Here is a 57671-nt window from a genome sequence, read left to right as displayed (position 1 = left end):
CGGCATTCCCCGTGGTCAAGGGTTCGGAACCTCCCTAAATCTCAGGTTGAAAGGTCAAAGAACCGCTTTGCGTGCAGAAACGACTGACGCATTCGCTCCGCGTGTGCGGTGGCCTCGTCGTCGCTGCCCCACTGCTCTTCCTGCCAGTGCTCGTCGATGCGTGACAGATGCCAGACCTCGTCGACATCGCGCCAATCCAGGGCGGCGGCAAATCCCAGCAGCAGGGAACCGGACAGGCTCACAAGGTCGTGAAAGGCGGCCAATCGAAACGGATCCAATGCATGCACCCGCTGGGCCAACACCGCTAGCGCCTGTTTCGGTTGCGGGGTGTGAACGACGCCCTGTACCGCGCTCAGACGGGCACCAAGCGTTAAGGCAGCCCAATCCAGCACCGGGTCCCAGGCCTGCGCCTGCCGGTCAACAAGCGCCTGGGGATGCGCCGCGCGGTAACAGACTAGGTCGGAATCACCATAGGCCGCCAGCATATCCGCGACCTCGGCATGCTGAATGCGCACCTTGTCGATCGCCGCATTGGCCGAGCGTGTCATCGGCATCGACAGCGGGTCGATGCGGCCCTCTTGCACATCCCATTCCTGCGCGACCGCTTCGGCCATGGCGTGGGTGGGCAGATTCAACTCGGCCTTGGCCGGGGTCTTTATGCCGCGCCCGTCCAACTCGACGCGAAAATTGCCCTGCGCCCCGACAACGGCGCTTTCGCTCCAGAAACGCTTGGCTGCCCACTCACTCATGATCCACTGTCCAAAAGCTGCCCAATACGCTCGCCAGTTGAGCAAAATCTTCGACCACATAGCGCGCCGAATCCAGCGCGCTGCGGTCGTGATAGCCCCAGGTGACACCGATACCCGCCACGCCTGCTGCCGACGCCATCTGCATGTCAAAGCTGGTATCGCCGATCATCAGCGTATCCCCTGCTGGCACGCCCGTTTCGGCCCGTGCGGTGTCGATCATCGAGGGGTGCGGCTTTGACGGGTGATGATCGGCGACCTGCCGGGTCACAAACATCCGCTCCAGCCCATGCGCCTCGATCAGTGCGTCCAATCCGCGCTTGGATTTTCCGGTGGCGACTCCCAGCAGGAGGTCGGGCATCTCGAACAACGCGTCAAGAAGGCTGCGCGCACCCGGATAAAGCGGCGAATGCGCGGTCCCTTGTGATTGCCGTATGTCGTGATAGGCCTCTTTATAGCCCGCGACCAGCCGGTCCAGTGTCCGTTCATCCTGTTCGGGCACCAGCGCTTTCATCAGCACCGGCAGAGACAATCCTACACCGGACATCAGCTTTGATCGCGCGGGTGTCTCCAGCCCCGCCGCGCCGAACGCCGCGCGCATCGCCGCGACGATCGTGGCCTGGCTGTCGACCAGCGTGCCATCCACATCAAATAGGATCAGGCGCAACGGTGTGCTCATTGCAGCGACTCGAACGGGTCGTCGGCGGCAAGATCCTCGGCCCAGCCCAGCGTGTCCCAGCTGTCTTTCATATGCTCAGGCAGGGGAGCAGTGATCGAGATCGGTTTGCCCGTCACCGGATGCTGAAATGCCAGCCGTCGCGCGTGCAGATGCAGTTTCTTGCTGATGACGCCACCCAGCTGCGCGCCCCAGCCATCGCCCAGATTTTCCTGGCTCGAACCGCCGTATTTGCCGTCACCGATAATCGGATGCCCCATCCCGGCCATATGCGCGCGCAATTGATGGGTCCGCCCGGTAAGCGGCTCCATCGCAACCCACGCCGCCCGGCTGGCAACCCGGTAGAGCGTGGCATAAAGCGTATGCGCCCGCTTGGCGCCCGGTGTGTCGGAGATTTCGCTGGGGTGGACGACGATCATTTTTTCGCCTTCGCCCTTCGGGCCGTGCCCGCCCGCCTTTACCAGACCAGCCTTGATCTCACCCAAATAGGGGGTCGGAACGCCCGCCACCAAACCCCAGTAGATCTTGCGCGTGTTGCGGTGGCGGAAGGCGGCGGTCAGCGATTTTGCCGCCTCGCGGGTCCGCGCCAGCAGCAGCACGCCTGAGGTGTCCTTGTCCAGCCGGTGCACAAGGCGCGGGTTCTCGTCATAGCCGAATCGCAGTGCCTCGCCCAAGCCGTCCACATGCCGTGTCTGGCCGCTGCCACCCTGCACCGGCAAGCCCGGCGGCTTGTTAAGCGCCATGATGTGATTGTCACGATAGATCACGCTGGACTGGATTATCTTCGCATCCGCATCAGAGATGCGCGCCTTGACCTCGGCCGGTTTGTGATCGGATTCAGGCAGCGGTGGCACCCGCACGGTCTGACCAACCTCGAGCCGGGTCGACGCCTTGACCCGGCCGCCGTCCACCCGAAGCTCGCCTTTTCGGCACATCTTTTCGATGCGGCCCTGACTGACATGCGGGAATAACCGGCGCAGCCAGCGGTCCAGCCGCTGGTCGCCCTCATCCTCGCCCACGGTGATCATCTGAACGCCACTCATGTCCACATCCCTCGTGCCAAGTAGAGGCCAAGCATCAGCGCCCCGATCGATAATCCAACAGACAGCGCCACATAGAGCGCCGCATGACCAAACGCGCCCCGCTCATAAAGCGTGACTGCCTCAAGCGAAAACGCCGAGAAGGTGGTGAAACCACCCATGATCCCGGTCATGACAAACGGGTTCAGATGTGCCAACCCGCGATGCGCCGCCGTCACCACGAAAAAACCCATCACGAACGAGCCGATGACATTGACCAGCAGGATCGCCACAGGGAATTCCTGCGGGCCGAAGGCGCGGAACAGGCCCACCCCCGTCAGGAACCGCAGCGATGCGCCGATTGCGCCGCCAAGGGCCACATGAATAAGCGAAGATAACATGCGCGGTCTGTCGCGCGCGCGCGCCGGGATGTCAAGTTTCCAGGCGTTTGGCCCGCAGGTTCGCGAAATAATCCAGCCGCTTTTTCAACTCGCGCTCGAACCCGCGTTCGACCGGCTGATAGAGTTCCGACCGCTCAACCCCATCGGGAAAGTAATCCTGCCCGGAAAACCCATCTTCGGCATCGTGGTCATAGGCATATCCGGCACCGTATCCCTGATCCTTCATCAGCGCCGTCGGCGCGTTGAGGATGTGCTTGGGTGGCGGTTCGCTGCCGGTCTTCTTGGCCAGCCGCATCGCCGCCTTGTAGCCAACATAAGCCCCGTTCGATTTTGGCGCGAGCGCCAGATAGACCACCGCCTGCGCCAGCGCCAGCTCGCCTTCGGGGCTGCCCAACCGCTCATAGACCTCCCAGGCGTGCAGGCAGATCGACTGTGCCTGTGGATCGGCCAGACCGATATCCTCGACCGCCATGCGGGTGATTCGGCGCGCCAGATAGCGCGGGTCCTCGCCTCCGGTCAGCATCCGCGCCAACCAATAGAGCGCCGCATCCGGGTCGGAGCCGCGCACCGATTTGTGCAGGGCCGAGATCAGGTTGTAGTGCTCGTCGCCGGACTTGTCGTATTTTGCCGCCCGCCGCATCAGCCGGGCCGACAGCCCGTCCGGGTCCAGCGGCGCGTCGACACTCCATGCGGCGATCTGTTCGACGAGGTTTAGCAGCGCACGGCCATCGCCATCGGCCATTTCCAACAGGGATCGCCGCGCCTGATCCGTCAGCGGCAGCGCTGTGCCCAGATCCTGCTCGGCCCGTTCGATCAGGCGTTCAAGTTGTTCCGCATCAAGCCGTTCCAGCACGAGCACCTGCGCCCGGCTCAGCAGCGCCGCGTTCAGTTCGAACGAGGGGTTCTCGGTGGTCGCGCCCACCAGCAGGATCGTGCCGTCCTCCATATGCGGCAGGAACCCGTCCTGTTGCGCCTTGTTGAAACGGTGGATCTCGTCGACGAAAAGCAGCGTGCCTTTGCCGTTCTGCCGCCGCAGCTTGGCGGCCTCGAAGACCTTCTTGAGGTCCGGCACGCCGGTAAAGATCGCGCTGATCTGCACGAAGTGCAGGTCGGTTTCCTGCGCCAACAACCGTGCGACGGTGGTCTTGCCAACACCTGGCGGTCCCCAGAAGATCAGGCTGGACAGCGCACCCGAGGCCAGCATCACACCCAGCGGAGCATCGGGGCCAAGAACCTGCTCCTGCCCCACCACCTCGGCCAGGGATTGCGGCCTGAGCCGGTCGGCCAGTGGGCGGGGCATCGCGCGATCGGGTTCTGCCGCGCCGGTATCGAAGAGATCAGCCATGGCTCACAACCGGAACCGCAGCGAGACGCTCTGACCACGCCGGTTCAGCACCATCCGCACCCAGCGGCCCGGATCGGTCAGCGTCCTTTGAACATCCGGCGGTGCGTCGATCTCGTGGCCGTTGATGCTAACGACGATATCGCCGCGCCTGATCCCCGCGCGGTTACCCAGCGGTCCGGGGTCGACAACGGCAACACCCTCGGTGGAAACCGACAGCGCCAGACGCACAATCACCGCCGGGTTGGCGCGCGCCACGGTCAGGCCGGGCAGCACCGTATAGTCATCCAGCGTGGTTTCCTGCGCGGAGGGCTCGTCGGGGGCCGGGTGCATTGCCACATCCACCTGATCGGACGCACCGCCGCGATAGCGGGTGACCAGCGCGGTGCCGCCGATTCCGGCGACCGCCATGCGGAACTTCATCTCTGGCGGCGAGTTGACCTCCTGCCCGTCCATATGGGTGATGACATCGCCGGCGCGGAACCCGGCCTTGGCAAACGGGCTGAGCGGATGCAGGTCCGACAGGACAAAGCCGGTTGGCAGATGTAGCCCCAGCGACTCGGCGATGTCGACGGTCATCTGCTGCCCCGACATGCCGGCCCAGGGCTGCTGAAATGCGATCGAACCGTCCTGTGCCTGACGCAGAAATTCAGCCACCAGTTTGGCCGGTATGGCAAACCCGATGCCGTTCGAGCCGCCCGAGCGGGTCAGGATCGAGGTGTTGATACCGATCAGATCGCCATTCACGTCAACCAGCGCCCCTCCGGAATTGCCCGGATTGATCGGCGCATCGGTTTGCAGGAAATACCCCCGCGCATTGCCGGTCGCAGTGCCCGAGCGCGCCAGCCCGGACACGATGCCGCTGCTGACGGTCTGGCCCACCCCAAACGGGTTGCCAATGGCCAGCGCTAACTCGCCCACTTCGACCTGATCGGAATCGCGCAGGTCGAGGCTGGGCAAGCCCTGCGCCCCGAACAATTTCAGGATCGCGATGTCGTTTTCACGGTCGCCCAGAACCACCTCGGCCTCGAACTCGCGCCGGTCGGTAGTGACGACCCGGATTTCCGTCGCCATGCCGACCACGTGATAGTTCGAGACCACATAACCGTCCTCGGTCAGGATCACACCTGAGCCCAGCGAGTTTTCAACCCGTTTGCGGGGCGCGGCGCGGCCCTGAAAGAAATCGCGGAAGAACGGGTCGGAGAAAAGTGGACTGGCGCGGCCCTGCCGGATGATCTTGGCATAGATATTGACCACAGCCGGGGCAGCCTGTTTGACCACCGGTGCAAAGCCCAGCGAAATCTCGGCTTGCGACTTTGGCACGGCGGTTTCAGCCGAAGCCATACTTGCCGCGGCTAGTGAAAGGGCAATGAGCGTTCCGCGAAACATCATCGTATCCCATATTACCAGTTGCCCAAGCGATATGCGGCCATGACTACCGGAATGCAAGCGTGGCCGTCAGGACCGGCGGCGCAGGAACTTGAGGCCTGACCAGTCGGCATCGACGGCGCAGACCTTCACGTCCACCCAGCCCAATGGCAGGACCGCCATCCGCAGATCATCTTCGGTCACGCCCGCATGCAGTTTCGATGCTTTCTTGGCCCAGGAGAGCCACAACATGCCTCCCGTGGGCAAATCCGCGATCTGCGCAGCGGCGGCCTGATCCACTGCGTCAGGCCATGCAAAAATAAGTGCACAGCATCCGGCCGGGGCGCGTCCGGGTCGAAGATCACATCGACCGCGTCCATCACGAGATTGGAATACTGCGATGGCGCGTCAACGACGCGTAAGGTCCAGCCCGGCTTGAACCCAAGCTTCTGATAAAGCGGTTTGCCGGAATACCCGGCTGTCTTTGTTCCGGTCATGGTATACAGGCTAGAGTCCGGCGCGGGATGGGACAAAGAAAAACCCCGCACCAAAGGCACGGGGTTTGAAATCACACCAGTAAGGTGTCTTATTCGTCAGCGGCCTCGTCGGCGGCAACGCGGGCCTTGTCGGCGGCGCCTTTGGCGTCCAGATCGCGGTCAACGAATTCGATGATCGCCATCGGGGCCATGTCGCCATAACGGAAGCCGGCCCTCAGGATGCGGACGTAACCGCCCTGCCGGTCCTTGTACCGCGGGCCCAGAATGTCGAACAGCTTGGCGACATCCTTGTCTTCTTTCAGCTTCGACGCGGCCTGACGGCGCGCGTGCAGGTCGCCGCGCTTGGCCAGCGTGATCATCTTTTCGATGACCGGGCGCAGTTCTTTGGCCTTGGGCAGCGTTGTCTTGATCTGTTCATGCTCGATGAGCGAGCCAGCCATGTTGGAAAAGAGCGCTTTACGGTGCTCATGTGTCCGGTTCAGGCGGCGGTAACCACGTGCGTGACGCATTTTCTAATTCCTTCTTTCGACTTTTGCTTTGTCTGACCCCCGATGCGTGTCAGGGGCTCTCCTTGGGGCTTGATTGCCCGTACATTCCCCGGAAACCCGGGCATTGGGGAAGACGCGTTTAAAACGCGTCTTCGAATTTCTTCGCCAGATCTTCGATGTTATCGGGCGGCCAGTCCTCGACATCCATGCCGAGGTGCAGACCCATGCCGGACAGCACTTCCTTGATCTCGTTCAGCGACTTGCGGCCGAAGTTCGGGGTGCGCAGCATCTCGGCTTCGGTTTTCTGGATCAAGTCGCCAATATAGACGATGTTGTCGTTCTTCAGGCAGTTTGCAGAACGCACCGACAGTTCCAGCTCGTCCACCTTCTTGAGCAGCAGCGGGTTGAACTCCAGACCATCGTCTTCGTCCTGGCGTCCCGCCGATTCCGGCTCGTCAAAGTTGACGAAGATTGACAGCTGATCCTGTAGGATACGCGCAGCAAAAGCCACGGCGTCGTCCGGCGTGATCGAACCGTCGGTGTCGATCTTCATGGTCAGCTTGTCATAGTCCAGAACCTGACCCTCGCGGGTCGGTTGCACGTCATAGGACACCTTCTTGACCGGCGAATAGATCGCATCGATCGGGATCAGGCCAATGGGCGCATCCTCGGGCTTGTTCTTCTCGGACGAGACATAGCCCTTGCCGGTGTTGACGGTCAGTTCCATGAACAGGTCCGCACCATCGTCGAGGTGGCAGATCACGTGCTCGCGGTTCAGAATCTCGATACCGGCGCTTTCGCTGATGTCGCCGGCGGTGACTACCGCCGGACCCTTGGCATTGATCGACAGGCGCTTGGGGCCTTCGACTTCCATGCGCAGCGACACGCCCTTGAGGTTCAGGATGATGTCGGTGACGTCTTCGCGGACGCCGGCAACGCTGGAAAACTCATGCAAAACGTTGTCGATCTGAACGCTAGTGACGGCGGCGCCCTGCAGCGAGCTCATCAGGATACGACGCAGCGCGTTGCCCAGGGTCAGACCAAATCCACGCTCCAGCGGTTCGGCCACAACGGTGGCCTGACGCGCGGGGTCGTTGCCCGGCTTGACGTCAAGCTGGGTCGGCTTGATCAATTCTGCCCAATTCTTGTGGATCATGTAATCCCTCCATTCCTGTCTGCGCCCCATGACCAACAAGGTGCAGACGCCCGAGGTTCAAAATGACGTACTGGGGCCGTGTGAAAACACCGGCCCCAGCGGGTAGTTCTGTCGTTTAGACGCGGCGGCGCTTCGGCGGGCGGCAGCCATTGTGAGCGATCGGCGTCACGTCACGGATCGACGTGATGTTGAAGCCAACAGCAGCCAGTGCGCGCAGTGCCGATTCACGACCCGAACCGGGGCCCTGAACTTCGACTTCCAGCGTCTTTACGCCGTGATCCTGCGCTTTTTTGCCTGCGTCTTCAGCAGCAAGCTGAGCGGCGTAGGGTGTTGATTTCCGCGATCCCTTGAAACCCATGGTGCCAGCGGACGACCATGCAATGGCGTTGCCCTGAACATCCGAGATCAGGATCTTGGTGTTGTTGAACGTCGAGTTCACATGGGCCACGCCCGTTGCAATATTCTTGCGCTCTTTTTTCTTGGTACGAGTCTTTTCGCGTGCCATCGGTCAGACCCTCCTTATTTCTTCTTGCCAGCAATGGCCTTTGCGGGGCCTTTGCGGGTGCGAGCGTTGGTGTGGGTGCGCTGACCGCGGACCGGCAGGTTGCGACGGTGGCGCAGGCCACGGTAGCAGCCCAGATCCATCAGGCGCTTGATGTTCATCTGCACTTCGCGGCGCAGGTCGCCTTCGACGCTGTAATTGGCGTCAATATGCTCGCGGATGGCCAGAACTTCGGCATCCGACAACTCATTGACGCGACGGGTCGCGTCGATGCCCACGGCGTCGCAGATCGCGTTGGCCGAGGTGTTGCCGATTCCGGTGATATAGGTGAGGGCGATAGGGACCCGCTTTGCAGTCGGGATGTTTACGCCGGCAATACGTGCCACGTGTCACTTTCCTTTTTCGTTGCGGTTCCGTAGCTCCGGAACCTTTTTTCACAACGCTTTACCTTGGCAGTGAGGCCAGAGGGTCCAGCATTTTTTCGAGGTGGTCTTTGGGCAGACGAATCTGCCCGAAGGAATCATGTCCCCTTAGGGATGGGCGTGCGTAGAGGCTTTTAAGAGGATCGTCAAGCCCTTAGCGTGGCAGGCCGCAAGAAGCTCGGCGCGATGCCTCTGACACAATATATCTGCTGCTCGAGGTATCGCTACAGAAATCAATTTCCACAATCTAATTGCCGCCTCCAAACCCACAAACATGCCGGCAAAAAGCCCAACTAAATAGCCAAGGAGTAAGCCACTGATGAAGAGGGAAGCTCTCTTCATTCTGACGACCGCAACTATCCGACTTCCCTTACCCCAGAACGGCCTCGACCGAAGCAGTGACTTCGTCGATATCAGCCAGGCCGTTTACCGGGCGCAGATCGCCCTTGGCATAATAATATCCGATCAGCGGCGAGGTCTTCTTGTAATATTCCATCAGCCGCGTACGCAGGCTGTCGGCATTGTCGTCGGCGCGGTGGACCATGTTGGTGCTGCCGCAATTGTCGCATTTTCCTTCAACTGATGTTGGCTTGGTTTTGACGTGATAGACCTCGCCGCAATCGCCGCAGGTGAAACGGCCCGAAATGCGCGCAACCAGCGCCTCGTCATCGACGCGGATCTCGATCACCGTGTGCAAAGATTGGCCCAGCTTGCTCAGCAGCGCGGCCAGCGCGTCGGCCTGCGCCAGCGTGCGCGGAAAGCCGTCAAAGATGAACCCCGAACCGCTCTGGGTGGTCAGTTGTTCTTCGATCAGACCGATGACGATCTCGTCTGTGACCAGCTTGCCCGCATCCATGATCGCGGCCACTTTCTGGCCCATCTCGGTGCCGCTGGTGCGTGCCGCGCGCAGCATGTCACCGGTACTGAGCTGGATCATGCTGCGAGTATCTACCAGATGCCGCGCCTGGGTGCCTTTGCCCGCACCCGGCGGGCCCAATAGAATAATGTTCATCGACGCGAGGGTCCCTTCCTGCTGCGTTTCTTGCTTTTGCCACGCAGCTGGGACTTTTCGATAAGCCCTTCATATTGATGCGCAAGCAGATGGCTCTGAACCTGCTGGATCGTGTCCATAGTCACAGAGACAATAATGAGTACCGAAGTACCGCCGAAATAGAACGGGATCGCGAATTGTCCCCGCAGAATTTCCGGCAGCAGGCAGACCAGCGCCAGATAGGCCGAGCCCATGACCAGCACGCGGTTCACCACGTATTCGAGGTATTCGGAGGTTTTCTTGCCCGGGCGGATGCCGGGAATGAACCCGTTCTGCTTTTTGAGGTTGTCGGCCACGTCATCGGGTTTGAACGCCACGTTGAACGTGTAGAAATAGGCAAAGAACACGATCATCGACGCGAAGAACAGCAGATAGAGCGGCTGACCCGGTCCAAAATTGGCCAACAGCCAGGACATCACCGGACCGCTGGCAGCCCCGGAAGAAAAGGTCGAGATCGTGACCGGCAGCAGCAGCAGTGAGCTGGCAAAAATCGCCGGGATCACACCTGCGGGGTTGACCTTGACGGGCAGGTGCGACGAGCCGCCATCATAGACCTTCATCCCCACCTGACGGCGCGGATACTGGATATGGATCTTGCGCAGCGCACGCTCCATGAACACCACGAAAGTAATCGTCACGATCACCATCAGGATCACCGCGATGATCACCGCGGGGCTGAGCGCGCCGGACCGTCCTGAGGCCAGGAACTGCGCCAGAGCGGCGGGAACCTCGGCGATGATGCCTACAAAGATGATCAGCGAGATACCATTGCCGATGCCACGCGCGGTGATCTGTTCACCCAGCCACATCAGGAACATGGTGCCGCCAACCAGCGTGATCATGGTGGCAAGCCGGAAATAGAGCCCCGGTTCGGTGGCCAGATCGCCCGCCTCCAGCGAAACCGCCAGCCCATAGGCCTGTACGGTGGCCAGAGCCACGGTGCCAAAGCGAGTATACTGGTTGATTTTCTTGCGGCCCTGCTCACCCTCTTTCTTGAGTTGCTCAAGCGCGGGGACCATTGCGGTCAGCAGCTGCACGATGATCGATGCCGAAATATAGGGCATGATGCCAAGGGCGAAGATACCCATCCGCCCCAGCGCGCCGCCGGTGAACATCGACACCATACCGCCGATGCCTTGCCCCGCTTGCTCCATGAACTGCTGCAACGCGGCGCCATCGATACCGGGCACCGGAATGAAGGTGCCAAGGCGATAGACGATCAGGAGGGCAAGCGTGAACAGGATGCGGTTGCGCAGATCGGTGGCCTTGCCAAGGGCGGACCAGCTCGTGTTGGCCGCCATTTGTTCTGCTGCTGATACCATTAATCGGTCTCTCTTGTGAAAACGCCGCCCGGAACCGTTTTCCGGCTCGGGCGGCGTCTTTGGAAAACTTGAGGCACTATGTAAGCGGGTCGGTGCCCGCTCACAAGCGGTTACTCTGCCGCGGCAGCGTTTGTGACCTTAAGTGAGCCGCCCGCTTTCTCAACTGCTTCGACAGCAGCCTTGGACGCGCCGGTCACTTCCAGGTTCACCTTGGCCGAAATTTCGCCTTTGGCGAGGATACGGACACCGTCCAGCTTGCGACGCACCAGACCGCTGGCAACCAGCGCATCCTCGGTGATGGCCGCCTTGGCGTCCAGCTTGCCGGCATCGACGAATTTCTGGATCAGGCCCAGGTTCACAACGGCGAATGCCTTGCGGTTGGGCTTGTTGAAGCCACGCTTGGGAAGGCGCTGATAAAGCGGCATCTGGCCGCCTTCATAGCCATTGATGGCCACGCCCGAACGCGATTTTTGACCTTTGATACCCCGGCCACCGGTTTTACCAGTGCCCGAACCCGGACCACGGCCAACACGTTTGCGGGGTTTGGTGGCGCCAGCGTTGTCGCTCAGCTCATGCAGTTTCATATCGCTTCTCCTTAGCCGGATACGACCCCCGAAGCGTTTGGGTCAACCACGGCATTTCTTGATTGTGATTCTCATGGTCATGCGACCACCGCGCGTGGATAGTCCCAATTCGCCGGTGACGCAACACCCGGTTTCCAATCCCGATTCCCCTCAATTTGCAAGAAACGCGGAAAGTGACCCTCTTGACCCCATGCCCTGCCACAGCGCCCATTCCGAATGGCATTGGGTCCTTGCAGGCCAGGTACAGGGTCTAACGCCGCCGGATATCAATATCCGCAGATGGCAAACCCGCTACAGTGGCCCGTAAGACGCTGCGTTCAGACGGGTCAAGCAAAGACGCAAGTGAAAAGAAGTACCGGGCGGGCTCCGGGCTCTGAGCATTCGAGCAGGACAACCGGATCGCATTTGAACCGTTCCAATCCCGACGAAGAGCATGGGGCTGACTTGCTACGACGTAATGGTGCCGCCTGAAATGCAAAAGACCATCCATCCGGATGAGAGCATCGCGTTGGCCTTCAACATTATCAAAGGCAGCCGGGCGCGATTTCTGCCGGTGGTGGACGCGGACGGAACCTATGTGGGCGTGTTTACCGCCCCCACGCTGCTGAAGCTAATCTTGCCCAGGGCCACCACGATCGGGTTGAACGACGACGTGATGCGGGTTTCGATCGAGTCGCTGAGCTTCATGAATCTGACGCGCGACGATTTCGAGCAGCAGTTCGACCGGCTGAAAACCGAAAAGGTGCGCGATAACATGTCAAGGCCGACCAACATCCCCGTTGTGGCCCCCGATACACCGGTGATGGAAGGCATCTTCCTGATCTACAAATTCAAGCGGCACGTGATCCTGGTCGAGCCCGAAACCAATCGTTTCGTCGGCACCATCAGCGCCAATTCGCTGCTGGATCGCGCCCTGAGCTGACCCCCCAAAGAGACCGGAACCAAAGCCGTGGCAGAGCATTCTTCACCACACGGAGGGGCATCATTCTCCGCACCCGACCTGTTGGGTATCGATCCGGTTTGGATCGCGACCGGCATTCTTGTCCTCGTTTGTGTGGCGTTGATCACCGAAAAGGTGAATCGTGCCATTCTGGCAGTGCTGGGCGCGTCGCTGATGGTGCTGTTCGGCATTCTGAGCCAGGAACAGGCGGTCGCGGGCGTCGATGCAAATACGCTGGCCTTACTGATCGGAATGATGGTGATCGTCGGCATTACCAGCAAATCCGGGCTGTTCCAGTTCGTCGCCATCAAAGCGGCGAAAGTCGTCAAGGCCAACCCCACGGGCATATTGATAATGCTCACCCTGATCACGGCGGTTTTCTCGGCGCTGCTGGACAACGTCACCACGATGCTGCTGATCGCTCCGATCACATTGCTGATCACCGAAGCGCTGGAAACACGGGTCTTTCCGTTTTTCATCGCCGAGATCCTGGCCTCGAATGTCGGGGGCACGGCGACACTGATCGGGGATCCGCCCAACATCATTATCGGCTCGGCCGCCGGGCTGAGCTTCAACCAGTTCGTCATGAACCTCGCCCTAATCTCGGCGATCTGTCTGGTGGTGCTGACCGGCATCATCTACCTGATGAACCGCAAGGCACTGGCCGCCATCCCGAAATCGGCCAGCGAGCGGATCATGGGGTTCAACGAATCCGAGGCGATCACCGATTCGGCGCTGATGGTCAAGTCCCTGGGCGTGCTGGCGCTGGTGCTGGCAGGTTTCACCTTGGGCCACGGCTATGGCATCCAGCCGGGGACCTCTGCGCTGACGGGGGCCGGATTGCTGATGCTGCTGGCCTATGGCCATCAGAGCGGCGAAGCGCAGTCGCAACCGGTTCACCAAATTTTTGGCGAGGTGGAATGGGTCACCATCTTTTTCTTCGGTGGGCTTTTTGTGATCGTCGCTGGCGTCGAACATGTCGGACTGCTTGAGTTCCTCGGCCAGAAGGTGCTGGAACTGGCCCAGGGTGACATGATGTGGACGGCGTTCTTCATCTTCTGGGCGTCGGGCATTCTGTCGGCCATTCTGGACAACATCCCCTTCCTCGCCACCATGATCCCGCTGATCGAATCCACCGCCGACACATTCGGCGGACCCGACGCGACCGAGCCGCTCTGGTGGTCGCTGGCGCTGGGTGCCCGTCTGGGCGGGAACGGCACGCTGCTGGGCGCAAGCGCTAACCTGACCGTGGCCGCCTTTGCGGAAAAGGCCAAGCAGCCGATCGGCTTCATCGCCTTCACTAAAACCGCCTTTCCGATCATGATCCTGACGCTGATGATCGCCAACGTCTATATCTGGCTACGCTACTTCTGAACCGTGCGCTGCTACAGCCGAAAGGCGCGATCCCGATGACCGCCAAGCCAATTGCCGGTGAAAACAAACAGAGAAGGTTTCTGAAAATCCGGCGCTTTTCCTTTCTATTTCAGGAGGTTCGCACAGTCGTGCAAAAAAATGCATCCTTGGCGGAATTGGCCTTGTATTTCCGTTGTTTGCACGGATATACCCGTCGGCGGAGACGTGGCCGAGTGGTCGAAGGCGCTCCCCTGCTAAGGGAGTAGGCGAGGAATCGTCTCGAGGGTTCGAATCCCTTCGTCTCCGCCACCCACCATTTTCATTCAATTCTGTTGGCAGTCGTTCAACCCCTTACGGGGCTGTTTTTATTTGTTTATATGTAGTCATTATTGCTTATGGTTTTTCTTCGACTAGGCCCGCTTCTATTCGTTACATGCTAGAAATCGTGGAATAATCATAGCTGCGCTTAGCGGCAAGTTAACGGGAAATTGGTCCGATCCCTCGGCCCCGGTCGCCACGGCGACGGAAGCGGGTTGTACCTTGTGGTTGATCCATTCGGGGCGAGACGCTGGATTGAACGGGGCACAGTGAAGGGTCAACGCAACCGCGAGGGCAAGCCCTTAGGGGCCGACTTTGGGCTTGGTGGGGCTGACGTCGTGACCTTGAACGAAGTACGTGACCGCGCGTTGGAATATCGACGACTGGCAACGCAAGGTATCAACCCGCGCTATAACGTACGTCAGGAAATTCCCTGTTTCGAAGAGATCACACGACAGGTCCACATTGAGCGGTCGCCAACATAAAAATATCCAATGCATGGCCAGTAGTGGGTTAACACCTTGGCTGAGAACGCGTTCCCGGAAATTGGGCGTTTGCCAGTTTCGGAGGTAGGCCAGCCTGAAGTGATACAAGTCTTGTTACTACGGAAACCGCTCACGCGTCGGTTAGGCGACCGAGCGCGCGTTGTGGGAAATGAACAACGTTTACCGCAACGCGCAAAAACACGCTTGGTAGACCAAGCCTGAAGCCCAATGCGTGACTTAGTTTGCAATCGCCAATATCAAATTCGTTCATTCAGGAGAGAGGTTTGGCCGGAAAATTTCGATTTAGCTAACCGTCAAGAAACGGGTTTGGCCGCGTCATCTGCATCTAAGAACCTTCGGAAATCGTTGCGTTGTGGCGGGAAATCACAATGGACAGATGGCAAAAGAGCCATATTTTATTGGTGTTTTGGACCGAAATTTCTAGACTGACCCATGTGATGACGTTAGGTTAACTTGCGAACATGATGAAATCATGCATGACGTGGCGATCCTCTTGGTCCCGCGGCATGTATGAATTGCATACCAACCTATGGAACGAGCGACAGCTATCTGGCTTTGAAAGGCGGACATGGTTGATATTTTTTCGAAACGCGAGCGCCCCCGGCGCGAGGATGTTGCTGCCAAACGGATCATAAGCGAAAATCGATCGACGATTAGCCGCCTTGCCGACCAGATCAGCGGAGGCGAATTTTCCCGGTCTCGCGCGGCAATGGCGAAAACCAAAGAAGAACCCAAGCCTGAAGGACTTAGCATCCATATTTTGGGCGGGGCATCGAGCGCCTCGGCGCCAGAACCAGTGGTTCGCGTCAGCTTGAACGGCCGTGTGATTGTGGTGAATGCCAATACTGGCAAGCAGATCCGGCTTCTCGGGCAAATGCGCGCTAAAGAGGGCCATAAGTTTTTTGCACTGGCTACTATGGAAAACGGATTTGTATCGCCGTTAGACGACGATACTGAACAATTGCTTGGCGATCTGAACGGAATCATCATCGAGAACGACGACATTGAGGAGAAATTCGTCCACGTGATCACGGATCGTCTTGATCTATGAACGTGAGCGACGCCATCTGCTCTCTTTTGATCGGCGAGAATTTGCCACCCCATTCAAGGTGACACATGCGAACAACTTACTTTGACCCAAAGAGACGATTGAAGACCGAGGTTGCTACGCCTGAGTTAAAACAATCGCAGCGTGCGACGACGCATGCCTGGGAGAAGTTTGTCGAGTGCGGACGGGCAGATGAGGAAATGGCACAGACGGTTCGTTCTGAAATTCTGGAATCCTGGGCCCGGTGCACCGATTCAGGGATTAGTGCGTTGGCTATTGCCACCCCGGAAAAAGTGGACAAAGAAGATGTCTTTGTGTTGCGCCGAAAAAATCGGTCACTCTGTCAAGCAGCACATGCCGCGTTCTTGCGGTTGGCGCCACATCTGGCAGATTCTGGTGCAATCCTCATCCTGACAGATCAAACGGGTACGATCATAGACGCCACAGGCGATCCTCAAACGCTGGATGCTGGCCTCGAAATCCAGTTGGAGATTGGCGGTGTCTGGAACGAAGATGTGATCGGGACAAACGGGATCGGAACCGCCTTGCGAACCGGAAAGCCGACCTATGTTCATGCAAGCGAACATTTCTGTCAGGGCATACAATCCTGGACATGTGCCGGAGTTCCCGTATTTGACCCGTTGGACAGATCCATCATCGGAGTCGTCGACTTGTCAGGGCCGCCTGACATTTTCCAACCACATAATGTTGCACTTGTCGTTGCGGCAGCGCGTGAAATTGAAATCGCACTGGCCGAACAGCAGCGCGAAGAGCGCACCAAGCTGTTGGAAGCCTACATCGATCTGCCCAAGACCCATGACAGCGACGAAGCGATCGTTCTTCTGAATGGATCCGGGAGGATTGTGTTCAGCCGGAATACCGAAAAGGCATCAGATCAAAGTCAGAACAACCTGCCGATCGGAAGGCAACTGTTAAACTTCAACCCTAATATGACAGATGGCGAACTTGCCGCTGCTTTGCCGGCCAATCTTACCGCCAAGGCGATTGATATTCTGAAATCCGGCGGAAAAGTCCAAGGGGCGGCACTTATCTTGCCTGATAATTCCGCACCCCTGACCCGGTCCAAGCCCAAGGGTATTACCATCAAACCCCGTGTCGGAGTTCAGGAGGATGAAATTACCATTCTCGGTGAATGCCCGAAAATGTTGGAAGCCCTTGAATTTGCCCGTCGAGCCGCATTGGCCAATGCAACGGTGCTGGTTCAGGGTGAAACCGGTGTTGGAAAAGAGCTGTTTGCACGGTTGATTCACAGCCACCATACAAAGAAGAATGCGCCCTACGTTGCGGTGAATTGCGCCGCCATTTCCGGAGAGCTTATCGGGGGAGAGCTCTTTGGCCATGTGGCGGGGGCTTTTACCGGCGCACTACGCGAAGGGAAGGCCGGAAAATTCGAACAGGCGAATGACGGTGTCTTATGCCTGGACGAAGTCGGCGATATGCCTCCCGAATTGCAAACTTACCTGTTGAGAACGCTGGAGCAACGCGCCGTCTACCGGATCGGGTGCGACAGGCGCCGACCCATCAACGTTCAACTGATTGCTATGACCAACCGCAACCTGCGCCAGGATATTGAAGCTGGGCGGTTCCGTCGAGATTTGTTCTATCGCATCGGAACGATCGTCATTGATGTCCCTCCCTTGCGCGAACGCGGCCGGGATATCGATATTCTAATTGACCATTTCAATCTGATGCTTTCGGAGAAGTTCAGCCGTGCACCGCTCAGGTTTGATCTCGATGCCTCCAAAGCCTTTCGAGAGTATTCATGGCCGGGCAATGTCAGGGAACTTCGCAATACAGTTGAACGTCTTTGCCTGCTGCATAGTGGCGATACAGTTACATTGGCAGATCTGCCAAGCGAGATTTCGCAACCGGAAAGCAACGTGTTTCTCTCCGGAGATGTCCAACCGAGGACGAATACAAATCTGGATTTGAATGGCGTCGAGTCGATAGCAATTCAACGAACCATCGATCGAGAGCACGGCAATCTGACAAAGGCCGCGGCGCAGCTGGGGATATCGCGACCAACGCTCTATCGCAAAATTCGGCAGTACGGACTGGACCGTGGCAAGTAACCCTGAGAAGTCTCTGCTGTCTGAACGAGGAGTGCGCCGAAGACGGCTGAGCGACACCTAGAATATCGAACGTCGTTAGTTGGTCCCAGAATTGATCGCACCTTATCCACCTGAACAGGAGTTGTTGGGGATCAAAGGTCGAAAGGCGTCAACAAGTCCAGATTTCCACAGAGAGTTCGCAGTGCGTCTAGTTCAAATCTGATTTCTTGGTATCTCAAATGTTTCCATTGATCCGGCCGAAGGGGAGAGCTCCGACCAGATCAATGTCACCGGTCCCTTCAGGGGACAATGACACCCCGACCTGTAAAGCGTCGGTTCTTGAAGTCGTCGATAGCTGCGTTGATGTTCGCAAGTGAGTACTCAGTTTGGTGCATCTTCACCAATCCATCCGCGTTAAGCTCCATCAACTCTACAAGCTCAGTATAATCGCCAACCAGACTTCCGCCGATTTTGATCTCGTTGACCACAAGCTCAACGGTGGGCACCTCGATCGTTCCGCCATATCCAACGACAATCAGCTCCCCGCCCTGCCGCAGAAGTTTCCAACAGATATTCTCGACACCCAGTTCACCTACGAAGTCAATGACCACATGGCTACCTCCGCCGGTGACTTCCTTGATCTGCTCAATCAGGTCCGGCCCGCCGTCCAGTACGATATCCGCCCCAAGCTCCTTGGCCAGCGCCTGAGCGCCCGGTTCACGATCAACAGCAATCACACGCGCACCACATAGGTTTTTCAGGCATTGAAGGGCTATGTGACCAAGGCCCCCAACGCCCAGAACCGTGACATATGCCCCGGGGTAAACTAGGGCAGCGGCCCGTTTCGCAGCACGGTAAGCCGTTATTCCGGCATCGGCCATTGGTGCGACTTCAAGGGGGGTGATGTTGGTGTTCAACTTGATCAAAGAGCTTTCGTTGGTGACGAAATATTCTGCAAATCCACCATCAAGGCCAAGCCCGGGAAACAACCCATGATCACAATACATGTCATGCCCATACCTGCAATTGAGGCAGATGCCACAGCTACGGTGAGGGTGGCAGATCACTGCATCACCGGGTTTGACAGACGTGACATTGCTGCCAACATCCTCAACCCAACCCGCGTTTTCGTGGCCCATAACGTACGGCAGGAGGCCGCCTTCCAAATCCATTATGTCTTTCCACACGCCTTCGATGATGTGCAGGTCCGTTCGGCACAGCCCCGCCGCTCCGACCTTTACGATCACCTCGTCCGCCGAGTTGATAGTGGGTGCCGAGACCTCCTCGATCTTGAGTTGGACGTTCATCGCGGGATCGTATTCGTATAACCTTGCCGCCTTCATATGAGATTCCTTCCGTTCCTGTTCCTGTTGCGCTGCAGATCTGGTCAGGCCCGACCAAGAAGTTCGGCTCCACCGCCCAACGCGGCTCCTGCGGTCGGATCGGCTTCTCCTTCTTCAAGATCACCAACCAGAGTTTCTGTCGTCAGGATAAGCGTTGCGACTGAAGTTGCGTTCACCAGGGCGCTGGCCGTCACCCGCGCCGGATCAATAATCCCTGACTGGAACATGTCGCGAAACTCGCCACTATTAGCGTCATATCCGTGGCCCGCCTGGGCAGAGATTACCGAGGCCACAACTGCACAGGGGTCAGCTCCGGCATTGCTGGCTATCCGTTCTACCGGGCGGGTCAAAACCGACCGCACCAGATCGACGCCTTTGCTGACGTCACCTTCGTTCGCCAAAGTCAGATCATCCAAAACAGAGCCGATCTGGGCCAGCGCCGTGCCGCCGCCAGCTACGACGCCGTCTTCTGCGGCGGCTTGAACCGCACAAAGCGCGTCTTCGATCAGCTGAATTTTGCGCTTTTGTTCCACGGGTGTGAAGCCGCCCGCGTAAATCACCGCAGTGCCGCCTGACAATTTCGAGATCCGCTCGCGCAATTTGTCCTGTTCAATATTGGGTGGGGCGACATCGTGTTGGCGTTGCACCTGATCCCGGCGCGCTTTGATCGTTGCAGGGTCGCCTTCGCCCCGAATGATGCTGGTCTGGGACGCGCTGACCTTGACCTTCTGCGCGCCGCCCAATTGGCCCAGCGTCACATTTTCGATTTTTTTGCCGAGATCGCGGGCCAGAACCTCGCCGCCCGTCAGGATGGCCAGATCATCCATCATCGCCGCCCGCCAATGGCCGTATTCCGGCGGGTGAACAATCAGGTACTTTCCCGCGCCGCCGCCGTCCATCAAAGTGATCACCACTTCAGGCGCAATTTCCTCGGCGACAATCAATAGCGGTCGGTTTTGCTTGTTGGCAATCGCGCAGGCGCTTTCTAGAATGTCAGGATGCAGGATTTTCTGGTCCGTCAACAGGATCAGCGGATTGTCCAGCACAGCTTCCATGTTGTCCTGATCGGTCACCATGTGATGTGAAATATACCCGCGCTCAAAGGACATGCCTTCGACCACTTCAAGGTTTGTGTCGATCGTGACCGAAAAATCGGCGCTGATTACACCTTCCTTGCCGACGCAATTAAACGCTTCCGCCACCATTGAACCCAGTTCTGGGTCAGTGGCTGAAACACGTGCGACCGCCGCAAGATAATCCGGGTTGTCGTCACAAGACCGTGCCGTTTCATCCAATCCTTGGATAATCCGTTCAACGGCAATTTCGATACCTTTGCAAAGATCAACCGGTTTAACGCCCTGTTCGGTGATTTTCACACCCTGCTGAACAAGCGCGTTGGCCAATACGATTGCCGTAGTCGTTCCGTCGCCAGCAACTTCGTTGGTCTGCATGGAGACTTCACGCACGACTTGCGCACCCATGTTTTCAAACCGGTCCGGCAATTCGATTTCCGAAGCAATCGTGACCCCGTCCCTGGTGACCAACGGCGTCCCGACCGGCCGGTCAATCATCGCGTTCAGACCCTTGGGGCCGAGTGTGGGCTCCACCGCAGCGGCAAGCTTCAACACGCCTTGTGCCAGCGCCTGCCTTGCGGTTCCGTTATGAATAAGAAGTTTGGCCATGGAGATCTCCTTGTCAGGCACATAGGCCCGGTCATTTGAGTTTGCTGTGCCTGAAGCGCGGAAATCGATCCGCTAGATCATCAACTTGAGGTTTCTGTCGGTGTCTTGAACAGGCACGCGCTTCTGGATAAAATCGATCAAAGTTGGCCCATCTTCGCCAATCTCAACCTCTTTATATCGGGTTGATTGCAGCCCCCTGCAAAGCGCACCGTTGAATTCCATATTGATCCGGACGCCACGTAGCCGGGCCAGATAATCTTGAAGCCCGTCTTCGGTTAGCCTATCTCCGTCCCAAGTCACAAAAGCCAGATCGCCGGGATTTTCGGCCAGTTTCCGAGACATCAGAAGCGCCCGGTATCTGGGCTTTTGCTTAGTTTCCTCAGCGCCGCTGAAACCAATTGCGTCAAAGTTTTGCAGCGTCATGTTAACGATATCTGCCGCAGAAATTCCCTTGGTCTTCAGGCCCAGAAGAACGGATTCCTGACGCCGCATGAATGCCTTTTCCAGAAATTTAGCGCGCACGGCAATCAGGTCTTCACCGTCACAAAACTCAGCGAAAACACTCCTGAATTCGCGGCCACCGTTCACGCCTTCGTTTACGCGATCCGCAAAACAATGGTCATTCAGCGTCACTCCGACGTCCTTCACCCACGGCAAGTTTGAAATCGCATTGTGGATGTCAAACGCCATGAGGAAGGCAAAATTGGGCGAACACCAGTAGGTTGGAAGCCTAAACTCGACTTCCAACCTGCTTTTTTGCTGATCGACCGAAATATTCTCGATAAAACCCATCTCCGTCACGGGCTCATCAAGTTCCGGATCTGTGACATGATCCAGACAGTCCCATATCTCGGTCACCAGCTCAGTTTCTTGAAACTTCAGAAACATCCGCTCATTCCGCCGCTATCTGAACAGGCGTACCGCTCAGCTGTTTCTTCTTGGCTTCGACATCAATATCGTAAAGTGCTGCGGCATTCAGACCGAGGATCTTTTCCTTAATTTCATCGGTCAGTTGCACACCACTGCGTTCAGCGGAGATATCTTCGGGGATCTGATATTCCCAGAATTGCTCGACCAGCCATTGCGGGGTCCAGATGGCGTAATCAGACCCGAACAGGATCTTGTCTTCGCCGATCCACCAAAGAAGTTCCGCCATCACCTCGCCAAAGTAGCGCGGACGGGAAAATATAAACGGCATTGCAACAGCGAGACCGGCATAGACATTGGTTTCCTGCGTCGCGATCCAGCAGAAATCATCCAGGCGCGGCAATCCGCAATGTTCGATGATCCAGTTCAGGTTCTGGAAATCGGTGGCTGCGTGATCAACGTCGTGTACGTCAAACGCGTCTTTATTCAGGGGTATGATGGTTGGGCCTTTGTGGACATGAATGTTCTTGATGCCTAGCTTGTCGCAAAGCTCGAAACACCTGTAAGCCGCCGGATCGTTCAGCGCCCATCCTTTGCTGTCTCCGTTCCATTCGGCGGTGTACATTTTAACGCCTTGGATATCGAAGTTTTCCTTCATGTAGTGGATGTATTCCAACGCCTTCTCACCATCCCGCGGATCAAAAGATCCATTCACGATAAAGCGTTCAGGATGACGGGACGCCATCGATGTGCTGCGCTCGATGCTGGAAAAACCGTTCTTGTAGAAATCCCGAAGATACGTCGATTGGATGATTGCGATATCGTCTGGACCGTCGATGAAGAGATCGCGATAGACATCATCTTCGGAATACTTTTCGAACCGGTCTTTTTCCCACAATTGCTCGGGCGGACTCAAGTTGGTGTGATAGGCATAGAAGCAATCGATGAACTGTTTGCCATGAACGTTGCTTTGGTTTTCCGGGCTGCCATCCCAGAAATGGGTGTGCCCATCGATTATGAAGATTTCCTTGCCGGATTTGGTCTTAAACATTTTTTTCCTCCTAAGGTCGTTGAGGTTGTTCGGCATTGAAAATTGAATGCACCCCCGGGCTAGACCCGGGAGCGTGATGAGAGGCTGCTATTCAACGAATTCGAGAACATCATCCATGTTGCCAAACAGAACCACCGTATTGTCATCAACACGGACCATCCGCCCGTAATGAGTTGACGTGTTCACCTCGAAGGTTTCCGCCGTCATTTCGCGACCCAGAAAATCGCTGATCTCATCCATTTTGAAGGTCAGCTTGCCTTCACCATCGATGCGAATGGTTGCCGGATTATGGGTGATGGTCACTTTGGGGTCTTCATTCATGAATTCAGCAATCGCTCTCGCCTCAACGGAGTCGTTCATTGTCACGCCGCACTGGTGCGAAATGGTTTGCTCGAATTTGATATCCTTCATCGACTTGAAGATGTTCGTGTTTGTTGCGTCACGCGCTACATTTGACATTGGCGTTTTTCCTCTGAATTAACGGGTGAGTCCCAGTTCGGTCAGAATTTGACCAACACGTTCGTTCGAGACGGCTTTGACATCTTCGAACGAGACAGGTTTGGAGTGAGGTTGCGACCAGATGGGTTGCAGGCCCAACGCCGCATTGTCAGCCAGGGTGCCATGCTTTTTGACCCATGACTGGAACAGCGCCTTGTTGTGCGCACCGTGCTCTTCGTCGTTTACCAACAGGTACATTAAGTCGATGGTGTTGGCCAAATTCCGTTCGTAGTCGGCCTCGGCGGCCGAAATCACAGGTGGCGTTATGAAGTCGTTATTTGCAGCTGCCGCCTGCATCAGGAACCCGGACCGGAACAATTCGCCAACCAGTGGCTCAAAGATCAGGTTGATCGCGAAATATTGCTCCAGATAGTCCTCTGAACCCATGATCGTTTCAATGGCTTCGCGGGTTGCCTGCCACATCGGGTCTTCCAGCCAGGTTTTCTTGCCCAGTTCATCATCCCAACCTTCGATATCCATGCCAATTTCAGCAAGATAGAGGGTGATGTCCTGAGAAAGCCGCAGCTTGTAAGAGGAGTTGGTCAACGTCGCGTTGTTGATCATCTGGGTATAGCCATAGCGCTGTGCTTGCATCAGCGATGTGCCCAGACCGAATTCGGCGTGCTTCCAGGCGCCCAGATGAGCCTGCAGGATACGGTTCCAGGATTTGTCGAATGCTGCGTGCGCACCCGCTTTGCGGGCGTTCGCAATCACTGCCTGGACCATCGTGCAGATCTTCGATTGACGCTGGTAATGGGTGCGCTCCCATTCTTGGTCAGGCGCTCGGAAGGCGTGCCAATTCGAACTGAGAGCCGCAGTAAAGTTCTTCTGGTAAGCGCCACCACCTTTGCCGCCGTCGAACTCGATAATCCAGTTCTGGATCAGGTAGCGCTCGGGATCGGGTTGCACGTCGACAGTGACATCTTCGTAATGCGTCGCTCGCTTTCCCCGCGGCTCATAGTAATTGTATTTGCGGCTGTTCGATCCGACAAATGTTGCGGCACCCGCGGCACCGGAACCGACAGAACTTGATGTAGCTACCATTGTAGCCTCCCTTGGTTAGTTTCATTCACATGACTAGCGATCAGCCCAAAAAAATCAGTGGGCCGATGAACCGGAAGTCGGTGTGAATTTGTCGTAGAAAATGCGCTCCAATTCGAAGTCATGCATGAAAAGCACTGGTGTCAGGGCATCGATCATCGGTGGCGGACCACAGGCGTAAACGTCGCCCTCGCCGTCGAGATCCATTTCCTTAAGGCGGGTGTCCACGCATTCGTGCACAAAACCGCGCTCACCGGTCCAGGTGTCGTCATCATCGGCGTGACTGAGTACCGGGATAAACTCGACTGACGGGTTTTTCCCCGTCACTTCAGCAATCTCGTCCAGCTTGAACAGATCATCCTGTGTCCGCGCGCCAAAGAAGAACATGATCGGCCGATCTTCTCCGCTGGCCAGTTGGTCGTGCAGGATTGACCACACCGGCGACATGCCCGATCCGGCGCCAACCAGAATCACGTGTCCTTGTCGCTCTTCGCGTCGGAAACACGTTCCGTAGGGCCCTCTGAGTGTGACCGCGGCACCTTTTTTGATCCCTCCCGCGTCGAGCTCGTTTGAGAACTTTCCTTCGGGGAATTTTTTGATGATGAACGAGAGTTTTTGGGCTTCGCTCGGCGAATTTGCCATGGAGAACGAGCGTGTAATCGCCTTCCCTTTTTCGGGGGCAACCGTGATGTCGACATATTGACCCGCCCAAAACTTGAGCGGTGTATCGATTTCAATCTCAACACCGCGAATATCATGGGTTAGTTTTTGGAAATCGACAATTCGACCGTCGAACACCTTGACCGGAATGGATTTTGAAAGAACTTCTTCGTCATAGTTCAACAGCTCGATTTCGACATCACTGTAGGCCAGAGTGCGGCACATCAGAATTTGCCCGCTATCGCGTTCGAAATCGTTGAGGGCAAATGTCGAATACTTCAGTAACTCGGTCTCACCGTCCAACTGAACACATTTGCAGGCCGAACATTGACCTTCCTTGCAGCCATGCGGCAGCGCAATGCCCTGTCGGAACGCGGCGTCGAGGATGGTTTCATCTTCTTCCACCTCAAACTCTACGCCTACCGGCTCTAGTCGGACGTTGTATACGTCACTCATCTACCATTGCTCCTGTGGCTTTAAAGCTTTGCGGGTTGCAGAAAACCCTTGTGCAGGGGTCGTTGCCGACCCCTGCGATTGGCTTAGTTGCACGGATTGATCGTGAACCCGGCACGGTACTCGGCCAGATGAGCCTCACGGTCTGTATCCGACATGCCCCGCAGCGCATTGAGCGGCGAACCAAGGGTGTGGCCACGCACATGATCGAGCGTCCACATATCCTTGTCGTCGAAACGTAGATGCGGTTGCGGAACCAGAGTTTTGCCGTCTTCGCGGACAAAGTTGAGATCCGTAATGGCATCCGCCAGATCCCAGCCATCATAGACGGTTTCCCATTCGCGCTTGCCCGAGAACTTGCCCATGGCCGGCGTTGGACGACCTTGATACTCGTCCGCGAATGCCTCTACGGCTGTCCAGCGATCCAACTCATGCGCAAAGGTGTGCAACTGACCGTCGATTTCATCAACAACCATGTCTTCGCGGATCAGGCACGGCACCAGACACGACCAGCAGCGATGCGGATAGACGTATCCGACGTCTTCATTGAAGGTGATTACCTTCTGGCCGGGAACACTCAGCTTGGCATACCACTTCCAGAAGTCGCCGAATTCTGCATACCATCCTGGGTACTTGTGCTCGAACCACTCAAAATCCTTCTCGGTCTGAGCTTCGATCCTCCAGAAATTAACCGGCCAGCCAACGGCGAAGAATTGAGCCACTTTGTGCACATAGTTCTTTTCCGTTATCCGCTTCCAGGCTTCCTGCACATCGTCGTGATGCACTTTGACGCCATATTTTTCGAGCGGCAGCATGTAGGTCCGGTAGTAGTCTTCGAAAATCCACCGATGCCACATTTCCGCGTAGGATTCTTTCTCCTTGTCACGATTGGTTGTGCCATATTCGATGAAAGTACCGATCGCCGCATCGACGATGGCGTGGTTCTGCCAGAATGCATAGCGCAGGTCGCGTTCGAGCAGCAGATGGTTCTCTGGCTCTTTCAGCGCGGCCATCAGCAACGAGTGTCCATTACCGATGTGGCGGCTTTCGTCCGATTGAACTGACAAGAACACGGTCGGAAGCGCATAGTCGCCGTTACGAGCGGCTTCAGAAGGCATCGCAACGAACAGCGTGTTGGTGAATGCGGTTTCCGCAACGACGGTCAGGTACATGCATGCGGCCGTCATCGTATCACCAGTGAGGAACCCTTCGCCAAACTGACGTCCAATTGTCGTCGCGTAGCATTTGCCGAAAGCTTCTTCCGTGATGTCAAACCCCGCTGGGTCGATGTAGTTTTCCATGTACCACTTCTTCAGATTCATCTGAATCGTGGAGTGGCGGAATTCATCGACCATCTGCATCGTAAAACCAGTGCGCAGGTCTTCACCGGGAGCCAGACGCGCAACCATCGCCATCGAACGGGCGGCCGAGATTTCCGGGAAGGGAATAATCGCAAGGAACAGCTTCATCCATTCGATCCAACGCGGCTCGACATTTCGGAACATGTCGCCACGAAGGGCCGCATCCAAAGCGCCATATACCCGGTTGTCTTTTTCTTCTTCCATCGGAAAATAAGACCGCAGCACCTGTTTCATAGGGTCACGAGGAGCTTTGGTAATTTTGTAGTCGGTCGGAAAGGTGCTAGCTTCCTGCACATAGGTAGGGTTCCAGCCAAGATCGGAAATTTTCTTGGTGGCCGCTCCCACCGATATCCCCCGCTGGGACGTTATTTTGTTTAGCGTAATCGCCATGCCATGAGACTCCTTTAGCTCTGACCGGTCCATCGGTCTGTTGAAGGCAGCAGATGCTGCCAGTTCGTTCGACAAAGTCATGGCGCGCACGATAGTAATTACAGCCACGGGCCATTGTCGGTCGGGTCACGGCAAAGGTTTGAAAGCATGGGTCACCGCTTTGCAGAGCGGCAATTCCAGCCCCTCCGATCTAACTGCGGTTGTCCGCTCCCTGTTCCTTCGTTCTTGATGGTTTCCGAATTTGCGGAAACGCGGCGTTATGTCTTGGTAGTTGCAATTGCCGTGCCACAATGGGCGCGTGAGAGAAGAAAAAACCGAGAAATACGGAATTTAATCGTAAAATTCTGTTTTTAAATGATTAAATTTTCATACTGATGTATGAATTTTTCAAAACCGCTGAGGATGAAACGGCCGTGCATTTTTTCCGTCAGCAAAAAGTGTTCCATTTCGTTACACTTTTACACATGCGGCGCCGTTACAGGCATCCGACAGTTTTGCGGCGTTACGTTTTTGGTCCCGCATTCGCCTTGATAAGGCACAATTGATAACGCAGGAAATCAACCGCGTGCCCATGCGCAAATGAGAACCGTCGGAATGGCTTGTCCGGATTCTCGAAACCAAGCCTCAGCAGAAGCGCCGCCGCAGTTTTGTTGTCCTGCATGCAGCAGGCAGTCACGGATTTGGTTGTTGCAGGCAGTTCATCAAGGAACCGTCGCACTGCCCACAAACCCAGACCTTCGCCGCGAAATTCCCGCTTGATCCAGAATGAGAGTTCTGTTCCCAGGCTGACAAGGCCCAACGGTCTTTCATCCACGCATAGAACGCGTGCGCAAACATCCGGATCGCCAAGAAACCGCATGTATTTCTGGCCAGCATACTGATCGATCGGGATCGGCAATGCAGCAAGCCAGCGCAACAGATCGTGATCCTGAAGCGCGTGTAGAACAAACCCCTCGTCTGTCGTGAAAAAGGGTCTCAGCGCCGCTCTTTCCTTCCAGGCTCGGGCTCCGATATTCTCAGCTTTTTGGCAGCCTGATATGTCAATCATCCTGACCACTAAGCATGCCTTTTGCGGTGTAAGCTTCAACAGCTAAGCTGCGCTCTTCCAAGTCTGTCATGGAACGTCCTTCTCAGATAGTTGGCGCCTAAAACCCGGTTCTGGTTTGCGTCAAGCTCTAGGCTACGTGACCTTGAGGTTCCAAACGCGGTTAAACACGCTCCTGATTCAACAAAAGAGAAAGCTCTGCCTTCTTTCGGCGCGTGGCAGGCGGACCCAGCCCAAGAGATTGCCGGTATTTTGTGACAGTTCGTCGTGACACCCTAAGACCGGATTTCTGCATCAAACACGTGATCTTACGGTCATTGAGTGGTAATTCCTTATCTTCGCCGGCGATCAGTTTTCGGATCATCTGCAGTGCCACATGTTTGGTTTGTGGCTGATCACAGTATGAAACCGGGTTACAGAAAAGCGACTTCATCGCAATCGATCCAAGCGGACATTGAACTGATAATCCAGACGATATCCGGCTAACGGTGGCCTCGCTGACATCAATATCGTCCGCTATTTCACTCATGCGCATCGGTGTCAGAGCCGGGTATCCGTGGATCAAGAAATCACGCTGGCGGGCAAACACTGCCGCGACCAGATCCAAAGTCGTGGAATTCCGGGTTTCAACGGCAGTTTGCAACGCTCTAGCTTCGTGGAACAGTTCATGTAGCGCGCCGTTTTGTGAAGGCTTGTCTGACGCGTAACTCTCGGCGATGGGTGACAGACGAATGGTGGGATAGCTGGATCTATTCAGCTCAATGCTCAGCCCCTGATCGATAACGTTCAGCACCACATCGCTGCTGATTTGACGCACTTCTTCGACCCCAAATACGCTGCCGGGCTTTGGATCCATTCGGCGGATTTGATCAATTCGGCGAGCTAAACTTTGCGTATCGGTTTTTAGCCGCCTCGCCAAGGCTGGCAATTTGCAGGTCATCAGTTGGTCAAGGTGCTCGATGAGTGCTGCCATGACATCGTCAAGCAAGTCTCGCTCTATCGCCTGAAGTCGAAGACATTCCTTTAGATCGCGCGCGAATATTCCTGCCGGTTCCAAAGTTTGCAACCGCGCCAAGACGTTATGACACGCCTCAATGTCAAAACTGTTATCCTTGGCAATACGTTCGACAGGAACGGTCAACCATCCGCTGGGTTCAATTTCCTGAAGGAACGCCAGAGCGATCCGCGTTTCATGGCCCAAGCGGAAAACCCGGGGAAATTGATCGGCCGTGTTTTGATAAAGACTGATCTGGGTGTCGCTGGGCACTTCCGGAGTATCTCGGTTGTCTGAATGGGTCCCCAAAAACTGTGCGCCGCGATCAATTTCGACGAAAGGATTGCGTTCAATGGTCTGTGCCAGAAATTCGTTCAATTCCACCCGATCCATCCGCATTATTCCGACGGCTTGAACCATCACATGATTCAGCATTTTGCCCTGTCGAACCGAATGGGAAAAACTTGTTTTCATCGCGTTCCCCAGGTGCAGATTTCTGGCAACGCGAAATTGGCTTTCTCATGCTCAATCCCGCAATTTGGGTATTTCAGGCATTGCCGGACCCCTGATCGCTGATAGTCTTGGAACATCGCAACAGGATCAACCGCGCCATGGCTACTCGTTTTGCCTCTTCGACCCCTATGCCATTTGAGGCCAACTATCCCGGCGTGTCTCCGCAACTCATGGCTCGCACCCGACAAATGTGGTCGGCGCGTGGGCTGGACCTGGACACTGTGTGGCGCGACACGATTGGTCGTTTTAGAGGACTCGGCACGGTTGGCTGGCCGAACTTTGAAGAAAACAGCGGTCCGGTCGACCAGTTCTTTATGTTCGAGCAGGCTGCAATCTGGGTGGCATCGCTGAACGCCACCGCCGCAATCGCAATCGACATGTCCCTTACCCGGCTGACCACCCCACAATGGCGCGCACTGCACGCCCTGACATTTCGGATGATTGAACAACTCGATGCGTTCAGGCTGTTGTTCCTGACCGAATTGCCGACACCGTCGATGCAAATCGCACGCACAATTTCCGAAGATATTGATATGGCTTTGGCGTTTGTTTCCCGGCCCAAACTGGCCGCACGGTTTATTGAATGCTCCACAATCGAAGAGGCCAATGAGTTCTGGCGCCGCCATATTGCTGGGGGGCGTGCTTTCAAGGCGGTAAGCGAACAGCTCTATCGCTCTGGCCTGGAATTCGACCAGAGCGGAGAATACGCGGCATGGCGCAAGAACGTGAAAGCAATCCTTGGCACAGCGGTGCACACGTCGTTCAGATCGCCGAGATCGGCAGACGCCAAACACCCGCAAGGACGGCTCCACGACGGCTGCGATTGCCTTTATTTTGTGACTCTGCGGCTGCAAGAGATGTGTGCCTACTCTCATGGTTTGACGAAAAGTTTTGGTGAAGATCTGGAAAGCATTCATCAGCAAAATCCGTCAGCAACTGATGAAGGTTTGGGTTGTCTCACGGCGCGCATCTCCGAAATCACCGTTGATCAGCTGCGCTGGACGCTGACAAACAGTGAGGCTCAAAGCGCACCCCTTTCACAACAGCTACACTAGTGTTCGGTCTGGTTCTGGGCACCCGCCTTTCCTTGCGCGATCCATTGCGCGGCCATGATCAGCGCCCCGGTAGCAAAGTCTTTGCCGTGCTCTTCGATCATCTCGGCGGAAATCGTGGACAACTGCATAAAGAACTTGTCTTTACTCAACTCCTCGGCGGTCAGTTTATCAGCCATATTGGCTCTCCTCGATTTTGTTTGATTTGACAGGGTCACTTAAACATTTGCGCGGGGAAGGTAACGATTGCGACCTTTCCCGACGTATACCCGATCGCAAGATGCTCGCCGGTTTTCGACCAGCAGATGCTGCTCACTTCGGTCGCGTTTTCATGATGGAGCATCATTTCCTGCGAGGTGCCGATGCTGGCGATTGTCACCAGACCATTGGCATACCCGCTTGCCACCAGACTGCGCTCCGGATGGGCTGCTATTACACTGATCGCGACAAAACCGGCCTTGCCCGTGGTTAGCGGTGTTCCGGGCAGATCGTTTTCAGGCAAATCACTGCAATCCCACCCAACTAGTCGAAACGCCCCAGATGCAACCAGTGCATTGCCCGTTTCGCTAAAGGCGGTGTTTCGAACCGGTGTTGGAAAATCTTCGACACGTTGTGCGGTTCCGGTAGTGCGGTTGATAACGTAAAAGCTGTTGTCAGCCGAAGCACAGGACAGATGGCTTCCCGATTTTCGCCAGCTGATTTCGGTGATGTTGCCACCGCATTCAAAAACCTGCGGGGCGGCAGTCGGGGATTGGACGTCGATCACGCTAAGCGTGTTGCCACCCCAAGCCGCCAGCGCCTGAGCATCGGCAGAGTACGCCTGACAGGTAACGGGATGATCCAAACCAATCTCGGCCTGAACCTGCATGTCATCGGTATCATAGAGCACAATCCGACCTTGCCGGGCCAACGCCAGGACATTCCCCGAAACGCTGCTGCATAGCGACGTCACTCCGGTGCTATCGGGCTTGAGCCGTAAAACGACATTCCCCCCGCCGGTGACCTGCTGCACCGCGCCATCCAAGTCAACAACGGCAAAGCCCTGGGTGCCGAACCTTGTGGCTGGCAAATCAGTGTGCGCGGTGACTTCAGCTATCCTGAGAGGAGATACGGCGTTTTCGCGGGGCCGGATCGTCGTGCGCCCGGTTTCAAGGTCCATGCGCGTCCGGATTTTTGGGCTTTCGGCATCTTTTGTCGATGCCAGTGCTAGCTTTCCTGATCTCGACCTGAAAAGTACGCCGGTGTCATCGTGATTGAATACTGTTTCTGTAACCTCGTCTTCCAGAGTCCAATCCCGGGCGAGCAGGCTGAACAACGAAAGCCCTGATGAACTGTTCTCGACCATTCTAGTCCTCCTTTTCCGCCGCAGTTTCAATCTCTTCGTCGATCCTGGCCATCTCTAGCTCAAGGTCATCAATGCGTGACTGACAGGCTGCCAACTCGGTTTCGGTAGAATTTTGGATATCGTTCACTTCCGTAAGTTTCGGATCTTTCATCCGCAAGATATCGTGCCCGCCGGAGAGTTGCAGAAGGCGCAGTAACTCTGTATTTTCTTGCGAAATCCGGCCGATCACTTGCATGCGTTTTTCGAATAGCTCTGGGATATCGTTGGAGTGACCGGGCATTCAACAATCCTCTATGGATCGATTGATCCGCTCAAAACCTGCTGGCAGGAGGCCCGTCAGAAGTTGAAGAAAGACCCAACCCTGCAATTTTTTTCCGCATTGGAGCAATCTAGTTCGGAGCTGGTCGGGGCCGAAAGCGCCGTCACACGCGCGGCCAGAAATGCGGCCCAAACCCCTGGCCCTGCCGCCTTTGTTCGAGCGCAGGAAGAGTTGGCGAAACTTTCCGATGACTTGCGCGACGACATTTTGAGAAATGTCCACGCTCGAATGCGAAATGACGTTGAGGCGATCTGGGACAACCTGCCAGGCGCCCCAGAATCCAGCCGCCCCAATTGATTGCCGGCCACGCATTCTAAGATCTGTTGTTTCAGGTCGGTTCTGGCCCAGTTCTTTCATTCCATGACCCCTTTCCCGAAGGCAGTTTCGGTGGCCTTCCCGATGTGGGCTTTGGATCAGCATAGCCCCTCGCCTAGGGCAGCTTCAGACCCCAACCCGGTTGCTCACTGTCAGAGGCGAAAAGAATAACACCTCACAGGCGTCAGAAAACATAAACTCCCTAAGATAATCGATTTTTCGTTGTTTTCCTGGGCCAGAGCCTTGGTTCGTTAAACTTCGTTACAGGAGTGTAAACCGAAAGGGTTTCATAGTTTTACAAGGCTGCAATCCGGCTCTGATGCGCCGTTTCGGAAAACCGAATCGGGCGGCATTCTTGATGTAACCTACCCGATCAAAGTGATACTCATGATCAAGTCAAAAAAATGCACTCTCTGTCTACGATTTATCTCGTCGCAACAGCGACTACTGCTCCGCCCGATGCCGTAGCGGTTAACCGACTTTCTGACCGCACCGTCTTGAGAGGCATGATGGCCTGCCAGTGAGCAACAACGATACGATATAGGCATAATCGGTCGCGCAAGGCTCATCGATACCGCGGCGAATCTGGGCTTCGGATGCGCAGTATCTATTGATGATATGGCGACCCGAGCGGGCATGAGCCGCGCTGTGTTCCATCGCAGGTTCAAACAGGGCATGACGGTGAACGAAGCGGCGATGGATGTGGGCTACGTCTGCCCGTCTCAGTTCAGCCGCGAGTTCAAACGCATGTGTGGGCAGTCGCCGCGACAATGGAACCACTCCCAACGAGCACATGTGGGAGCTGCTTGAGACCATGGAAGGCAGTTGCGACTTTATTGACAGCAGACATTGGTCGAAGCAATTTCAACAGCAGGGATGTCCCGCATCGTTCCAGTTCGATCATTGCGCAGCGAACGGTCGATCATCCCAAACCGGATATTCATGAATCTTACGACAAGAGAGGAGAGAGAGCCCTTAGTACCAAATGCTGCAGGTCTCACAAACGGGTGCAAAGTGAGGAAAGCGGGCATAGTCTGAGAACGGAAAATTTACCTGTCTCCAAAGGCTTGCTCCAAAACCAGATGAATCGCATTGGGTTCAAGCGGTTTCGAGAGACAATGGAGTTGCGAGCCTTTCCTTGTCGGAGCCATTTGATGTTCAGGAAGGCGACCGGATACCACAACAGCTGGTTTATCTGGATACCGCTTGTGAAAATGGTCCATTAGTTCCCAACCATCAATGCCGCCTCCGAGATCCAGATCTGTAACTATCAGATCGAATGCACTGTTGTTCATAAGCGCCTTTGCATCCTGACCATTTCCGGCCTCTGAGACGGTGATCCCACATGTTTCCAAAAGCCGCCGTGCATGTGTACGCGCCTCAATACTGTCCTCGACAAGCAGCGCGGACTTGCCCTGAAAGTTTGGCATGGTTTGCTTGGTTGTTGCACCCAGTGGCAGTGTTATATTGATCTGAGTGCCCTTTCCTACCTCGCTTAGAACGCTAAGATCTCCGCCGGTTTGGCGGAAAAAACCGTAAGCCATAGACAAACCCAACCCTGTTCCACCATCGTCTGTTCTGGTTGTATAGAACGGTTCCAATACTCTGTTCAGTACATCGGGCGGCATGCCTGCGCCGGTATCCTCGATTAGGATATAGGCCGATTGATCAGCGGTAACCCCCAGCTCGAGAGAAATCCGCCCCGACCTATCAATGGCCTGATTGGCATTGAGCACGAGGTTCAGGAGCGAGCTTTCGAGCTGACCCGGATCTACAAGGACCTGAATGGGGTTTTCCGAATACTGAACCTGAAACGTCACCTCCGGCTTGAGGCTAATCTCAACAAGATCGACCATGCCGGCGACAAGCGCATTCAGTTCTGTGAGTTCAGGAGCGAGATGCTGCTTCTTTGCAAACGCGAGTAGCCGCTGGGTCAGAGACGACCCAAATTCGATCGCATTGTTGAGTGCGACCAGCGTGGCCTTTGAACTTTCGTCCCCTCTTGCATCAAGAAGATGAACATGTGTGTTGATCGTGGAAAGGATATTGCCGAAGTCATGCGCTGTATCTCCCGCAACTTTTCCCAGAGTTTCAACACGATCAATTTGTGCCAAACGTTCGGCCAGTTTTCGTCGCTCCGTCACATCAGCGCAAAGCCAAACGCGTCCATCATCAGGTAGCCTGCTGGCCCGAAGCTCAATCAGTTTGCCGTCGTCACTAAACAATTCGCAATGGCCACGGTGGTCGTCTGACAGACCTGCCAGTTTTGCCGCTTTTCCAAACCGCCCCTTGCCGAGCAACTCAGCGAAGGTCACGTTTGTGCCTGCATCAAACACGATTTCCAGGATGCTCTCCATTGCCGGATTCTGCGCGGTGATCCGGCCTGACATGTCGGTAATGGCGATTCCGTCCGAAATGTTGGTAAACACCTTCTGGAATAATGTGTTTTGCTGATTTAACTGCCGGTTAGACCGGTCTAGCCTCAAAGCGTTTGCCCGAAAGCTGCGAAACGAGCGGAACAAGTCACCGATCTCGTCTCGGTTGGTGAATTTGCGCGGCAGGTGACTGCTTCTGTCGCCACCCGCAAGCTGAACCATCGCAGTTGAAACGAGAGCGATGTTGTTGGTCACATATCGCGAGACAAAAAGGGCTGAAATCAGAGCCAGAAGCAGACTTGCCAAAGCAATCAGTGCGACCACCAGCTTGGTCAATTGAATCGTCGATGAGGACGATGAACGCTCTGCTGCAAGATATTGTTCGGCGTTGGCCGCAAACTGACTTGCCGAGGCGCTGATCTCGCTTGCATCGTGCCGAATACGAAACAGAGCATTCTGAGCATTCAGATTTGTGGAAAGCTCTTGTCGGCGGAGTTCAAAAACGCCAGTTTCCGTGTCAACGATCCGGTCAAGCTGGATCAGGAATGTGACCTGTTCTTCGGTTAGCTCCGGCGTATTGAGACTTCGACGTTGGCCAAGATAAGAGCGATGCTCTTCCCCCACTCCGATCAGGTTTCCGGCGAATACTGCGTTGAGAGCATCCGACGTCATGCTTTGCAAAGCCCACCAGGTCAATCGCTCCTGGTCATCGACAGCCGGATTGGCGATCTTTGCGGCGGCGCGTTCCCGCAGGTCGCCAAGGCTGGCAACAAGTGAGCGTAGCTCTGCCTGGATCGAATCCAATGCGGAAGATGCAGCAATCAGATCGGTTACACCTGCAGTCAGCTGTTCGGTGGCATCTGCAACGGCATGATTTCCTGCGTCGCTGGACCCAAATTCAAACGTCGGCCATTCGACGCGGACCTCATCTAGCGCCTCTATCAGCTTCTGACCTTCCTGATTAATCAGAAAGTTGGACCGCTGGTTGAGTAAATATGGGGCAGAGGTCGCCAGATCAGTTGATCTTTTTGACAACTCAAGCGCCTGCGCAACCTGACTAAGTGTTTGGCGATGCAGCTCCTGAAGCCGCTTGTCCACACGTTCCAACGAAAACCACGTCACTGCGCTGATCACGATGACTGCCAGCGACAAAAGCAGCAGCGCGGCCCACAGCCGCGCTCTGACACTTTGAAGCGGAAGCCATCTCATGTGGTCCGGCTCGGTATGCCTGTAACAAAGATGTAGCCCTGCCCTCGGCGGGTCTGGAGGTGAATCGGTTTGGAGGGGTTTTCTTCGATCTTTCTGCGTAGCCGCAGAATTAACACGTCAATCGTGCGATCCATATAGCGCGTCAGATCACTTCCAATCTCGGCAAGAAGCTCCACGCGCGGAATAATCTTGTTGGGACGTTGTAAAAAGTAGTCCAACAATCGGTATTCGGCGTTGGTCAGGGCTATCTCTGTACCGTCCTTCGTGCTGACGGTCCGCTGGATCCGGTCAACAACAAGGTGCCCAAAGCTAACATGATCTTCGTTTTCGGGCCCATCGGGCTGAGCAGCCTGAGTGACATTGTAACGGCGCAGAACCGCACGGATGCGCGCGATCAACTCGCGCGGGTTAAATGGTTTCAACAGGTAATCATCGGCACCGACTTCCAGGCCGACAATCTTGTCGGTCTCGTCGCCAGCACCGGTCAGCATGACAATGGGTAGGTCTTGGGTGTTTCTGATTTTTTGCGCCAGTGACAGTCCGGATTCTCCACGCAACTTGAGGTCAATCAAAACCAGATCCAAATTCGGCGGCGTGCCAAGTGCGTCAAAATCAGCGCTGCTTGTCATCGGAACAGGGTCGAACTCGTTGTCGCTGAGAAGCGCCGCAAGGGCCTCTCTGACCCCCACCTCATCATCAACGATTCCAACCCTTGGGCGGTTCATTCTGTCGATTTCCCTCGTAGTATGACCCCAGTTTAGACAGGAAGGTTGCGCACGTCTGTCTGATTTGCGTTACGAAAGTTACAAGATCAGCCCTTCGCTGTAATAGTGTTAACCTGAATCCAGTCCGCGTGTAGCATTGTTAATTGAGCACGTCTGAGGTTTCGCTCTGAATCGGAATAGCTTCCTCTCACTGGCAAGGCGCCACTTGACGCACGCCAGAAACGGCATTTTTTGGGAGGAAACCAAATGAAGAAAACGAATGTTATCTCTGCCGCGATCCTATTAGCGACATCCGCCATGGGAAGCACCGTGCACGCGGAAGAGTTGAACGTTGTCTGTAGTTCTGAGCAGGATCATTGCGATCTTGTTGCACAGACCTTCGAGGCGGAAACCGGAATTGATGTATTGATGGTTCGCAAATCTACCGGCGAAACGCTTGCTCAAGTTCGTGCAGAAGCGGGTAACCCAAAAATTGACGTCTGGTACGCTGGAACAGGTGATCCTCATATTATCGCTGCCGAAGAAGGGTTGACCCAGCCCTCTGGAGCCGACACGTCAGAGCTTCTTGGTTGGGCACGCAACATGGCTGACATCACCAATGGCCGCGCTATCGGAATCTACGCGGGTGCACTCGGCATTGGTTACAATTCCGAAATTCTTGAGGAAAAAGGCATCGCACCGCCGGAATGTTGGGCCGATCTGGCAGATCCACGATTTGCTGGCGAAGTTCAGGTGGCAAATCCAAACAGCTCAGGTACCGCCTACACCGAACTGGCGACCTTCGTTCAACTGTTTGGCGAAGACGACGGATTTCGTCTTCTGGGCGAAATCGGTAAAAACGTGAATTCCTACACGAAATCCGGATCAGCCCCGACAAAGGCGGCCGCGCGCGGTGAGACAGGTGTTTCGATTTCGTTTATGCACGGGATGGTCCAGCAAACCGTAGCCGGATTTCCGATTGTCACTGTCGCTCCCTGCGAAGGAACGGGATACGAGGTTGGCGCTGTCAGTGTCATCGAAGGCGCCCGCAATTTTGAGGCTGCTCAAAATTGGGTTGAGTTCGTTCTCACCCCTGAAGTTCAGGCCTTGGCCGCACAGGTTGGATCGTACCAGGTACCGTCGAACTCCAATTCGGTTATGCCCCCAGAGGCGCCCGATCTCGCTTCGATTAAATTGATCGACTACGACTTTGCCACCTACGGTGCGAGCGACACCCGTGCTCGTCTGTTGGAGCGCTGGGATACAGAAGTCGGCGACCCTAATCCACAACAGTGAGTATGATCTGAATCGCCGGCATTTTTCTGGTGAGCAGATCCTCCCCGCGGCGCCCGATGCCGGGCGTCGCATCCTCTAGATCTGGGCGCGACATGAAACGAATGATAGCAATCTGGCTGATTTTCGGGTTGGTGGGATTCACCCTGCTTCCCTGGTACATGACGGACAAAGGTCTTACCTCATTTGAATGGATACGGGACGAAGCCCCTTCAACCGGTCTCTTGTTAATTCTAAAGGCGGGGCATTGGTGGCTTCTTGCGCCGCTTCTGTCCGGGGTGGCTGCAGCGTGTGTTCAATTGACAATCAACTCCCCGGTCAATCGTTCGAAACTGACACTCTGGATCGCGGCTACAGGACTGTTTCTGACGGCGCTACAAGGTCTGGTGGTCGTTCGGTCTGGACCACGTGTATTTCAGTCCTTGTTGACAGGTGAAATTGTGAACAACGGTCAGCCGGGATTCGGCGTGGGGGCTGGGGTCACACTGATCGCACTTTTGTTCGTTCTGACCGTGTCGCTATCCCAGACCGGGAAAGGTCGTGGCGACGCATTTGTCGTCAGCGTGATTGGTCTTATCATCGCCCTGGTCGGTGTGTTTGTTTTCTATCCGGTGTTTCACATCCTCGTCCGCGCCTTCGAGGTCAAAGGTGGCTATTCACTGACCGAGTTCTTTCCCCGCTTTTTCGACAATGACCTTTGGGGGTTGGGCTGCCTGATCAGTTCTGCATCCTGCGGCACGGCCATAAATTCGCTGTTTCTGGCAACATTAACGGGGGCCGGGACCACTTTGCTGGGTCTTGCTTTTGCACTGATCTTCACCCGGACCGATTTCCGGGCCAAGAAACTCCTGCGGCTTCTCACCGTCATCCCGATTATCACACCGCCCTTCGTGATCGGACTGGCGCTTATCCTGCTCTTTGGCCGCAACGGCACCGTCACCGAACTGGCCGCCGATCTGTTCGGCACAGAAAAGACCCGCTGGCTCTACGGCTTCTGGGGGGTCTATTTCGCGCAGCTTCTATCCTTCACGCCGATCGCCTTTCTCGTTTTGATTGGTGTTGTCCAAGGTGTCAGCCCATCGATGGAGGAAGCCTCCCAGACCCTTGACGCCGATCGATGGCAAACGTTTCGATATGTCTCTTTGCCGTTGATGCGTCCCGGATTGGCCAATGCCTTCCTTCTGGGCTTCATCGAAAGTTTGGCGGATTTCGGCAACCCCTTGGTTCTGGGCGGCAACTTCGGCGTCCTTTCAACCGAGATTTATTTCGCCATCGTTGGTTCGGTCGCCGACCCCGCCAAAGCGGCCATCTTGGCGATTGCGCTGCTGACACTGACGCTTTCTGCATTTCTGCTTCAGCGCCAATGGGTTGGAAAGAAATCCTACGCGACGATCACAGGCAAAGCAGATTCCGGTCAGAATGCGGCTCTCAGCCCAATGGTGCGGACCGCTTGCTATGCGACCGCTCTGCCTTGGGCTGCACTGACAGCAATCGTCTATTCCATGATCGTCTTCGGCAGCTTCGTGAAGCTTTGGGGCTATGATCATACCTTCACCTTCGCCCACTATGTGCGCGCCTTTGGAGTAGACTTTTCCAATGGCTGGCGGTTCTCAGGCGTCGCTTGGGACAGTTTTTTTACCACGCTCACAATCTCGACAATCGCGGCACCTCTCACCGCGTTGGTTGGCCTGTCCACCGCCTATTTGCTGGTCCGCCAGAAATTCGTGGGAAAGGATGCGTTCGAGTTTTCAACGATGCTTAGCTTTGCAATTCCCGGCACAGTTATTGGTGTCAGTTACATCATGGCCTTCAACTTCCCGCCTATTGAGCTGACCGGCACGTCGATCATTCTGATTATCGTCTTTGTGTTCCGCAACATGCCGGTAGGCGTGCGCGGCGGGATCGCAGCGATGTCCCAATTGGATAACAGTCTGGACGAGGCATCAGTCACACTCGGCGCCAACAGTTTCACAACAATGCGTCGGGTAATTCTGCCGCTGATGGGTCCAGCCATTCTGGCTGCTTTGACTTATAGTTTCGTGCGGGCAATCACTTCTGTCAGCGCAGTAATCTTTCTGGTCAGTGCCAAGCACAACATGGCCACGTCCTTTATCGTTGGGCGGGTGGAGAATGGAGAATTCGGCATCGCGATTGCGTATTCCACAGTTCTCATCATCACGATGCTGGCTGCCATCCTATTGCTACAAGTATTGATCGGGGCACGGCGTTTGCGTCGGACGGATCGCGTTCAACAACCGGCCTAATGTTGGCTGATCAAGGAGACTAACATGACATCACCTACGCCCGGTGCCGTCCATTTCGATGGAGTTGTTAAGAAATATGGTACGGTAACCGCACTCAAACATCTCGATCTCAAGCTTGATCCGGGTCAACTTGTGACGCTGCTGGGGCCCAGCGGTTGCGGAAAAACCACGACGCTTCGGCTGGTCGCGGGGCTTGAGATGGCGACGGAAGGGAAAATCTGGATCGGCGGCGAAGATGTCACCCATCTGTCTGCGACCTACCGCAAAGTCTCGATGGTATTTCAATCCTATGCGCTGTTCCCACATATGACGGTGCGCCAGAACGTCGCCTATGGCCTGACCGTCAAATCGGTGCCCAAAGCTGAAGCGCACCAGAAGGCGGATCACGGATTAGAACTTGTTGGCTTGTCAGGCTTCGGGGACCGGTTGCCCAGTGAACTTTCCGGCGGTCAGCAGCAGCGCGTGGCGGTTGCTCGTGCGATTGTATTGGAACCTGAGGTTCTTTTGTTAGACGAGCCGCTCTCAAATCTTGATGCCAAACTCCGCCGACATGTGCGTGAAGAAATTCGCCTGATTCAGCAGCGGCTTGGCCTAACAGCCGTCTACGTAACCCATGACCAAGAAGAGGCCATGGCCGTTTCCGACCGGATCATCGTGATGAAGAACGCCGAAATCGCGCAAGAAGGAACGCCAAGCGATCTTTATGAGGCACCTAAATCCGAATTCATCGCCGACTTCATCGGCGATGCCAACCTAGCCGCATGTGAAATCAAAGTTGTGGCCAATGGTCTGGCCTCGGTCCAGATGGATGGCCTGACCTATCAGGTGCCCGCTGGGTGTCTAAGCAAAGGGGCTGCGAAAATGGTCTTGCGACCCCATCATCTTCACCTGCACTCCCCCAACCAGCCCGGCATCAAAGGTGAAATCAGCTACGCGTCTTATCTGGGCAAAGAAGTTCAATACACGGTTGAGAGCCCGCTCGGTGATCTCTTCGTTATCAGTGGCGTGGTCGATAAGCCGTTTGCTCAAGGTGATTCAGTCACTGTTCGATTTGACGCCAATCAAGCCCGTCTTGTAGCGGCCTAGACGATGACCCAATCAGAGAAGAGCCCCGAGACAGACTATCTTGTTGGACAATCCGATGTGCGCCCATGGGGCCGTTGGAAGGTCGTCGAAGCAACACCAAACTTCACCCTCAAGACGATTGAGGTTGATCCCGGCCAAAGGCTTTCACTTCAGTATCACAACCACAGATCCGAACATTGGGTCGTGGTGGCTGGCAGAGGTATCGTCACCATCGGAGGCGACACCCTACGCGTTGAGCCAGGCAGCCATGTCTATGTCCCGCGCGAGACAAAACATCGCATCGAGAGTGACGACGACCAGAAGCTAGTTTTCGTCGAAGTCCAGTTCGGGGATCGTCTGGAAGAAATGGATATCGTGCGGGTCGAGGATGACTATCAGCGTTGAATCAGGGAGACTTCAGCGCGGTCACGCCAGCCTGGAAACTGCAGCGATCATGAAATTGGCGACTGCAGCACAGAATCGCAAACGCCACGCATACAATCACCGGCTCACGAGTTTGAAAGCTCCCTGTAAAGGCCCATTTGCGCCGTTATCGGTCGTCAAACCCGCAATGCTGAAGGTCAGTTTTTGTTTGCGTCTTTCTAGCTCGATCACGGGCAGCGATCGGCCGATCCTGCCAAACCGTATATTCGCAAATCTTGCGGCAATAGAGGACAGAGATCCCACACCAACCTGTCGATACTTCGCTTCGTGCGCTCGCAGCACGAAAACTCCTGCGGATGCGCGATGTCCCTTGCCACTCTACTGCAGTGAGAATTGCTGGTAATGCTGAGCGCAGCGAAGTTATGGTCGCAATTTCACAAATCGCGGGACACATGCGGCATGCTCCCAAGTTGTTTCGGTGTTCTGGCCAGACAAACAACGCTCCGAAAGCAAATATGGCCAGCACAAGCGCCTAGAAGAAAAGGCTGAGACTCCTACGTGTCATAGCCGCCATTCAAAGATAATCCGCGCAGAAGGCTTCAAGCTGGTCCCACAAAGCCGCGGCTTTCTTGACATCCAGGCCGGCATCCCGTTCAGGGAGCTCCATCATCCCGCAAACATTGTGCCAGTAGGCACCGCTTGGCAGATCCTGCGTCGCGGCGATCAGTGATGCCTGTGCACCTTGTTCTTCATTGATGGCCATTCTTTTGAGCAACCAAAGCGCAAGCCCGGTGGGCTGTTGGCCACCAAGGCCACTCATTATCGCGCCTGGGTGAACAGCGGTTGCGTGGATTTCCGGAAAGCGCTTTGACAGCCCAAACGCCTGCCACAGATTGCCCAGCTTGCTGCCACCGTAAACCTGCGGCATGCTGAATTTCGCCGGGTTTGCCTCGCATTCCTTGGCGGCGACATAGGCATCTCCGGTTGTCATAACGATGCGCGGAGCGTCACCAAATAGGCCACGCTTCGTGAGTAGGCGGTAAAGCAGGTGATGCCCGAGAACATTGATCGCATAGGTCATCTCGATATTGTTGGCAGCCATCTTATGTTCGCGCAGCGCAACACCGGCATTGCAGATCAGGATATCAATCTTCTGGTCGTTCAACTCATCTACTGCCTCCCGCACCGAGGACAAGTCCGATAGGTCGCATCTGATCTCCTGAACCTCGGCCAGACCACCCGTGCCTTCGGACACACCACGCGACATGGAGATGACTTTTGCCCCCCGTGCAAGCGCTCCGTGCGAGATAAACTCGCCGACGCCAGCAGTGCCACCAGTGACAAGGATGGTTTTGCCATCCAGTCGCGGAAGATCGGGACACGCCCGCGTGCGTGACTGTTGGCGATACATACATCTGAACATGCGGGGGACCATTCCACGGGCTGCACGGTAGGGTGTCAAATCAAGAGTCATTTCGGTTTCCTTGGAAATCTGTCAGGATGCGGGCTTTTCGCCCGTTACCATTTGTTTGCGATCCATCATTATCAAGATGAGCTGAGACAACAGGCTGGTTGCGAATGTCCCAAAGAACAGGGGGGCTACCGTCATGTTGAAAGCACCGGCGATTACTGACCCAATCGCCATGGCAATGCAGCCGGACAGAAAGCTGATGGCTGAGTTGGCCAGCCCGGCAATATGTCCGAGCGGCTGCAGGGCGATTGCGTTCATATTGCCCATCGTCAGTCCAAAGCAGAAGAAAACGACCGAGATCAAGGTCAGAAACCCGTATAAGCGGAGAGGCACAACGAGGCTGATGGCATATGCCAAACCGCTGGCCAAGATCACGCTGTACAGGACGGCCCGGCAAACCAATTCCGGGCTATAGCTTTCAACCAGACGGGCGTTGGCAAGACTGGCGATACCGATAAAGCCTGCGCCCACCCCAAAGTAGAGCGCGAATAGGTCACCTGATTCAAAGACATCTCGGTAAATCTGCTCGGCCGACATGACATAGGCCATGAAGGCCCCCATCATCAGCCCGCTGGCGATCGTGTAGGCACGCGTTGTCCGGTTCGACAGGGTTGCAACAAGTCCGTCGCGGATCGGAGTGAGACTGCCCGCGCTGCGGTGCTCGACTGGAAGGGATTCCGGCTGGCGCGCCCAAACCCAGAACCCTGAGCCGCAAGTCAGCGTCAGCATGAACCAGAATATCGCCTGCCATCCCGCCAGCTTCAGAAGCCCCTGACCAAGCATCGGAGCGATGCAAGGTACAATGATGAACACCGCCATCGTCAAGGACAAGATGCGAGCCATGGCGGCCCCTTCGTACCGGTCGCGAATAATGGACATCGGCACGATCCTGAGCGCTGCAGCCCCCACGCCCTGAAAGAACCGGCCCATAAACATCACAGCAAGACTATCCGCCAGAATGCAAACCAGGCTGCTCAGCACGAAAACCGCCATGCCGATGAACAGGATTGGCCTGCGTCCAAAGCGATCGGACAATGGCCCATAGGCCAGTTGCTCGATGGTCAGTCCCAAAAACAGGACGACAACGATCTGCTGCAACGCATTGCCATCTGCGATCCTGAAGCTCTCGCCGATGTCGAGCAGCGCGGGCAAAACAGCGTCAATCGACAGTGCTCCAAGCGACGTAGTCAGTGCGACAAGCGCAACAAATTCAATTTCACTCTGCCTATGCGTTGCGGACATATCCGGTCATCCTCATTGCAAGAGCGCCAAACGGGCCGATGTTGCGAGGAATATCTTTCTCGTTCATAATATAAACAAGACGCATTTCATTGAGGTCATATATGAAAAACTCTGATCTAATGAAGGTCGATATCAAACTGCTGACAATTTTCTGTACAGTTGCGAAAGAGGGGTCGATCTCGCGCGCGGCTGAGCGGTTAGGCGTTAGCCAGCCGCTGATCAGCCATGCATTAGATCGGTTGCGGCTGGTGTTTGGTGATCCTTTGTTCGTGCGTGCCGGGCGCGGTATTACGCCAACGGAACGCACCCTTTCCCTCGCGCCCGAGGTCTCGGAAATCCTTGATCGATTTGAGGCACTTGTATCGCCAGAAACTCTTGAACTAGCGGAGATGACGACCCGATTTTGCATGGAAGCGCATGACTACGAGCGTCAGTTGATTGCCCCCAGTCTGCTGAGTAGGTTTTCACAAGACGCTCCGCAGGCCAGACTTCGCTTAAACCCGTCTGACCGGAATTATCTGGATCGGCTGCGCATGCGTGAGTGCGACATTGTCATCACTGCGCTTCCCCCGTCGGATCAGCTTGATATCCATAGCACTCCGCTGTTTGAGGATAGTGCAGAGTGCTTCTTCGATCCTAACGTCGTTTCAAAAGATGAAGTGCGTGACAATTTCAGTTCATTGCCACACGCCTCAATTCGTTTCTCCCAGACTGGAACGCCGTTCGAAGAACGCATCTTTGAACAACATGGTATTGAGCGTCAGTTGAAGGTTGAGGTGCCGAGTTTCGAGGCGCTTCCGCAATTGATGCGCGGGTCACAGCTCATAGCGATATTACCATCGCGTTTGGCGAAAGGGCTTCTTAAGGAATTCGCGCACATAAAGCCGCCCTGCCCGTTTCCAACCGTTCAATTCAACATGATCTGGCATAAATCCACGCACCACTCTGCAGCGCAAAAATGGTTTCGTGATGCAGTTCGGCAGACGGTAGAGCAGATTGCGTAAACCGTAGGTACCAACCTCGTGCCGATTTCAACATCTTCAATGATTGCCTGGATGCGTGCCAGACATTACGAGACCTACGATCAACATATCAATTTTCGACATATATCACCTCAAGGAAGTGCGCCTTGTTGATGTAATTTCCGATGAATACCTTGCGGGTAGCACAGCAAAAATAGCTGAAAATCTGAGAAGGCATTTCACATGAGTATGAAAATCTACCGCAACGACAGCGTTGAAGTCTCAAGGATTGGCTTGGGATGCATGCGCATGTCGATGATGCCGGACCAACAGAGATCCGAAAGCATAGCCACCATTCACGCGGCGCTGGAGGCCGGCATCAATCTTCTAAACACAGGGGATTTCTACGGTCAGGATGGCCACAATGAAACTCTTATCGGTGAGGCGTTGAAGGGATATGACCGGGACAAGGCGTTCATTTCCCTGAAGTATGGAACTTTTCAGAATACCTTCAAAGGCAGCAACAAGGTCGATGTTGGCCCTAAGAATGTGAAAACCTACATCACCACTTCATTGAAACGTCTGGGCCTCGACTACGTGGACCTGTATCAACCCGCCCGCGTAGATATCGGTATCCCGGTTGAAGAAACGATTGGTGCGATTTCTGAACTGGTCGAGGCCGGATATGTGCGCAATATCGGGCTATCAGAAACCAATGCCGAGACCATTCGCAAAGCGCATGCCACGCACCCCCTCAGCCTAGTGGAATTTGCATATTCCATCACTGATACCAGTGCCGAAAAAAGCATCCTGCCCACGGCACGTGAATTGGGTATTGGCGTTGTGGCCTTTGGCGTTATGGGTATTGGAAAAATGTCCAATGCTGAGGGCGATCCGCTGATGCATACGCTTCGGAATATGGCCGCCGACAAGGGCATTTCTATGGCGCAACTTTTGCATGGCTGGTTGTTGGCCAAAGGCGAGGACATTATCCCACTGGCTGGCGCGCGTACGACAGCCCAACTCGAGGATACACTGCAGAGCCTAGATGTGAACTTTTCCGAAGAAAATCTGGGCAAGATCGAAGCTGCTCGAAATACAAGCGAGCTGGTTGGTCGCTCGATGCCGGATATGGTCATCAAGAATGGCGTTCTGCTGGAGCATAGTTGAGCAGCGTTGAAAAATTGCTTCGACAAATCGAGCCGCGTCAAGTCGTCAAGCGGTTGTCCACCGAAGCCTGAACAGCGCCGGTTCGGTTTGAAATCTGTCGGGGTTTCTACAATTGACCAACCGGTCTGGGAACTTCCATTACGGCGCAAAGCGTCCCGTGCCGCAAGTGCAAGGGTTTTCTGTGTTGGCTACAGCCGCAAGAGCAAAAGGCGACTTGGTCAATTGTGGAATGCAAATGCTGCACGACGTTTGAGTGTTCGCTTCATCGTAAGGGCGCCGAGTGTTGGCTAACGCGCTTTTGGGCAATCGACCCGGGCAGACGTCCAGCCACGCCTTTCGGCTCGGTTCGTATGTGTTTATTGAAGCCGACCATAGAATGTCATGCGCGCTTTTTCCGACAGGCTCACGCCGGGCTCGGTGTTATAAGCGAGGACAGCCAATATCCGCGTTTTCAGACCTTCATTCGGCGCTACCCGGTGGATCGAATTTCGACCCCGGAAAAACACAAGCGTACCTGCATTCGCTTGAACTGTGCTGACCTTGGTGCGCCCATCCAGAATGTCGTCAACGGCGTCAAAGCCCATCTCACCCGAATCCGCATCACGCACTTCGTCGACGTATTCGAATTCTCCACCTTTTTCCGGTGCCTGTACCATCAGAGTGATTGCAAAGGATGAATTGTCAAAATGCCAGCCGAGCTCTTGGCCGGCCTCTGCAAAATGCAGGTTGATAGACGACAATTGATCCGCATATTCATGCACCGCTTCTTCGCCCAGAACATCACACAAGAAGCTGCGGAAGACAGGCGCATCGTACAAAGTCCGCAAGGCCGAGTCCTGAGGCATCAGGTCATCGGTGATGCAGCCCTTTGAAGAAGTGACCAGCCTATTGCGGGCATGGTCTGCGGGATAGTCAGAGTCCGAGGGGCTCAGATAGACGTTGTGCTGCGTTGTACTGGCAAAGACTTTCTCTTTGTTGGCTTGCCCTTCGTCTCGGATCGCGTTTATTGCGTGCGCGGTGACAAATTGAGGCATGACGAAAACACCTGCTTCGTCGAACTTTTTCTTGCAGGCGGCACGGAAGTCGGTATCGGCGATGGGGAAAGTTTCCATATCCACAATGTTGCTTAATTCCATCGGATGCTCCTGTTCGTTGGCAAGTTAGCAAGTTTCCGACGGCATGCTACGCCAGCCTGAAGATAACAAAAAACTTTTTTATTGATGCTTAAAGATAAGAAAAATAACATCAAATTCTATGGTCAACTTTACGCTCAAACAATGCACTTACTTTCGCGCCGTAGCTCGAAGCGGGGGAATCGCGTCCGCGGCCCAAACTGTCGGCGTATCACAACCGGCAGTCGCCCAGGCGATATCCAAGCTCGAAGATATCACCGGCCTCGTGCTGTTTCATCGACTACACGCCCGCGGCATGGAGCTGACGACCCAGGGGGCAGAATTTCTGCGACATGTGGATCAATTGTTGAACAACGCCGCCCAAATTGATGCTGCTGCGCGAAACATTTCGGACAATCGGGCTGGGACAATACGGTTGGGATGTTTCCAGTCGTTGGCCCCGTTTTTCCTGGCTCAGATCATCAATGGCTATCGCACTCAAATGCCTGAGGTCGCGTTGGACGTCCGGGAAATGCTGCAACAGGACTTGATCGATGCGTTGCAACAAAACGATCTTGATATAGCCATTATGTACGACCTTGGGCTTGATCCAAGTATGATCGCCAGCCAGCCGCTTTCCTCGGCACGGCCTTACCTAATCGTTCCCAAGGGGCACCGGCTTGCTCACAACCACACAGTCCCCATTCGGGAAATCGACAGTGAAGATTTCGTCCTCTTCGATGCACCGCAAAGCCGAGAGTATTTCTTTTCCCTCTTTGCAAAACACAACGTCAGCCCACGGATTGCGTTTCATTCAACATCGATTGAATCCGTCAGATGTAGTGTGGCCAACGGCCTCGGCGTTTCAATTCTATCGATGCGGCCAGCGTCCAATGTGACGTATGACGGCAAGCGGGTCGTTCCAATAAAATTGCATGAAAACCTAACGCCAACACGAATTGTCATAGCGACCAACACGAAACGCCCTCTAGATGGTCTTGCAGAGCCCCTGATTGCCTACTGTAAGGAGGTTTTCAAAGACTCACCACATTTGCCACGTGATGCCGATTGATCGCCCGGGCCAAACTAATATTGCAGTGCGATGGTCTCTCTAAGCGGCCGTTTGGATCTCCTGATCCTCCCCAATTGAACTGGTCCACCGCTATGTTTAGGAAACGGAGGATCAAAAATGGCAAACAAGAGACCGAAGCCCGAAGGGATTGTCTCGAAGTTACGGCAATTTGAAGTTCTGATGCAGCAAGTTTATGGTATCGACTTGCCGATAAGCAAAGTTCCGACGGCCTCGCTCCCCTTCGTTTTACCACAGGCAATGCGCAAACGCTTGGAAGCCTAATTCTAAACTCCTGCCCAAAGTCTGCGTTGGCGAAGCTGCACTGAAGCGTCGGTGACAGAGGTCAAGGTCCAGATTGGGCCGGACAGCACGCGACTGTCCACGCGAGAACGACCCATGCCCTCTTTCCATTTTCCAGGGCAAGGCCGCGGTATGTTCAATCATTCAGTCCCGCAAACCAGTCGAATGCAGCAGCAGCCCATCCTAAAGGCAATCCGTGTTTCCCCTTGTACAAGATACCATGACCTTCTCGCGACTTTGGGTCGGCCTGTGCGAAACGTCCAACGCATTGCTGAGGCCCTTATGTGCCGATGATCCGTATCTGGCGCCAGAGCATAGATTGGTTTGACATAGCTGGGCGGCCTGTCGGTGACGACAAGCCTGGGATGGCCGAAGCGGGCGACCAATCCACGAAGGAAACGCCTTGCGGCATTCCTCTGGCGCAAATGCGTCGACAGTTCAGTGACTTCGACACCGGCATCCGCACAAATCCCTTTAACTTCATCACAGTAGGTCTGACTGTCCGCCGCCTTATCCAGATCAAATAGTAGCGCGTCGAATGTTGGTATCTGCACACCCTTGTACCTCAGCCCAGCAGCCCATTTGGCAATATCGGATAGGGAGTAAAACGGCGCGTCATCCCCGGCGAATTGGGCTGGAAACAGAGTTGGCCCTTTGATCTGAGTGCTCACGTCAGGTCCCCATTTCAGGCACGTGTCAGAGGCTGCGAAGTGCATTTATGTCGGGCACTTCAAGACATTGCATTGGCGAGATGTCCGGTTTTTGAATGGCCTGAATGGTGGCTCTGGCCAAAAAAGCACCGGTGATATCAACGTTCTCGTGCACGACAATGATTTCGGGACGCACGAATTGAAGCAAAGGTATGGCTTCCTTGGAAACGATGTCGAAATCCTTCCCGACATAACGTCCCAGGCTTTCCATCCCGGCCACAACAGCCATTGTCGCGTTCGTCGATGCGCAGATGAATCCGTCGATATTCGGGTCCGACGCCATTTTGCGTGTGGCCCATTCTCGAGTCTCCAGTGTGGTTGCGTCACTATCGACCTGTTGCGCAACATGCAGACTGGCGGAGTGTTTGTCCGCAGCTGCCTTCGCCCCATCCACCATTTCCATCGCATAGTTTTGATCAAGCGGCGGTGCGACCAAAACTATGTTACGACGACCTTTGCGCACCAGTTCATCCACACCCAGCCGGGCGTAGGTAAAATTGTCGAAATCATAGTAAGCATGTTGCCCCGCCCATTTGGTACGCCCATGCGTGGCAAACGGAAAATTGCGGTCCATCAGATATCTAGCGCGCGCGTCCTCGGTCCGGACCTGATTGAAGATGATGCCGTCTGCAGTCTGATTTTCGACGATATAGCGAACCGCATCCATCGGATCATCATCGGGAAGGACCGGAACCACGTTCAGGTGATAGGTCGTCTCACGCAGAGAAACACCAATCGATGTCAAAAGCCGGGCGGTAACATTCATCATCTCGCGTTCGGTCGACATTACGAGGGAGATCACATTCGTCCGTCCGGTCCGCAAGCCGACGCCCGCGCGATTAGGGATATAGCCAAGTTCTTTAGCAATCTGCCTGATCTTTTTCTTCGTCGATTCGCTGATATCCGGCGCATCCGCCAGAGCTCTGGACACCGTCGGAACAGCCATCCCGCTTTGTTCCGAGATGGTTTTCAGGGTTGGTTTCTCACGACCGGCTTTTGACGCGGGGGCTTTTTTAGTCATCAATTATAACCTTTGCGCGCTGGTTACGTTTTCAAAGATGGCTCGCTTTGGACTGCTGCATCTCTATACGGAAAAAAACTTGTTGCAACTCCATTCTAAAACGTTATAGAAAAATCTACAACGATTTAGTTGGGAGGAAACAACATGAACATCAAAGCTGCATTTGCATCCACCGCAGCGATTGTTAGCGCTAGCATGGTCGGCGCCGCAGATCTCGAGGTCACTCACTGGTGGACATCAGGGGGAGAGGCCGTTGCCGTTTCAGAATTCGCCAAGGCCGTGAATGAAAAGACGTCTCATAATTGGGTGGACGGGGCAATTGCTGGATCCGGCGGCACAGCGCGCCCGATCATCATCAGCCGAATTCTGGGTGGTGATCCAATGGCAGCCACGCAACTGAACCACGGCCGTCAGGCCGAGGAACTGATCGAAGCCGGAATGATGACCGACCTCACAGAACTAGCCGAGGCCGAAGGCTGGCGCGACTTCGTCAACCCCTCGTCCCTTTTGGACGGCTGCACATACGAAGGCCGCATCTATTGTGTTCCGGTTAACATCCACTCTACTCAGTGGCTGTGGCTCAGCCACGACGCTTTTGAGAAGGCCGGCGTAGACGTGCCCGAGGATTGGTTCGAATTCGTGGCCGCCGCACCAAAGCTGGAAGAAGCCGGCCTGGTCCCGCTGGCTTTGGGTCAACAAGGTTGGCAGCAGGCGATCGCATTCGGTGCTCTGTCGATTAGCGTTGTGGGCATCGATACCTGGAGCAAAGTTGTTGTAGAAAAGAACGCTGACGTCGCAGGCGGTCCGGAATATGCTAAAGTATTCAACACTATGGCCGATGCTCGGGAACTGGCACGCAACAGCAAAGTTCAGGACTGGAACCTGGCGACCAACATGGTGATTACAGGCAAAGCCGGTGGGCAGATCATGGGTGACTGGGCGCAGGGCGAGTTTGCAGTTGCCGAACAGGTAGCCGGAGAGGATTACACTTGCCTGCCCGGTCTGGGGCTGAACCAGGTGATCGATACAGGAGGCGACGCCTTCTACTTCCCCGTCGTTGATGACCCCGAGTTAAAAGCCGCGCAATTGGAAATGGCCTCGATCCTGATTTCGAAAGAAGCTCAGGTGAGTTTCAACCTCGCCAAAGGGTCTTTACCCGTCCGTGGCGATATCGACCTTTCGACAGCGAATGACTGCATGCAGAAAGGTCTTGCAATCCTGAAGGCGGGCGGTGTCTTGCCGAACGCGGATCAAACCCTGTCTGCTGACACCCAAACGCAGATCAAGGACCTGATGGCCGAGTTCTGGGCTTCGGACATGACTGACGCAGATGCGCAGGCCCGGTACGCCGCGATTATCGCAGACGCCGACTGAGCCTGACACTTCGGGGCGCGCCCTCCTCCGCGCCCCGAGTCCTGAACGGGGATTCCCATGACACTTGCTGACACACTGCGTGCGGCCGATGATCCGGTGCGCCAACCCAGACAGATGTTTCGCAACCGGAGTGCGAAATTCGCTTCGATCCCGATGATCCTGACTGCAATGGTTGTGTTTGTTGGCGGGACGGCCTGGACAGTCGCCCACTCCTTTACCAAGTCGCGTCTGCTGCCTAAGTGGGATTTTGTCGGACTGGATCAGTATGAAAGGCTTTGGAACAGCAACCGCTGGATCATTTCGGTCGAGAACCTGCTGATCTACGGCGTCTGCTCCTTGGTCCTTACGATGGTCATGGGATTCACCCTCGCTGCACTTCTGGATCGCAAAATCCGGTTCGAGGGCGCGTTTCGTACAATCTTCCTATATCCGTTTGCCTTGTCCTTCATTGTGACCGGCCTGGCCTGGCAATGGATACTGAACCCCGATTTTGGCATTCAGGGCGTTATCCGCAATATGGGCTGGCAGAGCTTTACGTTCGATCCACTGAACAACCCCGACATCGTAATATTTGGCATCCTGATCGCAGGTCTGTGGCAGGGCACCGGGTTTGTCATGGTCATCATGCTGGCCGGATTGCGCGGCATTGATGAAGACATCTGGAAAGCCACGAGGGTGGACGGGATTGGCGTCGCAAAAACATATATCCGCGTAATCATTCCCATGATGCGCCCTGTTTTCGTGACCGCTCTGGTGATCATCGCCAGCGGTATCATCAAGCTCTACGACCTTGTGGTCGCACAGACCAACGGCGGACCGGGTATCTCATCCGAAGTGCCCGCCAAATACGTCATCAACTACATGTTTGAGGCGCAGAACCTAGCGCAAGGCTTTGCGGCGTCAACCATGATGCTGCTCTCGGTCATCATCGTGCTCGTCCCCTGGGCCTATCTGGAATTCGGAGGAAAGAAACGTGGTTGATCTGACATCCCATAGCTCTGGCCGGGTTCTGGAAGGCCCGCGCGGCAGCAAACCGAAATCCCGCTTCTCGCGCCGAAACATCTTTCTCTACGGGACTTTGTTGCTGGTTTCGATCTACTACCTGCTGCCGCTATACGTGATGGTTGTCACCTCGCTTAAGGGCATGCCTGAAATCCGGCTGGGCAACATTTTCTCGCCCCCGGTAGAGATCACATTCGATCCCTGGGTCCGTGCCTGGGCCGAGGCCTGCACCGGGATCAACTGCGAGGGACTGAGCCGCGGGTTCGGAAATTCGGTCAAAATCCTGATCCCTTCAGTCATCCTGTCCATCTCCATCGCCAGCGTGAATGGCTATGCCCTTGCTAACTGGCGGTTCAAAGGGTCCGAGGTGTTCTTCACCATCCTCATTATCGGGGCCTTCATCCCTTACCAGACAATGATCTACCCGATAGTGATCATCCTGCGGGAAATTAAGCTGATGGGGTCGCTCTGGGGTCTGGTTCTGGTCCATTCGGTCTTTGGGATGCCCATTCTGACGCTGTTGTTCCGCAACTACTTCACTTCGTTGCCCGAAGAGCTGTTCAAGGCCGCACGTGTGGACGGGGCCGGGTTCTGGGGCATCTACTTCCGCGTCATGTTGCCCATGTCGATCCCGATCTTCGTTGTTGCAATGATCCTGCAGGTCACGGGTATCTGGAACGATTTCCTGTTCGGAGTAATTTACACCAAACCTGAAACCTATCCTATGACGGTACAGCTCAATAACATCGTGAACTCGGTGCAGGGCATCAAGGAATACAACGTCAATATGGCTGCGACCCTGCTGACAGGGCTGGTTCCTCTGGTCATATATCTTGTCTCCGGAAAACTCTTTGTGCGCGGTATCGCCGCCGGCGCCGTGAAAGGTTGACCCCTATGAACATCCACTCTCATTCTGTCGAAGTCCGCGATTTGGACCTTCATTTCGGCGACGTCAAAGTCTTGCAAGAGCTGAACATCGACATCCACCAAGGCGAGTTTCTGGTTCTTCTGGGATCGTCCGGCTGCGGAAAATCCACTTTGCTGAACTGTATCGCGGGTTTGCTGGATATCACCGACGGCCAAATCTTTATCAAAGGTCAGAACGTGACATGGAAGGAACCGTCGGACCGGGGCATCGGTATGGTGTTCCAATCCTACGCGCTCTATCCACAAATGACCGTCGAAGGAAACCTGTCCTTTGGCCTGAAGAATGCGCGTCTGCCGAAGGATGAGATTGCCAAACGGGTGGCTCATGCGGCGGAAGTGCTTCAGATCGAGCCGCTGTTGAAACGCAAACCCGGGGCACTGTCCGGAGGTCAGCGTCAGAGGGTCGCCATCGGACGCGCCCTGGTTCGTGACGTCGATGTGTTCCTATTCGATGAGCCGCTCTCCAATCTCGATGCAAAGCTACGGACCGACCTGCGCGTCGAATTGAAACGCCTGCACAAGCAGCTGAAAAACACCATGATCTACGTGACCCACGATCAGGTTGAAGCAATGACTCTCGCCGACCGGATCGCCATCATGAGAGGTGGCAAGATCATGCAGCTTGGCAGCCCCGACGAAATCTACAACCGCCCGCAAAACATCTATGTCGCGGGCTTTATTGGCAGCCCCGCTATGAACATGATTGAAGGACGTGTTGAAGGCGGCAATTTCGTTGCTGACGGGCTTTCGCTGCCGTTGGATGGCTACGAATTTCAGAACAGATCCCACATAAAAGGCAACGTTGTCGTCGGAATCCGCCCCGAACACGTGCTGACCGGCGACGCAGTCGAATCCGCAGTCTCCAAAGCCGATATCGAAGTTCAGGTCGTCGAGAAACTGGGTTCTGACACCCTGGTTCACGCCACACTTGGTGCCCATAACCTGCGGTTTCGCATGGACGGGCTGAGCCGTGTGAAGGAAGGCGACCGGTTGCGGGTTGGGTTCGATACCTCCCGCGCGTCACTCTTCGATGCATCAACCGAAGCGCGTCTGTGACTCGCCGCAAATGAAAGGACAGAACATGCCTGCAATTTCTTATCAGCTCTACGGATCGCGGAACTGGCCTCTGCCCGGCACGCTGGCCATGCTTTACGAAACCGGATTTAACGAGGTCGAAGGCTATGGGGCCTTGTTTGCTAAGGCACCCACACTCACGGAAGACCTCGCAACGGCGGGGCTGAAGATGCCCAGTTTGCACTACAGCCTCGGTGATCTTCAACGTGACCCCGATGCCGCGATTGAACTGGCTCGTGCGGCTGGTGCCGAAGCTGTGTTCGCACCCTATCTGGACGCCAAAGACCGCCCAACGGATCGTGCCGGATGGGAAGCCTTTGCCACCCGTCTGGTTGCTGCAGGCAAACCATTGCAAGAGGCCGGGTTGATATTCGGCTGGCACAATCATGACTTTGAACTGGTCGATCTGGGTGGCGGCGTGACCCCGTTGGATATCATCGCGGAAGCCTCTCCGGATCTGAAGCTCGAGCTTGATCTGGGCTGGGTGGTCCGCGCGGGTCTGAACCCGGTGAAAGTGATCCAGGCCTACGGCAATCAGATCCATTCCGCCCATATCAAAGATCTCGCCCCCAAAGGCACATGCTCCGATGAAGATGGCTGGGCGGATGTCGGCTATGGCGTCATGGACTGGGCATCCATTCACGACGCGCTGCAAAAGGCAGGCGTCGCTCGCTACGTGATCGAACATGACAACCCAAACGACCACCACCGTTTCGCTTCGCGTTCGCTGGCAACCGTTCAGTCATTCTAAGGATTTCCCATGACAAATCTTGGTGTTGGCATCATCGGATGCGGCAGTATTTCTGCGGCCTACTTGAAACTTTCACCCCTTTTCAAAGGACTGGAGATACGCGCCGTCGCGGACATCAACAAGGAGGCGGCCGAGAAGCGCGCAATGGAATTCAATGTCCGTGCCGAAACGGTGTATGCTCTACTTGCGGCGGACGACATCGACGTCATCGTCAATCTGACCATCCCCGAGGCTCATTTTGATCTGACCCAGCGCATCCTTGAAGCGGGCAAACACGCCTATTCGGAAAAACCGTTGGTTTTGACACTAGAACAAGGCAAAGCACTGCGCGATCTGGCCGAGGCCAGGGGGCTGCGCATCGGTTCCGCTCCCGATACATTCCTAGGTGGTTCACACCAGCAGGCGCGTACGGTGATTGACGAAGGACAGATCGGACGCGTGATCGGAGGCACCTGTCACGTCATGTCGCGAGGCATGGAACACTGGCACCCCAACCCTGACTTCTTTTTCCAGCCCGGTGCTGGTCCAATCCTTGATCTCGGCCCTTACTACATCACCAATCTGATCCAGTTGATAGGCCCGGTCAAAGCTGTTTGCGCGATGACCGCAGCAAGTTTTCCAACCCGTACAATCTCAAACGGTCCCCGTAACGGAGAACCGATTCCTGTTAACACGCCCACCAATATCCACGCGATTCTGGAGTTTGAAAATGGCGCACTTGTGACCCTGGGGGCCAGTTGGGATGTCTGGACGAATAGTCACCCGTATATGGAGCTCTATGGTACTGACGGAACCCTCCAGGTGCCTGATCCCAATTTCTTTGGGGGCAAGGTTTGCAAATCTGAGAAGAATGGTGATTTGACCCCCCTGCCCATCTCTGACCACCCTTTTGGCATCCCCAATGAGGTTCACGGCGACGATGAACATCAGGCCAATTATCGGACAGCAGGGCTCGCTGACATGATACAAGCGATCGCAGAGGGGCGTCAGCACCGGTGCAATATCGATCTTGCGGTTCACGCCATCGACGTCATGACCTCGATCCTCAGTGCCGGAGAGCGCCGCAGCTGGGTTGAAACAACGACGACCTGCATCAAACCAGCACCTCTGTCGGCGGCCGATGCCCGCGCTCAGTTAAATTAGGTGGCTTTGTCGCAAACACTTATTCAACCGAAGAGCACCCTATTGACTGGACACAGCTATCCATCGAAGGCCGCAAACTGCGCGAAGCCATCGCGACTTGCGTTCGACCATTCGGACAAGCGATGGATCTGCCCCGGTTCTTTTTGTAAACGCCACATAACAACGCTGTTGGCGCCGATAATCAGCAACCGCCTGAGCGAACGTTCTCCCATCTTTGTCGTCGCCTCGAGGCGCTGCTTGCCGCCGGTAGAATGTTGCCTGGGAACCAATCCAAGCAAGGCCGCGAAATCCCGGCCACGACGGAGT

General features: G+C 55.4%; 55 protein-coding genes, 1 tRNA gene and 3 pseudogenes. 22 read left to right on the top strand and 37 right to left on the bottom strand.

All coding sequences use genetic code 11. The annotated features are described in order from the left end of the window. Window positions 1-41: 41 nt before the first annotated feature. The 14 genes from AB1E33_RS26095 to rplO form a co-directional block, all read right to left on the bottom strand. Window positions 42-749, bottom strand: a complete 708-nt coding sequence (locus tag AB1E33_RS26095; protein WP_372580158.1) for an ATP12 family chaperone protein — start codon at window positions 747-749, stop codon at window positions 42-44. Next, window positions 742-1425 carry an HAD-IA family hydrolase gene (locus AB1E33_RS26090; protein ID WP_372580157.1) on the bottom strand — a complete coding sequence of 228 codons (684 nt, stop codon included), beginning with the start codon at window positions 1423-1425 and terminating at the stop codon, window positions 742-744. The genes AB1E33_RS26095 and AB1E33_RS26090 overlap by 8 nt, the downstream gene beginning before the upstream one ends. Next, the gene (locus tag AB1E33_RS26085; protein WP_372580156.1) at window positions 1422-2465 is read right to left on the bottom strand and encodes an RluA family pseudouridine synthase; all 1044 of its coding nucleotides are present in this window, start codon (window positions 2463-2465) and stop codon (window positions 1422-1424) included. Before AB1E33_RS26085 ends, AB1E33_RS26090 begins: the two co-directional genes overlap by 4 nt. Next, window positions 2462-2842 carry a fluoride efflux transporter CrcB gene (crcB, locus tag AB1E33_RS26080; protein WP_372580155.1) on the bottom strand — a complete coding sequence of 127 codons (381 nt, stop codon included), beginning with the start codon at window positions 2840-2842 and terminating at the stop codon, window positions 2462-2464. The genes AB1E33_RS26085 and crcB overlap by 4 nt, the downstream gene beginning before the upstream one ends. Window positions 2843-2873: 31 nt before the next feature. After that, complete coding sequence (locus AB1E33_RS26075) at window positions 2874-4187, bottom strand: replication-associated recombination protein A (RefSeq protein WP_372580154.1); 1314 nt, start codon at window positions 4185-4187, stop codon at window positions 2874-2876. A 3-nt stretch (window positions 4188-4190) separates the two neighbouring features. Next, window positions 4191-5573, bottom strand: a complete 1383-nt coding sequence (locus AB1E33_RS26070; protein WP_372580153.1) for a trypsin-like peptidase domain-containing protein — start codon at window positions 5571-5573, stop codon at window positions 4191-4193. A 69-nt stretch (window positions 5574-5642) separates the two neighbouring features. Continuing rightward, window positions 5643-5852, bottom strand: coding sequence for a hypothetical protein (locus AB1E33_RS26065; RefSeq protein ID WP_372580152.1), 210 nt, complete (start codon window positions 5850-5852; stop codon window positions 5643-5645). A 286-nt stretch (window positions 5853-6138) separates the two neighbouring features. Next, complete coding sequence (rplQ, locus tag AB1E33_RS26060; RefSeq protein ID WP_372580151.1) at window positions 6139-6558, bottom strand: 50S ribosomal protein L17; 420 nt, start codon at window positions 6556-6558, stop codon at window positions 6139-6141. Window positions 6559-6676: 118 nt separating this feature from the next. Then, on the bottom strand, window positions 6677-7693 hold the full coding sequence (locus AB1E33_RS26055) for a DNA-directed RNA polymerase subunit alpha (RefSeq protein ID WP_372580150.1): 1017 nt from the start codon (window positions 7691-7693) through the stop codon (window positions 6677-6679). Window positions 7694-7808: 115 nt separating this feature from the next. Next, entirely contained in the window at window positions 7809-8198 is a 390-nt protein-coding gene (gene rpsK, locus AB1E33_RS26050) for a 30S ribosomal protein S11 (RefSeq protein ID WP_372580149.1), read from the bottom strand. Between the two features lie 14 nt (window positions 8199-8212). After that, window positions 8213-8581 carry a 30S ribosomal protein S13 gene (gene rpsM, locus AB1E33_RS26045; protein WP_372580148.1) on the bottom strand — a complete coding sequence of 123 codons (369 nt, stop codon included), beginning with the start codon at window positions 8579-8581 and terminating at the stop codon, window positions 8213-8215. A 406-nt stretch (window positions 8582-8987) separates the two neighbouring features. Beyond that, the gene (locus tag AB1E33_RS26040) at window positions 8988-9629 is read right to left on the bottom strand and encodes an adenylate kinase (RefSeq protein WP_372580147.1); all 642 of its coding nucleotides are present in this window, start codon (window positions 9627-9629) and stop codon (window positions 8988-8990) included. Continuing rightward, window positions 9626-10990 (bottom strand): preprotein translocase subunit SecY, encoded by a 1365-nt coding sequence (secY, locus tag AB1E33_RS26035; protein ID WP_249708958.1) that lies wholly within the window; start codon window positions 10988-10990, stop codon window positions 9626-9628. The genes AB1E33_RS26040 and secY overlap by 4 nt, the downstream gene beginning before the upstream one ends. A 110-nt stretch (window positions 10991-11100) precedes the next feature. After that, entirely contained in the window at window positions 11101-11574 is a 474-nt protein-coding gene (rplO, locus tag AB1E33_RS26030; RefSeq protein ID WP_372580146.1) for a 50S ribosomal protein L15, read from the bottom strand. Window positions 11575-12007: 433 nt separating this feature from the next. Between rplO and AB1E33_RS26025 the strand changes: the two genes are divergently transcribed. From AB1E33_RS26025 to AB1E33_RS26000, 6 genes are all read left to right on the top strand, one after another. Continuing rightward, a complete protein-coding gene (locus AB1E33_RS26025; protein ID WP_372580145.1) occupies window positions 12008-12496 on the top strand; it encodes a CBS domain-containing protein in 489 nt (162 codons plus the stop codon). A 27-nt stretch (window positions 12497-12523) separates the two neighbouring features. Further along, window positions 12524-13888, top strand: a complete 1365-nt coding sequence (locus tag AB1E33_RS26020; RefSeq protein WP_372580144.1) for an ArsB/NhaD family transporter — start codon at window positions 12524-12526, stop codon at window positions 13886-13888. Between the two features lie 198 nt (window positions 13889-14086). Further along, window positions 14087-14176, top strand: a tRNA-Ser gene (locus AB1E33_RS26015). A gap of 233 nt (window positions 14177-14409) precedes the next feature. Further along, window positions 14410-14670, top strand: coding sequence for an Arm DNA-binding domain-containing protein (locus AB1E33_RS26010; RefSeq protein WP_372580143.1), 261 nt, complete (start codon window positions 14410-14412; stop codon window positions 14668-14670). Between the two features lie 589 nt (window positions 14671-15259). Then, window positions 15260-15742, top strand: a complete 483-nt coding sequence (locus AB1E33_RS26005; protein ID WP_372580142.1) for a hypothetical protein — start codon at window positions 15260-15262, stop codon at window positions 15740-15742. 98 nt (window positions 15743-15840) lie between these two features. Further along, window positions 15841-17832 carry a sigma-54-dependent Fis family transcriptional regulator gene (locus AB1E33_RS26000; protein ID WP_372580141.1) on the top strand — a complete coding sequence of 664 codons (1992 nt, stop codon included), beginning with the start codon at window positions 15841-15843 and terminating at the stop codon, window positions 17830-17832. Window positions 17833-18110: 278 nt separating this feature from the next. Here the strand turns inward: AB1E33_RS26000 and AB1E33_RS25995 are convergent, their stop codons facing one another. The 10 genes from AB1E33_RS25995 to rpoN all read right to left on the bottom strand — a co-directional run bounded on the left by AB1E33_RS25995 (window position 18111) and on the right by rpoN (window position 29670). Next, complete coding sequence (locus AB1E33_RS25995; protein WP_372580140.1) at window positions 18111-19154, bottom strand: NAD(P)-dependent alcohol dehydrogenase; 1044 nt, start codon at window positions 19152-19154, stop codon at window positions 18111-18113. A 44-nt stretch (window positions 19155-19198) separates the two neighbouring features. After that, the gene (locus AB1E33_RS25990; protein ID WP_372580139.1) at window positions 19199-20836 is read right to left on the bottom strand and encodes a molecular chaperone GroEL; all 1638 of its coding nucleotides are present in this window, start codon (window positions 20834-20836) and stop codon (window positions 19199-19201) included. 72 nt (window positions 20837-20908) lie between these two features. After that, the gene (locus AB1E33_RS25985) at window positions 20909-21724 is read right to left on the bottom strand and encodes an iron-sulfur cluster assembly protein (RefSeq protein ID WP_372580138.1); all 816 of its coding nucleotides are present in this window, start codon (window positions 21722-21724) and stop codon (window positions 20909-20911) included. Window positions 21725-21728: 4 nt separating this feature from the next. After that, complete coding sequence (locus AB1E33_RS25980; RefSeq protein ID WP_372580137.1) at window positions 21729-22754, bottom strand: amidohydrolase family protein; 1026 nt, start codon at window positions 22752-22754, stop codon at window positions 21729-21731. 87 nt (window positions 22755-22841) lie between these two features. Next, window positions 22842-23213 (bottom strand): MmoB/DmpM family protein, encoded by a 372-nt coding sequence (locus tag AB1E33_RS25975; RefSeq protein WP_372580136.1) that lies wholly within the window; start codon window positions 23211-23213, stop codon window positions 22842-22844. An 18-nt stretch (window positions 23214-23231) separates the two neighbouring features. After that, window positions 23232-24296: an aromatic/alkene monooxygenase hydroxylase subunit beta gene (locus AB1E33_RS25970; RefSeq protein WP_372580135.1), complete on the bottom strand. Its 1065-nt coding sequence runs from the start codon at window positions 24294-24296 to the stop codon at window positions 23232-23234. A gap of 54 nt (window positions 24297-24350) precedes the next feature. Beyond that, window positions 24351-25409, bottom strand: a complete 1059-nt coding sequence (locus tag AB1E33_RS25965) for an NADH:ubiquinone reductase (Na(+)-transporting) subunit F (protein WP_372580134.1) — start codon at window positions 25407-25409, stop codon at window positions 24351-24353. An 83-nt stretch (window positions 25410-25492) separates the two neighbouring features. Next, window positions 25493-27157, bottom strand: coding sequence for an aromatic/alkene/methane monooxygenase hydroxylase/oxygenase subunit alpha (locus AB1E33_RS25960; RefSeq protein WP_372580133.1), 1665 nt, complete (start codon window positions 27155-27157; stop codon window positions 25493-25495). Between the two features lie 502 nt (window positions 27158-27659). After that, window positions 27660-28205 (bottom strand): GNAT family N-acetyltransferase, encoded by a 546-nt coding sequence (locus AB1E33_RS25955; protein ID WP_372580132.1) that lies wholly within the window; start codon window positions 28203-28205, stop codon window positions 27660-27662. Between the two features lie 160 nt (window positions 28206-28365). Beyond that, window positions 28366-29670, bottom strand: coding sequence for an RNA polymerase factor sigma-54 (gene rpoN, locus AB1E33_RS25950; RefSeq protein WP_372580131.1), 1305 nt, complete (start codon window positions 29668-29670; stop codon window positions 28366-28368). A 107-nt stretch (window positions 29671-29777) separates the two neighbouring features. Here rpoN and AB1E33_RS25945 point away from each other — a divergent pair, with 107 nt between their 5' ends. Continuing rightward, window positions 29778-30764, top strand: coding sequence for a hypothetical protein (locus AB1E33_RS25945; protein ID WP_372580130.1), 987 nt, complete (start codon window positions 29778-29780; stop codon window positions 30762-30764). Here AB1E33_RS25945 and AB1E33_RS25940 read toward each other — a convergent pair. The 4 genes from AB1E33_RS25940 to AB1E33_RS25925 are packed head-to-tail and all read right to left on the bottom strand — an operon-like array spanning window position 30761 to window position 32782. Continuing rightward, the gene (locus tag AB1E33_RS25940) at window positions 30761-30940 is read right to left on the bottom strand and encodes a hypothetical protein (RefSeq protein WP_372580129.1); all 180 of its coding nucleotides are present in this window, start codon (window positions 30938-30940) and stop codon (window positions 30761-30763) included. The genes AB1E33_RS25945 and AB1E33_RS25940 overlap by 4 nt on opposite strands. Window positions 30941-30975: 35 nt before the next feature. After that, the gene (locus AB1E33_RS25935) at window positions 30976-32106 is read right to left on the bottom strand and encodes a WD40 repeat domain-containing protein (RefSeq protein ID WP_372580128.1); all 1131 of its coding nucleotides are present in this window, start codon (window positions 32104-32106) and stop codon (window positions 30976-30978) included. Window position 32107: 1 nt separating this feature from the next. After that, the gene (locus tag AB1E33_RS25930; protein ID WP_372580127.1) at window positions 32108-32386 is read right to left on the bottom strand and encodes a hypothetical protein; all 279 of its coding nucleotides are present in this window, start codon (window positions 32384-32386) and stop codon (window positions 32108-32110) included. Next, complete coding sequence (locus AB1E33_RS25925) at window positions 32387-32782, bottom strand: hypothetical protein (RefSeq protein WP_372580126.1); 396 nt, start codon at window positions 32780-32782, stop codon at window positions 32387-32389. A gap of 576 nt (window positions 32783-33358) precedes the next feature. On the opposite strand from AB1E33_RS25925, the gene AB1E33_RS25920 reads away from it, so the two are divergent. After that, window positions 33359-33550, top strand: coding sequence for a helix-turn-helix domain-containing protein (locus tag AB1E33_RS25920; protein WP_372580125.1), 192 nt, complete (start codon window positions 33359-33361; stop codon window positions 33548-33550). A gap of 239 nt (window positions 33551-33789) precedes the next feature. Here the strand turns inward: AB1E33_RS25920 and AB1E33_RS25915 are convergent, their stop codons facing one another. Both AB1E33_RS25915 and AB1E33_RS25910 read right to left on the bottom strand, forming a co-directional pair. Continuing rightward, on the bottom strand, window positions 33790-36324 hold the full coding sequence (locus tag AB1E33_RS25915) for an ATP-binding protein (protein ID WP_372580124.1): 2535 nt from the start codon (window positions 36322-36324) through the stop codon (window positions 33790-33792). After that, a complete protein-coding gene (locus AB1E33_RS25910) occupies window positions 36321-37049 on the bottom strand; it encodes a response regulator (RefSeq protein ID WP_372580123.1) in 729 nt (242 codons plus the stop codon). Before AB1E33_RS25910 ends, AB1E33_RS25915 begins: the two co-directional genes overlap by 4 nt. A gap of 246 nt (window positions 37050-37295) precedes the next feature. Here AB1E33_RS25910 and AB1E33_RS25905 point away from each other — a divergent pair, with 246 nt between their 5' ends. The 4 genes from AB1E33_RS25905 to AB1E33_RS25890 all read left to right on the top strand — a co-directional run bounded on the left by AB1E33_RS25905 (window position 37296) and on the right by AB1E33_RS25890 (window position 42055). After that, complete coding sequence (locus AB1E33_RS25905) at window positions 37296-38324, top strand: ABC transporter substrate-binding protein (RefSeq protein WP_372580122.1); 1029 nt, start codon at window positions 37296-37298, stop codon at window positions 38322-38324. A 92-nt stretch (window positions 38325-38416) separates the two neighbouring features. Further along, a complete protein-coding gene (locus tag AB1E33_RS25900; protein WP_372580121.1) occupies window positions 38417-40585 on the top strand; it encodes an ABC transporter permease in 2169 nt (722 codons plus the stop codon). Window positions 40586-40609: 24 nt separating this feature from the next. Beyond that, window positions 40610-41671, top strand: coding sequence for an ABC transporter ATP-binding protein (locus AB1E33_RS25895; protein WP_372580120.1), 1062 nt, complete (start codon window positions 40610-40612; stop codon window positions 41669-41671). Between the two features lie 3 nt (window positions 41672-41674). After that, on the top strand, window positions 41675-42055 hold the full coding sequence (locus tag AB1E33_RS25890; protein WP_372580119.1) for a phosphomannose isomerase type II C-terminal cupin domain: 381 nt from the start codon (window positions 41675-41677) through the stop codon (window positions 42053-42055). A gap of 553 nt (window positions 42056-42608) precedes the next feature. Here the strand turns inward: AB1E33_RS25890 and AB1E33_RS25885 are convergent. After that, entirely contained in the window at window positions 42609-43508 is a 900-nt protein-coding gene (locus tag AB1E33_RS25885) for an SDR family NAD(P)-dependent oxidoreductase (protein WP_372580118.1), read from the bottom strand. Window positions 43509-43529: 21 nt separating this feature from the next. After that, on the bottom strand, window positions 43530-44747 hold the full coding sequence (locus AB1E33_RS25880; protein ID WP_372580117.1) for a multidrug effflux MFS transporter: 1218 nt from the start codon (window positions 44745-44747) through the stop codon (window positions 43530-43532). Between the two features lie 101 nt (window positions 44748-44848). On the opposite strand from AB1E33_RS25880, the gene AB1E33_RS25875 reads away from it, so the two are divergent. After that, window positions 44849-45751, top strand: a complete 903-nt coding sequence (locus AB1E33_RS25875; RefSeq protein ID WP_372580116.1) for a LysR family transcriptional regulator — start codon at window positions 44849-44851, stop codon at window positions 45749-45751. 201 nt (window positions 45752-45952) lie between these two features. After that, entirely contained in the window at window positions 45953-46879 is a 927-nt protein-coding gene (locus tag AB1E33_RS25870; protein WP_372580115.1) for an aldo/keto reductase, read from the top strand. A gap of 356 nt (window positions 46880-47235) precedes the next feature. On the opposite strand, the gene AB1E33_RS25865 is transcribed toward AB1E33_RS25870, so the two are convergent. After that, complete coding sequence (locus AB1E33_RS25865) at window positions 47236-48015, bottom strand: HalD/BesD family halogenase (protein ID WP_372580114.1); 780 nt, start codon at window positions 48013-48015, stop codon at window positions 47236-47238. 118 nt (window positions 48016-48133) lie between these two features. On the opposite strand from AB1E33_RS25865, the gene AB1E33_RS25860 reads away from it, so the two are divergent. Both AB1E33_RS25860 and AB1E33_RS25855 read left to right on the top strand, forming a co-directional pair. Continuing rightward, window positions 48134-49063: a LysR family transcriptional regulator gene (locus AB1E33_RS25860; protein ID WP_372580113.1), complete on the top strand. Its 930-nt coding sequence runs from the start codon at window positions 48134-48136 to the stop codon at window positions 49061-49063. 117 nt (window positions 49064-49180) lie between these two features. Then, entirely contained in the window at window positions 49181-49345 is a 165-nt protein-coding gene (locus AB1E33_RS25855) for a hypothetical protein (RefSeq protein WP_372580112.1), read from the top strand. Between the two features lie 237 nt (window positions 49346-49582). Here the strand turns inward: AB1E33_RS25855 and AB1E33_RS25850 are convergent. From AB1E33_RS25850 to AB1E33_RS25840, 3 genes and pseudogenes are all read right to left on the bottom strand, one after another. Beyond that, window positions 49583-49785: pseudogene (locus tag AB1E33_RS25850) on the bottom strand (IS6 family transposase); the annotation flags it as partial. After that, window positions 49783-50034 (bottom strand): annotated as a pseudogene (locus AB1E33_RS25845) (sugar phosphate isomerase/epimerase); the annotation flags it as partial. The pseudogenes AB1E33_RS25845 and AB1E33_RS25850, both read right to left, overlap by 3 nt. 25 nt (window positions 50035-50059) lie before the next feature. Further along, a complete protein-coding gene (locus AB1E33_RS25840; protein WP_372580111.1) occupies window positions 50060-51094 on the bottom strand; it encodes a LacI family transcriptional regulator in 1035 nt (344 codons plus the stop codon). Window positions 51095-51238: 144 nt separating this feature from the next. Here AB1E33_RS25840 and AB1E33_RS25835 point away from each other — a divergent pair, with 144 nt between their 5' ends. Genes AB1E33_RS25835 through AB1E33_RS25810 form a run of 6 tightly spaced genes read left to right on the top strand, consistent with a single transcriptional unit; the run spans window position 51239 to window position 57365 of the window. Next, window positions 51239-52468, top strand: a complete 1230-nt coding sequence (locus AB1E33_RS25835; RefSeq protein WP_372580110.1) for an ABC transporter substrate-binding protein — start codon at window positions 51239-51241, stop codon at window positions 52466-52468. A gap of 57 nt (window positions 52469-52525) precedes the next feature. After that, window positions 52526-53449, top strand: a complete 924-nt coding sequence (locus tag AB1E33_RS25830; RefSeq protein WP_372580109.1) for a carbohydrate ABC transporter permease — start codon at window positions 52526-52528, stop codon at window positions 53447-53449. Beyond that, window positions 53442-54359, top strand: coding sequence for a carbohydrate ABC transporter permease (locus AB1E33_RS25825; RefSeq protein WP_372580108.1), 918 nt, complete (start codon window positions 53442-53444; stop codon window positions 54357-54359). Before AB1E33_RS25830 ends, AB1E33_RS25825 begins: the two co-directional genes overlap by 8 nt. Before the next feature lie 5 nt (window positions 54360-54364). Beyond that, complete coding sequence (locus tag AB1E33_RS25820) at window positions 54365-55453, top strand: ABC transporter ATP-binding protein (RefSeq protein ID WP_372580107.1); 1089 nt, start codon at window positions 54365-54367, stop codon at window positions 55451-55453. Window positions 55454-55478: 25 nt separating this feature from the next. Beyond that, window positions 55479-56222 carry a sugar phosphate isomerase/epimerase family protein gene (locus tag AB1E33_RS25815; RefSeq protein WP_372580106.1) on the top strand — a complete coding sequence of 248 codons (744 nt, stop codon included), beginning with the start codon at window positions 55479-55481 and terminating at the stop codon, window positions 56220-56222. Between the two features lie 9 nt (window positions 56223-56231). Beyond that, window positions 56232-57365: a Gfo/Idh/MocA family protein gene (locus AB1E33_RS25810; protein WP_372580105.1), complete on the top strand. Its 1134-nt coding sequence runs from the start codon at window positions 56232-56234 to the stop codon at window positions 57363-57365. A 158-nt stretch (window positions 57366-57523) separates the two neighbouring features. On the opposite strand, the pseudogene AB1E33_RS25805 reads toward AB1E33_RS25810, so the two are convergent. Continuing rightward, a pseudogene (locus AB1E33_RS25805) lies at window positions 57524-57671 on the bottom strand (transposase); the annotation flags it as partial.

This window comes from Ruegeria hyattellae (assembly GCF_041537925.1).
Lineage (GTDB): Bacteria > Pseudomonadota > Alphaproteobacteria > Rhodobacterales > Rhodobacteraceae > Ruegeria_C.
The sequence above is the reverse complement of the archived record's forward strand: the minus strand, read 5'-3'. Positions and strand labels throughout refer to the sequence as shown.

Coding starts and splice junctions, on each gene's coding strand:
- AB1E33_RS25930 (WP_372580127.1), bottom strand. CDS start 32,386: ATGCCCGGTCACTCCAACGATATCCCAGAGCTATTCGAAAAACGCATG.
- AB1E33_RS25820 (WP_372580107.1), top strand. CDS start 54,365: ATGAACATCCACTCTCATTCTGTCGAAGTCCGCGATTTGGACCTTCAT.
- AB1E33_RS25925 (WP_372580126.1), bottom strand. CDS start 32,782: ATGAAAGAACTGGGCCAGAACCGACCTGAAACAACAGATCTTAGAATG.
- AB1E33_RS26090 (WP_372580157.1), bottom strand. CDS start 1,425: ATGAGCACACCGTTGCGCCTGATCCTATTTGATGTGGATGGCACGCTG.
- rpoN (WP_372580131.1), bottom strand. CDS start 29,670: ATGAAAACAAGTTTTTCCCATTCGGTTCGACAGGGCAAAATGCTGAAT.
- AB1E33_RS25840 (WP_372580111.1), bottom strand. CDS start 51,094: ATGACTAAAAAAGCCCCCGCGTCAAAAGCCGGTCGTGAGAAACCAACC.
- secY (WP_249708958.1), bottom strand. CDS start 10,990: ATGGTATCAGCAGCAGAACAAATGGCGGCCAACACGAGCTGGTCCGCC.
- AB1E33_RS26040 (WP_372580147.1), bottom strand. CDS start 9,629: ATGAACATTATTCTATTGGGCCCGCCGGGTGCGGGCAAAGGCACCCAG.
- AB1E33_RS25905 (WP_372580122.1), top strand. CDS start 37,296: ATGAAGAAAACGAATGTTATCTCTGCCGCGATCCTATTAGCGACATCC.
- AB1E33_RS25875 (WP_372580116.1), top strand. CDS start 44,849: ATGAAAAACTCTGATCTAATGAAGGTCGATATCAAACTGCTGACAATT.
- AB1E33_RS25870 (WP_372580115.1), top strand. CDS start 45,953: ATGAGTATGAAAATCTACCGCAACGACAGCGTTGAAGTCTCAAGGATT.
- rplQ (WP_372580151.1), bottom strand. CDS start 6,558: ATGCGTCACGCACGTGGTTACCGCCGCCTGAACCGGACACATGAGCAC.
- AB1E33_RS26070 (WP_372580153.1), bottom strand. CDS start 5,573: ATGTTTCGCGGAACGCTCATTGCCCTTTCACTAGCCGCGGCAAGTATG.
- AB1E33_RS25865 (WP_372580114.1), bottom strand. CDS start 48,015: ATGGAATTAAGCAACATTGTGGATATGGAAACTTTCCCCATCGCCGAT.
- AB1E33_RS26095 (WP_372580158.1), bottom strand. CDS start 749: ATGAGTGAGTGGGCAGCCAAGCGTTTCTGGAGCGAAAGCGCCGTTGTC.
- AB1E33_RS25860 (WP_372580113.1), top strand. CDS start 48,134: ATGGTCAACTTTACGCTCAAACAATGCACTTACTTTCGCGCCGTAGCT.
- AB1E33_RS25900 (WP_372580121.1), top strand. CDS start 38,417: ATGAAACGAATGATAGCAATCTGGCTGATTTTCGGGTTGGTGGGATTC.
- AB1E33_RS25940 (WP_372580129.1), bottom strand. CDS start 30,940: ATGGCTGATAAACTGACCGCCGAGGAGTTGAGTAAAGACAAGTTCTTT.
- AB1E33_RS25890 (WP_372580119.1), top strand. CDS start 41,675: ATGACCCAATCAGAGAAGAGCCCCGAGACAGACTATCTTGTTGGACAA.
- AB1E33_RS25960 (WP_372580133.1), bottom strand. CDS start 27,157: ATGGCGATTACGCTAAACAAAATAACGTCCCAGCGGGGGATATCGGTG.
- AB1E33_RS25815 (WP_372580106.1), top strand. CDS start 55,479: ATGCCTGCAATTTCTTATCAGCTCTACGGATCGCGGAACTGGCCTCTG.
- AB1E33_RS25935 (WP_372580128.1), bottom strand. CDS start 32,106: ATGGTCGAGAACAGTTCATCAGGGCTTTCGTTGTTCAGCCTGCTCGCC.
- AB1E33_RS25915 (WP_372580124.1), bottom strand. CDS start 36,324: ATGAGATGGCTTCCGCTTCAAAGTGTCAGAGCGCGGCTGTGGGCCGCG.
- AB1E33_RS25835 (WP_372580110.1), top strand. CDS start 51,239: ATGAACATCAAAGCTGCATTTGCATCCACCGCAGCGATTGTTAGCGCT.
- AB1E33_RS25895 (WP_372580120.1), top strand. CDS start 40,610: ATGACATCACCTACGCCCGGTGCCGTCCATTTCGATGGAGTTGTTAAG.
- AB1E33_RS25880 (WP_372580117.1), bottom strand. CDS start 44,747: ATGTCCGCAACGCATAGGCAGAGTGAAATTGAATTTGTTGCGCTTGTC.
- AB1E33_RS25910 (WP_372580123.1), bottom strand. CDS start 37,049: ATGAACCGCCCAAGGGTTGGAATCGTTGATGATGAGGTGGGGGTCAGA.
- AB1E33_RS25970 (WP_372580135.1), bottom strand. CDS start 24,296: ATGGTAGCTACATCAAGTTCTGTCGGTTCCGGTGCCGCGGGTGCCGCA.
- AB1E33_RS25965 (WP_372580134.1), bottom strand. CDS start 25,409: ATGAGTGACGTATACAACGTCCGACTAGAGCCGGTAGGCGTAGAGTTT.
- AB1E33_RS25885 (WP_372580118.1), bottom strand. CDS start 43,508: ATGACTCTTGATTTGACACCCTACCGTGCAGCCCGTGGAATGGTCCCC.
- AB1E33_RS26055 (WP_372580150.1), bottom strand. CDS start 7,693: ATGATCCACAAGAATTGGGCAGAATTGATCAAGCCGACCCAGCTTGAC.
- AB1E33_RS25980 (WP_372580137.1), bottom strand. CDS start 22,754: ATGTTTAAGACCAAATCCGGCAAGGAAATCTTCATAATCGATGGGCAC.
- rpsK (WP_372580149.1), bottom strand. CDS start 8,198: ATGGCACGCGAAAAGACTCGTACCAAGAAAAAAGAGCGCAAGAATATT.
- AB1E33_RS25990 (WP_372580139.1), bottom strand. CDS start 20,836: ATGGCCAAACTTCTTATTCATAACGGAACCGCAAGGCAGGCGCTGGCA.
- AB1E33_RS25995 (WP_372580140.1), bottom strand. CDS start 19,154: ATGAAGGCGGCAAGGTTATACGAATACGATCCCGCGATGAACGTCCAA.
- AB1E33_RS25920 (WP_372580125.1), top strand. CDS start 33,359: ATGGCGACCCGAGCGGGCATGAGCCGCGCTGTGTTCCATCGCAGGTTC.
- AB1E33_RS26075 (WP_372580154.1), bottom strand. CDS start 4,187: ATGGCTGATCTCTTCGATACCGGCGCGGCAGAACCCGATCGCGCGATG.
- crcB (WP_372580155.1), bottom strand. CDS start 2,842: ATGTTATCTTCGCTTATTCATGTGGCCCTTGGCGGCGCAATCGGCGCA.
- AB1E33_RS25955 (WP_372580132.1), bottom strand. CDS start 28,205: ATGATTGACATATCAGGCTGCCAAAAAGCTGAGAATATCGGAGCCCGA.
- AB1E33_RS25975 (WP_372580136.1), bottom strand. CDS start 23,213: ATGTCAAATGTAGCGCGTGACGCAACAAACACGAACATCTTCAAGTCG.
- AB1E33_RS25855 (WP_372580112.1), top strand. CDS start 49,181: ATGGCAAACAAGAGACCGAAGCCCGAAGGGATTGTCTCGAAGTTACGG.
- AB1E33_RS25830 (WP_372580109.1), top strand. CDS start 52,526: ATGACACTTGCTGACACACTGCGTGCGGCCGATGATCCGGTGCGCCAA.
- AB1E33_RS26005 (WP_372580142.1), top strand. CDS start 15,260: ATGGTTGATATTTTTTCGAAACGCGAGCGCCCCCGGCGCGAGGATGTT.
- AB1E33_RS25810 (WP_372580105.1), top strand. CDS start 56,232: ATGACAAATCTTGGTGTTGGCATCATCGGATGCGGCAGTATTTCTGCG.
- AB1E33_RS26085 (WP_372580156.1), bottom strand. CDS start 2,465: ATGAGTGGCGTTCAGATGATCACCGTGGGCGAGGATGAGGGCGACCAG.
- AB1E33_RS26025 (WP_372580145.1), top strand. CDS start 12,008: ATGGGGCTGACTTGCTACGACGTAATGGTGCCGCCTGAAATGCAAAAG.
- rplO (WP_372580146.1), bottom strand. CDS start 11,574: ATGAAACTGCATGAGCTGAGCGACAACGCTGGCGCCACCAAACCCCGC.
- AB1E33_RS25985 (WP_372580138.1), bottom strand. CDS start 21,724: ATGTTTCTGAAGTTTCAAGAAACTGAGCTGGTGACCGAGATATGGGAC.